The sequence below is a fragment of the Paenibacillus residui genome (genome assembly GCF_042677205.1).
Taxonomy (GTDB): Bacteria; Bacillota; Bacilli; order Paenibacillales; family NBRC-103111; genus Paenibacillus_L; species Paenibacillus_L residui.
The window spans coordinates 130,708-188,108 of record NZ_JBHTIU010000008.1; the positions used below are offsets into that span (position 1 = coordinate 130,708).

Annotated in this window: 55 protein-coding genes and 1 other annotated feature (1 of these 56 running past the window's edge); of the genes, 34 read left to right on the top strand and 21 right to left on the bottom strand. The window is 50.3% G+C overall.

What is annotated here, in order from left to right:
• Both ACFQ03_RS02605 and ACFQ03_RS02610 read left to right on the top strand, forming a co-directional pair.
• Positions 1-2,607, top strand: partial view of a GNAT family N-acetyltransferase gene (locus ACFQ03_RS02605; RefSeq protein WP_379285885.1) — the 3' portion only. It extends 513 nt beyond the left edge of the window; 2,607 of the gene's 3,120 nt are visible here — the last part of the coding sequence; its start codon lies beyond the left edge, outside the window; its stop codon occupies positions 2,605-2,607.
• Positions 2,608-2,629: 22 nt separating this feature from the next.
• On the top strand, positions 2,630-3,514 hold the full coding sequence (locus tag ACFQ03_RS02610) for an amidohydrolase family protein (RefSeq protein ID WP_379285887.1): 885 nt from the start codon (positions 2,630-2,632) through the stop codon (positions 3,512-3,514).
• 541 nt (positions 3,515-4,055) lie between these two features.
• On the opposite strand, the gene ACFQ03_RS02615 is transcribed toward ACFQ03_RS02610, so the two are convergent.
• Genes ACFQ03_RS02615 through larE form a run of 3 tightly spaced genes read right to left on the bottom strand, consistent with a single transcriptional unit; the run spans position 4,056 to position 6,940 of the window.
• A complete protein-coding gene (locus ACFQ03_RS02615) occupies positions 4,056-5,318 on the bottom strand; it encodes a LarC family nickel insertion protein (RefSeq protein WP_379285889.1) in 1,263 nt (420 codons plus the stop codon).
• 6 nt (positions 5,319-5,324) lie between these two features.
• A complete protein-coding gene (gene larB, locus ACFQ03_RS02620; protein WP_144932422.1) occupies positions 5,325-6,095 on the bottom strand; it encodes a nickel pincer cofactor biosynthesis protein LarB in 771 nt (256 codons plus the stop codon).
• Complete coding sequence (larE, locus tag ACFQ03_RS02625; protein ID WP_144932420.1) at positions 6,092-6,940, bottom strand: ATP-dependent sacrificial sulfur transferase LarE; 849 nt, start codon at positions 6,938-6,940, stop codon at positions 6,092-6,094. Before larE ends, larB begins: the two co-directional genes overlap by 4 nt.
• A 282-nt stretch (positions 6,941-7,222) precedes the next feature.
• Here larE and ssuE point away from each other — a divergent pair, with 282 nt between their 5' ends.
• From ssuE to ACFQ03_RS02640, 3 genes are all read left to right on the top strand, one after another.
• Positions 7,223-7,783, top strand: coding sequence for an NADPH-dependent FMN reductase (gene ssuE / locus ACFQ03_RS02630; protein WP_144932418.1), 561 nt, complete (start codon positions 7,223-7,225; stop codon positions 7,781-7,783).
• Between the two features lie 211 nt (positions 7,784-7,994).
• Entirely contained in the window at positions 7,995-8,873 is an 879-nt protein-coding gene (gene lipA, locus ACFQ03_RS02635; protein WP_144932416.1) for a lipoyl synthase, read from the top strand.
• Between the two features lie 431 nt (positions 8,874-9,304).
• The gene (locus tag ACFQ03_RS02640; protein WP_144932414.1) at positions 9,305-9,613 is read left to right on the top strand and encodes a YutD family protein; all 309 of its coding nucleotides are present in this window, start codon (positions 9,305-9,307) and stop codon (positions 9,611-9,613) included.
• 159 nt (positions 9,614-9,772) lie between these two features.
• Here the strand turns inward: ACFQ03_RS02640 and ACFQ03_RS02645 are convergent, their stop codons facing one another.
• Both ACFQ03_RS02645 and ylbJ read right to left on the bottom strand, forming a co-directional pair.
• Positions 9,773-10,585, bottom strand: a complete 813-nt coding sequence (locus tag ACFQ03_RS02645) for an NAD kinase (protein WP_144932412.1) — start codon at positions 10,583-10,585, stop codon at positions 9,773-9,775.
• 121 nt (positions 10,586-10,706) lie between these two features.
• Positions 10,707-11,933 carry a sporulation integral membrane protein YlbJ gene (gene ylbJ / locus ACFQ03_RS02650; RefSeq protein ID WP_379285894.1) on the bottom strand — a complete coding sequence of 409 codons (1,227 nt, stop codon included), beginning with the start codon at positions 11,931-11,933 and terminating at the stop codon, positions 10,707-10,709.
• A gap of 295 nt (positions 11,934-12,228) precedes the next feature.
• Here ylbJ and ACFQ03_RS02655 point away from each other — a divergent pair, with 295 nt between their 5' ends.
• Entirely contained in the window at positions 12,229-12,612 is a 384-nt protein-coding gene (locus tag ACFQ03_RS02655) for a globin domain-containing protein (RefSeq protein WP_379285896.1), read from the top strand.
• 205 nt (positions 12,613-12,817) lie between these two features.
• Here the strand turns inward: ACFQ03_RS02655 and ACFQ03_RS02660 are convergent, their stop codons facing one another.
• The 3 genes from ACFQ03_RS02660 to ACFQ03_RS02670 all read right to left on the bottom strand — a co-directional run bounded on the left by ACFQ03_RS02660 (position 12,818) and on the right by ACFQ03_RS02670 (position 14,453).
• A complete protein-coding gene (locus tag ACFQ03_RS02660) occupies positions 12,818-13,903 on the bottom strand; it encodes a GGDEF domain-containing protein (RefSeq protein ID WP_379285898.1) in 1,086 nt (361 codons plus the stop codon).
• A gap of 122 nt (positions 13,904-14,025) precedes the next feature.
• Positions 14,026-14,265 carry a hypothetical protein gene (locus ACFQ03_RS02665; protein WP_144932404.1) on the bottom strand — a complete coding sequence of 80 codons (240 nt, stop codon included), beginning with the start codon at positions 14,263-14,265 and terminating at the stop codon, positions 14,026-14,028.
• Positions 14,262-14,453: a YycC family protein gene (locus ACFQ03_RS02670; RefSeq protein WP_144932402.1), complete on the bottom strand. Its 192-nt coding sequence runs from the start codon at positions 14,451-14,453 to the stop codon at positions 14,262-14,264. Before ACFQ03_RS02670 ends, ACFQ03_RS02665 begins: the two co-directional genes overlap by 4 nt.
• Before the next feature lie 257 nt (positions 14,454-14,710).
• On the opposite strand from ACFQ03_RS02670, the gene ACFQ03_RS02675 reads away from it, so the two are divergent.
• On the top strand, positions 14,711-15,088 hold the full coding sequence (locus ACFQ03_RS02675) for an O-methyltransferase (RefSeq protein ID WP_144932541.1): 378 nt from the start codon (positions 14,711-14,713) through the stop codon (positions 15,086-15,088).
• Positions 15,089-15,154: 66 nt separating this feature from the next.
• On the opposite strand, the gene ACFQ03_RS02680 is transcribed toward ACFQ03_RS02675, so the two are convergent.
• Positions 15,155-15,382 carry an alpha/beta-type small acid-soluble spore protein gene (locus tag ACFQ03_RS02680; protein WP_144932400.1) on the bottom strand — a complete coding sequence of 76 codons (228 nt, stop codon included), beginning with the start codon at positions 15,380-15,382 and terminating at the stop codon, positions 15,155-15,157.
• 148 nt (positions 15,383-15,530) lie between these two features.
• A complete protein-coding gene (locus ACFQ03_RS02685) occupies positions 15,531-16,484 on the bottom strand; it encodes an aldose 1-epimerase (protein ID WP_379285901.1) in 954 nt (317 codons plus the stop codon).
• Positions 16,485-16,666: 182 nt separating this feature from the next.
• Positions 16,667-16,907 (top strand) — a binding site (T-box leader).
• A gap of 98 nt (positions 16,908-17,005) precedes the next feature.
• Here ACFQ03_RS02685 and trpS point away from each other — a divergent pair.
• On the top strand, positions 17,006-17,989 hold the full coding sequence (gene trpS / locus ACFQ03_RS02690) for a tryptophan--tRNA ligase (protein WP_379285903.1): 984 nt from the start codon (positions 17,006-17,008) through the stop codon (positions 17,987-17,989).
• A 15-nt stretch (positions 17,990-18,004) separates the two neighbouring features.
• On the opposite strand, the gene ACFQ03_RS02695 is transcribed toward trpS, so the two are convergent.
• Positions 18,005-18,190 (bottom strand): DUF5325 family protein, encoded by a 186-nt coding sequence (locus ACFQ03_RS02695; protein ID WP_144932395.1) that lies wholly within the window; start codon positions 18,188-18,190, stop codon positions 18,005-18,007.
• A 553-nt stretch (positions 18,191-18,743) separates the two neighbouring features.
• On the opposite strand from ACFQ03_RS02695, the gene ACFQ03_RS02700 reads away from it, so the two are divergent.
• The 5 genes from ACFQ03_RS02700 (at position 18,744) to ACFQ03_RS02720 (ending at position 23,966) form a co-directional block, all read left to right on the top strand.
• Positions 18,744-20,102 (top strand): ABC transporter substrate-binding protein, encoded by a 1,359-nt coding sequence (locus tag ACFQ03_RS02700; RefSeq protein ID WP_150960155.1) that lies wholly within the window; start codon positions 18,744-18,746, stop codon positions 20,100-20,102.
• 202 nt (positions 20,103-20,304) lie between these two features.
• Positions 20,305-21,222, top strand: coding sequence for a carbohydrate ABC transporter permease (locus ACFQ03_RS02705; RefSeq protein WP_150960154.1), 918 nt, complete (start codon positions 20,305-20,307; stop codon positions 21,220-21,222).
• Between the two features lie 11 nt (positions 21,223-21,233).
• Positions 21,234-22,130 carry a carbohydrate ABC transporter permease gene (locus tag ACFQ03_RS02710; protein ID WP_150960153.1) on the top strand — a complete coding sequence of 299 codons (897 nt, stop codon included), beginning with the start codon at positions 21,234-21,236 and terminating at the stop codon, positions 22,128-22,130.
• Positions 22,131-22,142: 12 nt separating this feature from the next.
• Positions 22,143-23,246, top strand: coding sequence for an ABC transporter ATP-binding protein (locus ACFQ03_RS02715; protein WP_150960152.1), 1,104 nt, complete (start codon positions 22,143-22,145; stop codon positions 23,244-23,246).
• Positions 23,247-23,279: 33 nt separating this feature from the next.
• Positions 23,280-23,966, top strand: a complete 687-nt coding sequence (locus ACFQ03_RS02720) for a DUF624 domain-containing protein (protein WP_150960151.1) — start codon at positions 23,280-23,282, stop codon at positions 23,964-23,966.
• Positions 23,967-24,099: 133 nt separating this feature from the next.
• On the opposite strand, the gene ACFQ03_RS02725 is transcribed toward ACFQ03_RS02720, so the two are convergent.
• Positions 24,100-25,083 carry a metal-dependent hydrolase gene (locus ACFQ03_RS02725; RefSeq protein ID WP_150960150.1) on the bottom strand — a complete coding sequence of 328 codons (984 nt, stop codon included), beginning with the start codon at positions 25,081-25,083 and terminating at the stop codon, positions 24,100-24,102.
• A 113-nt stretch (positions 25,084-25,196) separates the two neighbouring features.
• On the opposite strand from ACFQ03_RS02725, the gene ACFQ03_RS02730 reads away from it, so the two are divergent.
• The 3 genes from ACFQ03_RS02730 (at position 25,197) to ACFQ03_RS02740 (ending at position 29,575) form a co-directional block, all read left to right on the top strand.
• Positions 25,197-25,538, top strand: a complete 342-nt coding sequence (locus ACFQ03_RS02730) for a hypothetical protein (RefSeq protein ID WP_379285909.1) — start codon at positions 25,197-25,199, stop codon at positions 25,536-25,538.
• A gap of 114 nt (positions 25,539-25,652) precedes the next feature.
• Positions 25,653-27,473, top strand: coding sequence for an ABC transporter ATP-binding protein (locus ACFQ03_RS02735; RefSeq protein WP_150960149.1), 1,821 nt, complete (start codon positions 25,653-25,655; stop codon positions 27,471-27,473).
• Complete coding sequence (locus ACFQ03_RS02740) at positions 27,470-29,575, top strand: ABC transporter ATP-binding protein (RefSeq protein WP_379285912.1); 2,106 nt, start codon at positions 27,470-27,472, stop codon at positions 29,573-29,575. Before ACFQ03_RS02735 ends, ACFQ03_RS02740 begins: the two co-directional genes overlap by 4 nt.
• A 67-nt stretch (positions 29,576-29,642) precedes the next feature.
• On the opposite strand, the gene gerQ is transcribed toward ACFQ03_RS02740, so the two are convergent.
• Both gerQ and ACFQ03_RS02750 read right to left on the bottom strand, forming a co-directional pair.
• The gene (gene gerQ, locus ACFQ03_RS02745; RefSeq protein ID WP_225312744.1) at positions 29,643-30,110 is read right to left on the bottom strand and encodes a spore coat protein GerQ; all 468 of its coding nucleotides are present in this window, start codon (positions 30,108-30,110) and stop codon (positions 29,643-29,645) included.
• Positions 30,111-30,216: 106 nt separating this feature from the next.
• Positions 30,217-30,588: a cell wall hydrolase gene (locus ACFQ03_RS02750; protein ID WP_150960161.1), complete on the bottom strand. Its 372-nt coding sequence runs from the start codon at positions 30,586-30,588 to the stop codon at positions 30,217-30,219.
• 269 nt (positions 30,589-30,857) lie between these two features.
• Here ACFQ03_RS02750 and cyoE point away from each other — a divergent pair, with 269 nt between their 5' ends.
• The 3 genes from cyoE (at position 30,858) to ACFQ03_RS02765 (ending at position 33,411) form a co-directional block, all read left to right on the top strand.
• On the top strand, positions 30,858-31,790 hold the full coding sequence (gene cyoE, locus ACFQ03_RS02755; protein ID WP_150960147.1) for a heme o synthase: 933 nt from the start codon (positions 30,858-30,860) through the stop codon (positions 31,788-31,790).
• A 66-nt stretch (positions 31,791-31,856) separates the two neighbouring features.
• On the top strand, positions 31,857-32,471 hold the full coding sequence (locus ACFQ03_RS02760; protein WP_150960146.1) for an SCO family protein: 615 nt from the start codon (positions 31,857-31,859) through the stop codon (positions 32,469-32,471).
• A 16-nt stretch (positions 32,472-32,487) separates the two neighbouring features.
• Entirely contained in the window at positions 32,488-33,411 is a 924-nt protein-coding gene (locus tag ACFQ03_RS02765; protein ID WP_150960145.1) for an AEC family transporter, read from the top strand.
• On the opposite strand, the gene ACFQ03_RS02770 is transcribed toward ACFQ03_RS02765, so the two are convergent.
• A complete protein-coding gene (locus ACFQ03_RS02770; protein ID WP_150960144.1) occupies positions 33,401-33,760 on the bottom strand; it encodes a toprim domain-containing protein in 360 nt (119 codons plus the stop codon). The two genes, ACFQ03_RS02765 and ACFQ03_RS02770, sit on opposite strands and share 11 nt — an antisense overlap.
• 505 nt (positions 33,761-34,265) lie before the next feature.
• Between ACFQ03_RS02770 and ACFQ03_RS02775 the strand changes: the two genes are divergently transcribed.
• Together ACFQ03_RS02775 and ACFQ03_RS02780 are read left to right on the top strand one after the other, a co-directional pair.
• Positions 34,266-35,225 (top strand): Gfo/Idh/MocA family protein, encoded by a 960-nt coding sequence (locus tag ACFQ03_RS02775; protein WP_144932363.1) that lies wholly within the window; start codon positions 34,266-34,268, stop codon positions 35,223-35,225.
• A 12-nt stretch (positions 35,226-35,237) separates the two neighbouring features.
• Positions 35,238-35,960 (top strand): ThuA domain-containing protein, encoded by a 723-nt coding sequence (locus ACFQ03_RS02780; protein ID WP_144932361.1) that lies wholly within the window; start codon positions 35,238-35,240, stop codon positions 35,958-35,960.
• A 116-nt stretch (positions 35,961-36,076) separates the two neighbouring features.
• On the opposite strand, the gene ACFQ03_RS02785 is transcribed toward ACFQ03_RS02780, so the two are convergent.
• Positions 36,077-36,160 carry a sporulation protein YjcZ gene (locus ACFQ03_RS02785; RefSeq protein WP_225312747.1) on the bottom strand — a complete coding sequence of 28 codons (84 nt, stop codon included), beginning with the start codon at positions 36,158-36,160 and terminating at the stop codon, positions 36,077-36,079.
• Positions 36,161-36,391: 231 nt separating this feature from the next.
• Here ACFQ03_RS02785 and ACFQ03_RS02790 point away from each other — a divergent pair, with 231 nt between their 5' ends.
• Entirely contained in the window at positions 36,392-37,552 is a 1,161-nt protein-coding gene (locus ACFQ03_RS02790; protein ID WP_379285917.1) for a DUF6348 family protein, read from the top strand.
• Positions 37,553-37,811: 259 nt separating this feature from the next.
• Here ACFQ03_RS02790 and ACFQ03_RS02795 read toward each other — a convergent pair whose 3' ends face one another.
• The gene (locus ACFQ03_RS02795; RefSeq protein ID WP_144932357.1) at positions 37,812-38,951 is read right to left on the bottom strand and encodes an MFS transporter; all 1,140 of its coding nucleotides are present in this window, start codon (positions 38,949-38,951) and stop codon (positions 37,812-37,814) included.
• A 96-nt stretch (positions 38,952-39,047) separates the two neighbouring features.
• Between ACFQ03_RS02795 and ACFQ03_RS02800 the strand changes: the two genes are divergently transcribed.
• From ACFQ03_RS02800 to ACFQ03_RS02810, 3 genes are all read left to right on the top strand, one after another.
• Complete coding sequence (locus ACFQ03_RS02800) at positions 39,048-39,194, top strand: hypothetical protein (RefSeq protein WP_186328149.1); 147 nt, start codon at positions 39,048-39,050, stop codon at positions 39,192-39,194.
• A gap of 81 nt (positions 39,195-39,275) precedes the next feature.
• The gene (locus ACFQ03_RS02805; RefSeq protein WP_144932355.1) at positions 39,276-39,701 is read left to right on the top strand and encodes a hypothetical protein; all 426 of its coding nucleotides are present in this window, start codon (positions 39,276-39,278) and stop codon (positions 39,699-39,701) included.
• Between the two features lie 57 nt (positions 39,702-39,758).
• On the top strand, positions 39,759-40,904 hold the full coding sequence (locus ACFQ03_RS02810; protein ID WP_144932353.1) for a transglutaminase domain-containing protein: 1,146 nt from the start codon (positions 39,759-39,761) through the stop codon (positions 40,902-40,904).
• Between the two features lie 122 nt (positions 40,905-41,026).
• Here the strand turns inward: ACFQ03_RS02810 and ACFQ03_RS02815 are convergent, their stop codons facing one another.
• Together ACFQ03_RS02815 and ACFQ03_RS02820 are read right to left on the bottom strand one after the other, a co-directional pair.
• The gene (locus ACFQ03_RS02815) at positions 41,027-42,130 is read right to left on the bottom strand and encodes a phosphodiester glycosidase family protein (protein WP_379285920.1); all 1,104 of its coding nucleotides are present in this window, start codon (positions 42,128-42,130) and stop codon (positions 41,027-41,029) included.
• Positions 42,120-42,596, bottom strand: a complete 477-nt coding sequence (locus ACFQ03_RS02820; RefSeq protein WP_144932351.1) for a hypothetical protein — start codon at positions 42,594-42,596, stop codon at positions 42,120-42,122. The genes ACFQ03_RS02815 and ACFQ03_RS02820 overlap by 11 nt, the downstream gene beginning before the upstream one ends.
• Before the next feature lie 1,071 nt (positions 42,597-43,667).
• Here ACFQ03_RS02820 and ACFQ03_RS02825 point away from each other — a divergent pair.
• From ACFQ03_RS02825 to ACFQ03_RS02850, 6 genes are all read left to right on the top strand, one after another.
• Positions 43,668-45,692 (top strand): peptidoglycan D,D-transpeptidase FtsI family protein, encoded by a 2,025-nt coding sequence (locus ACFQ03_RS02825; RefSeq protein WP_144932348.1) that lies wholly within the window; start codon positions 43,668-43,670, stop codon positions 45,690-45,692.
• A gap of 280 nt (positions 45,693-45,972) precedes the next feature.
• Positions 45,973-46,107 carry a hypothetical protein gene (locus tag ACFQ03_RS02830; protein ID WP_260981931.1) on the top strand — a complete coding sequence of 45 codons (135 nt, stop codon included), beginning with the start codon at positions 45,973-45,975 and terminating at the stop codon, positions 46,105-46,107.
• 371 nt (positions 46,108-46,478) lie between these two features.
• A complete protein-coding gene (gene asnB, locus ACFQ03_RS02835; protein ID WP_144932346.1) occupies positions 46,479-48,359 on the top strand; it encodes an asparagine synthase (glutamine-hydrolyzing) in 1,881 nt (626 codons plus the stop codon).
• Between the two features lie 26 nt (positions 48,360-48,385).
• Positions 48,386-49,126 (top strand): HAD family hydrolase, encoded by a 741-nt coding sequence (locus tag ACFQ03_RS02840; protein ID WP_144932344.1) that lies wholly within the window; start codon positions 48,386-48,388, stop codon positions 49,124-49,126.
• 105 nt (positions 49,127-49,231) lie between these two features.
• Complete coding sequence (locus ACFQ03_RS02845; protein ID WP_379285924.1) at positions 49,232-49,714, top strand: DUF456 domain-containing protein; 483 nt, start codon at positions 49,232-49,234, stop codon at positions 49,712-49,714.
• A 25-nt stretch (positions 49,715-49,739) separates the two neighbouring features.
• Positions 49,740-51,356 (top strand): putative polysaccharide biosynthesis protein, encoded by a 1,617-nt coding sequence (locus ACFQ03_RS02850; protein WP_144932340.1) that lies wholly within the window; start codon positions 49,740-49,742, stop codon positions 51,354-51,356.
• On the opposite strand, the gene ACFQ03_RS02855 is transcribed toward ACFQ03_RS02850, so the two are convergent.
• Positions 51,346-52,770 (bottom strand): DUF2515 family protein, encoded by a 1,425-nt coding sequence (locus ACFQ03_RS02855; protein ID WP_379285927.1) that lies wholly within the window; start codon positions 52,768-52,770, stop codon positions 51,346-51,348. The genes ACFQ03_RS02850 and ACFQ03_RS02855 overlap by 11 nt on opposite strands.
• A gap of 898 nt (positions 52,771-53,668) precedes the next feature.
• Here ACFQ03_RS02855 and ACFQ03_RS02860 point away from each other — a divergent pair.
• The gene (locus ACFQ03_RS02860; protein ID WP_144932336.1) at positions 53,669-55,198 is read left to right on the top strand and encodes a copper amine oxidase N-terminal domain-containing protein; all 1,530 of its coding nucleotides are present in this window, start codon (positions 53,669-53,671) and stop codon (positions 55,196-55,198) included.
• A 384-nt stretch (positions 55,199-55,582) separates the two neighbouring features.
• Here ACFQ03_RS02860 and ACFQ03_RS02865 read toward each other — a convergent pair whose 3' ends face one another.
• The gene (locus ACFQ03_RS02865; protein ID WP_379285929.1) at positions 55,583-56,176 is read right to left on the bottom strand and encodes a TetR/AcrR family transcriptional regulator; all 594 of its coding nucleotides are present in this window, start codon (positions 56,174-56,176) and stop codon (positions 55,583-55,585) included.
• A gap of 89 nt (positions 56,177-56,265) precedes the next feature.
• On the opposite strand from ACFQ03_RS02865, the gene ACFQ03_RS02870 reads away from it, so the two are divergent.
• Together ACFQ03_RS02870 and ACFQ03_RS02875 are read left to right on the top strand one after the other, a co-directional pair.
• Positions 56,266-56,976, top strand: coding sequence for a GAP family protein (locus ACFQ03_RS02870; RefSeq protein WP_379285931.1), 711 nt, complete (start codon positions 56,266-56,268; stop codon positions 56,974-56,976).
• A 31-nt stretch (positions 56,977-57,007) separates the two neighbouring features.
• Positions 57,008-57,220, top strand: a complete 213-nt coding sequence (locus ACFQ03_RS02875) for a hypothetical protein (protein ID WP_379285933.1) — start codon at positions 57,008-57,010, stop codon at positions 57,218-57,220.
• The last annotated feature ends 181 nt before the right edge of the window (positions 57,221-57,401 follow it).

The following is a 57,401-nucleotide window of genomic DNA, read 5'->3' on the forward strand; positions in this document are numbered from 1 at the left end:
AAGAGGGACATCGCCATAGAGCCGGATGGGCGAAACGAGAACGGCTTCGATTTCTTTGAATATAAATGGGCGAAGGACGGGAAGTCCCTGCGTGTGGAATTTGAAAAAACCGGGCGCGGCATCCGTTTGATCGAAACGGACGATTATATTCTGTACGCCGAAGCGGACAGGCATAAGCTCGTTTTTGGGAAGAGCTATCCCATCCGTTATGTGATTCGCAATAAATCGGGGGCACCCCTCCATGTTCAAATTGAAGGGGAGAATAACAAAAATATTAGCTTCTCACTGTCCCGCAATCTGGTAGTTCAAGAGGAAGCCATCATCGAAGGTCAATTTGAAGTTGGGCCGGTAGAGGAGGACCAGAATGATTGGAAGACGCATCCTTGCGTCACCGCACGGTGCCGGATCAACGGACGCAGTGCTGAGCTTCGTGTCGGAATAGAGCCGCAATATCCGGCGAAGCTGATCTTCTCCGCCGTGAATCATGAAAGCCTGCTTCAAGGGATGGAGGAAGGCTTCATAACGATTGAGAATCAGGATACCCGGCCGCTAGTATTTGAGTTTCAGCTTCCAAGTAATGAATGTATCCGTTTTGAACCCGAACGGTTGTCTGTTTCCGTGCCTGGAGAAGAAATTAAAACCGTTGCCGTTTCATACAGGCTCCAGGATTTTGGATTGTTAAGCGAACGGGTTATGATCCATGCTTATTCGGAGAACAGCCGGGAAGAGCCGGTTGTCTTTACCAGAAAAATAGAACGGATTTTTAAGGGACAAACCGGAAGGTTCGGCGGTGAGACCCAAAAGCAGTGGTTCATTGTCAATGGTCCTTATACTTTATATTACAACAAAGAGGATAATGAAATGTGGGTTCACCGTTATGGTGAAGAGTCCAGGTGCCGATGGATGTCACCGAAGCTCGGGCGCCCCTATTCTCCCGAGTTTGTGAAAAAACAGGCTTCGCGTGTTTCCATAAGCCGGGAAGATCAAGCGATGGTGCTTACGGCGGAATGCGATTCCGAGGAATTCCCGTCCATCCGGTTGACGATAACCGCCAAACTATTTCCTAACGGGTTGGTCGAAAGGTTCCACGAGGTCCATAATCTTGGAACCCTGACTGCAGAGCAGCCTTTGCATATTGGAGAAGGATTTTATTTCTCGCTAAATCAAGGGATTATCCCTTATGAAGGCCAAGTGATTGATTTGCGGGATCCGGAGGTCGTTTCATACGATAGGCTGAACGATTGGGATATCCATCAGATTTCGGAAAACTGGCTGTTTAGCTACGGCTCCGGGGACCAAGTAACCTGGGGAATGACCTGGCATCCAGAGTTGGCTCTGACCAAGAGCGAATGGCATTTGCAATTGGAGCATCCGGCAGGCCGACCGGGACCGGGGGAGAAGGTGCGGACTGCTTCTACCTTCCTCGCATGCGGCAGCTTTACGAACTGGTCCGATTTCCGCTCCTATGCGCTTGGGCGCAGGGACCGGGTGAATCCCCATTTAATGTCTCCATTCGAAGTGAGCGTAAATAACGGGAATCCATTCGTTCAGGCGGGAATGGAATTCACAGTTCAAGCCAGAGAACGGAGAAACTCCCCGATAGAAGGTCGGGTGAGTGTTAGTTCCCGGAACGGAAGCTTTGCCGCCGTGGAACGGAAGATGGCGGAGGAAGAGCAGATGAGGCTGCTCGATTTTCGAGTGGAGCCCCTTAAGGAGGGCGGCATTTCGGATACGGTTCGACTGAACCTTCAATCCCGAATGGGAGAAAGAACCATCGAACGGGCTGTGTTTGCCTTTTCGGACGGAGTGCAGCCGATAGAAGAGATGAAGCTGACAGACGGAACCTTCCGTTTTTCCAATGGGGGAGTCACATTTCAAGCTTCTCCGGCTTTCGGGAATGCTTTGTATTCTCTTCAGTATAACGGGAGAGAGTGGCTGGAATCCTCCTATCCCGAGCCCGGGCCCAAATCGTGGTGGAACCCGTGGCTGGGAGGACTCGGGATCGAGCTTCAGGGAATTTCCCAGTTAAGCTTGCAGGAGGAGACGATTACCGCCGCCTTTGAGACACTAACGGATAATTACGGGAACTCATGGCGGGGAATATGCCTGCGGACACGGGTGGAGAAGCTGAAGGAGAAACGCGGGCTGGAGTTAGACCAGTATTATCTGATGCTTCCCGGAACCCCCGTTCTCTGTGTGGTGAACCGGATTCGGAATCGAACGGGGCGCATGTTCTATGATTACCGCTGTATGGTGGACTCCTTCATCGGAACAGATACTGAACCGGAAGTGCAGTGGTTCCGGGGGCAACCGGACCGCACCTACAAGCGAGGATCCAAGGCACCGGAAATCCAATCCCAAGGTCTGCTGGAGCTGGGCAGTGAGCGGCATGAAGACCGAATGCTCTACATCAGTGGGGAGAAGAATACGTATGCTTTTTCCAATAATCAAATCTTGAGGGTTTGTTCGGAAGAATGGGTTCGGCTCGCGGATGGAGAGACGGTATATACCATGCCTGTCTTCTGCTTGTTTACTGACAGAGATTGGACTTCCGAAGCGTTTACCGAGTTAAGAAGAATACGTTTCGGAGCGGAAGAGAATAAGTAGAGGAAGGAGAAGGAAGGCACCATTGAAAATTATCGACGCTCATATTCATTTATCGGATATTGACAGCTTTCGCAGGACGGCCCGGGAGCTGGCCTTCGTGGAATATTCGACAGCAGGGCTCAAGGAAGAATTTGACCAGGCCGGAGTAGTTATGGGAATCGGCATGGGGGTGGAGGAACAAGAGGCAGGGCGCTTTCCGGACAGGGGAGCGTCCAACCCGATGACTCTTGATTTGGAACCGGAGGTTCCTCCATTTCTGATGGAATGTGTAGGCATTAATCCTGTACGTCTGGCTTCGGACGGTGCGCAGGAGGAACTGGATCGGATCGAAGCCCGTCTCCGTCAAGAGTTCGTAGCGGGAATTAAGCTCTATGCCGGCTATTACCATTATTACGTTTATGATCCGATTTACGGTCCCGTATATGAACTGGCCAAACAATACGGGCTTCCGGTCGTCATACATTCCGGGGACACGTATTCAAGCGAGGGGCTGCTGAAATATTCCCATCCGTTGACAATCGATGAATTGGCGATACAGCATCGGGACATTAATTTCATCATCTGTCACCTCGGGGATCCCTGGGTAATGGATGCCGCGGAAGTGATCCATAAAAATGCTAACGTCTTCGCGGATTTATCCGGGCTTATCGTTGGAGATTCGAAAGAGTTCGACCGGTTTATGAAGGAGACGCTGTTCATGGATCATTTCCGCCGCGCGCTCATATACGCCGATCATTATGATAAAATGCTCTTCGGCACCGATTGGCCGCTTGCTCCGATCAAGGAATACATCCGCTTCGTGGAGCGTCTGATCCCGGAAGCGCATCAGGAGCAAGTATTCTACGATAATGCTTTGCGGGTATTTCCAAGGCTCGGGGAGCGGCTATCCGCTAACCCGGGTGAATAAAGCAACGCAACGCGCGCCGTTCATTGGCGCGCGTTGCGGCGTTATACGGCGGTAGTCCGCCGGATTGTGTAAAAGACAATCAAAACTGCAGGTCTTTTTGGGGAAAGCCGCGCGGTGGGTTATTCTAGAGCGAAACTGCAGGTCTTTTCCCTAAAAATCGGCGAAATGCTTAATTCTAGAGCAATAATGCAGGTCTTTGGAGCGATTTTTGCGAAATGGCCCCCATTTTGGCAAAAAGACCTGCACTTTTGAGCGTCTTTAGCCTTCTTTTTGGAAAAAGGCAGGATTCTAATGCATTTTTGCTCGTCTTTGGGACGATCGACCGGGATGCGACGTGCGGCTTTCCCTTGACCATCCTTTGACTGGGCAGCGATAAAAGAGTAGGGCGAATGTTAGTGGGAAATTGTACACTAGCCCTCGCTTTTTTTCGGAAGCTACCACGGTTTTGTCGGTTCAGGCCTTCTCACGCATAGTTCTTACTATGTTAATTATGGTGAAAAGCAAGAGGTTTCTCTTAAAGTGGAAAAGGGGCCGGGGCCCCTTAATTTTCGTTTTTTTCCGGCTGCTCATGCTCATGATGGTGGTGATGTCCGTGTTCATGCTCGTGATGCTCATGCTCATGATGGTGGTGATGCCCATGTTCATGCTCATGATGCTCGTGTCCATGATGGTGGTGATGCCCATGTTTATGCTCGTGATGCTTGTGTCCATGATGGTGGTGATGCCCATGCTCGTGCTCGTGATGCTCGTGTCCATGGTGATGGTGATGCCCATGTTCATGCTCATGATGCTCGTGTCCATGATGATGGTGATGCCCATGCTCGTGCTCGTGATGCTCATGCTCATGATGGTGTTGATGCCCGTGTTCATGCTCGTGATGCTCATGCTCATGATGGTGTTGATGCCCATGCTCGTGCTCGTGATGCTCGTGTCCATGATGGTGTTGATGCCCGTGTTCATGCTCGTGATGCCCGTGTCCATGATGATGGTGATGCCCGTGATCGTGCTCGTGATGCTCATGCCCATGGTGGTGCCCGGCAATATAAACGGCTGCGACCGAGGCGGACGGCTTCGGCTGTGCCTCTCCAATAACTGCCCTCAATACGTTGGGCTGATTGGGTAGATTGCGCGTTCCGGCCCCATAGCCGATTTCTTCAATTATCATCGGCGGCAGTGCAGGTGAGAACTGATCCACAATACCGGCGACAATTCCGGCACCGGTCGGTGTAGTCATCTCCATGGCGAAGGGACATTCTGCAATCGGCAGGCCTTTCATCATTTCCAGAGTCGCCGGGGCCGGAACCGGGTATAATCCGTGGTCGCAGCGAACCTTGCCATGGCCAAGCGGAACCGGAGACGATATGATTTGTTCCACTTGCAGAGAATCCAGGGCGAGGGCGACCCCGATGACATCGACGATGGAATCGATGGCTCCCACCTCGTGAAAATGGACTCGATCGAGGGGAAGATTATGGATCTTGCCTTCCGCAATGCCAATCTTTTCGAATATAGCGAGACTAAGTGTCCGGGCCCGGTCGCTGAAACCGGCTTGTTCAATCATCCGCACAATATCCGAGTAATGTCTGTGATGCTGCGGCAAGGACTCCGGATCAAGGATGACGTTCATCTTAAGTGCGGAAATTCCGCATTTGTCCACTCTTTTCCATTCTAATGTAAAGGGTTCGACATTGAGCTTAGTCAATTCTCTCTCAATATACCCGCGGTCCGCTCCCGCATCCACCAGCGCTGCAAGGGTCATGTCTCCGCTTATTCCGGAGAAGCAATCCAAATATGCGATTCTCACAGGGCATCACAACCTTTTTGCCATATTTTGATTTATCAATCCCGCATAATAGCCTGCCCCGAATCCGTTGTCAATATTGACGACACTGATCCCGGGGGCGCATGCATTGAGCATGGCGAGCAGGGCGGCCACTCCCTGGAAGCTGGCTCCGTAGCCGATGCTTGTAGGCACAGCGATGACCGGCTTGGACACCAGCCCGCCTACAACGCTGGCCAGCGCGCCTTCCATGCCGGCGGCTACGACCACCGCGTTCGCTCCGCGAATGAGCGGCAGCCTGCGGAACAGCCGATGGATGCCGGCCACGCCGACATCATACACCCGTTCCACATGGCTGCCCATGCATTCCGCGGTGAGCGCGGCCTCTTCGGCAACGGGCATGTCCGATGTGCCGGCGCACACGACGGCTATATAACCGTCGTGCACCTTCAGCATCGGATGGCGGAACCACGTGATCGCTCTAGCGGTCGGATGATAAGCGGCCCCGTCGATTTCCGCGAGGATGGCATCGGCCTTCGCCTGGTCCACCCGGGTGGCCAGTATACGGTCCGAGTGCTCCTTCATCCGCTTCATGATCGCGATCATCTGTTCCGCCGACTTGCCCTCGCCGAATATAACTTCCGGGAACCCGACTCTGCGTTCCCGGTCCGTATCAATCTGCGCGAAGCCGAGCTCGGCTACGGTTTGGCTTTGCCAATGCTCGGTCAGCTGATTCTTGGCAGCTTCAATATCCAATTCTCCCGATTGTACCTGTTTAAGAATATCTTCCAATGTACTCATACAGAAGCTTCTCTCACTTTTTGTTTGGTTGATTCGCTCAGGACTTCGTTCAGGCTGCCGGTGCGGTAGCCCTGAAGATCCAGAGTGACGAAGGTGAAGCCAATGGAGGTCAATTTCGCATATATTTCCTCCCGGTGCTCCAGCACCTTGGGCAGCTCCTCCGGCATGACCTCAATACGGGCAATTTTGTCATGGTGCCGGACCCGCACCTGATAGAAGCCGAGCTTATTCAGATAATATTCGGCTTCATCCAACTGGTCGATTTTATATTTCTCTATCCGGGTGCCATAAGGAATCCGCGAGGATAGGCAGGCGAATGCGGGCTTGTTCCAGGTAGGCAGGCCCAAATCTTTGGAAAGCAGCCGGATCTCGTTCTTGGTCAGTCCCGCTTCCTGCAGTGGGCTGCGCACTCCTTGTTCATTCTTGGCTTTAAGACCGGGGCGGTAATCGCCCAGATCGTCTACGTTGGAGCCATCGAGCAGATAGGGGTATCCCATCTCTTTGGCCAAATTTTGCAGATGAATATACAGACCTGTCTTGCAGTGATAGCAGCGGTCCGGATTATTCGCTACGAAAGAGGCGTTCTCCAGCTCTTTGACTTCCGTCTTGTACAGGGAGACGCCCATCTCTTCGGCGAGCTTCACGGCTGCATCGAATTCCCGGCTCGGGAAGGTTTCCGAGGCGGCCGTTACGGCGAGCACATGGTCCCCTAGCTCTTGCTGAGCCCGTTTGAGGACGAAGGTGCTGTCCACTCCCCCGGAGAAAGCGACCATTACTTTCCCCATCTCACGCAGAATTTCTCCGAACTTCAAATCTTTCTCATGTATTGTTAACGGTCTGTCCATAGTTCTCCTCCTCCGATATTCGCTATCCCTATCTTACCATAAATTTAGGTAAGCGTATCCGGCTTCCTTCAGAATTCGAGGCCGGTTATCCAACCGGAAAAAGCAGAGGAATATGTACTCCGGATAGCTTCAAATGATTGTTGATCTTCATTCCGAGTGGTACAATCGGAGAAGATACGAATGTCGTTCATTGAGGTTATCCGCTGCTTTAACGAGCAAACGGCCTCAATCCGGGGCAAACCCGTAATTCTTAACAAAATAAAACAGATAGGAGTAGTTGAGATGAGCAAAGCCGTGATTATTTTCGGAAGTCCGTCCAAAACGTCCAGACTGACCTCCGTTATTCAATATGCGCAAGAAGTATTGCAGGCCAGCGGAATGCAGACCGAATGGATTAATGTTGCGGATCTTCCCGCAGAAGATTTGATTCTGGCCCGGTTTGACAGCCCGTCCATTGTTCAGGCCAACGCCTTGGTCGAGCAGGCCGACGCCATCCTTATAGCCAGTCCCGTTTATAAAGCGTCTTATACCGGCGTTCTAAAAACATTCCTCGATTTAATACCGCAGAGAGGATTGGCCGATAAATTGATTCTGCCTATATTTATGGGCGGCACGATGGCTCATCTGTTATCGATCGATTACTCGTTAAAGCCGGTACTTTCTGCCCTAGCGGCCAGATATATGCTGGGCGGAGTGTATATTGTCGATTCCGAAGTGACTCGCAATGAACAAGGCTCAATCGAGCTGAGCGAAGCTATTAAAGGCCGTCTGGACGATTCCCTGCGGCAGTTTGTTGAAGAGACCGCCTGGTATTCGCAGAGAGGCAAGAGCCGCGGGCAATGATGCTTCCCGGCCTCTATGGCCTGTTTATAATCCGCCGGGACCGTCCCCTTTTCTCCCGTAATTGAATGGAACGGTCTTGATTCAATCTAGCCCCGTGCGCGGTTCTATAGGCTATTGTGGTTTGTCGGACAGCTTGTGTTATAATACGTTTAATTGTAAAAAATATTGCTGACATGCTTATTTGGATGCCGGAGAGAAAGCGAGGATAAAGATGTCTAACGAACGGCAAAGAAAGCCGGAATGGCTGAAGACGAAGCTGGAAACCAATGACAATTATAAAGAAATTAAGAGAATGATGCGCTCCAAAACTCTACATACCGTATGTGAAGAGGCGAAATGCCCCAACATTTACGAGTGCTGGGCTAACCGGACGGCGACGTTCATGATTTTGGGCGATACCTGTACGCGTGCCTGCCGCTTCTGTGCGGTGAATTCGGGAATGCCTACAGAGCTGGATATGCTGGAGCCGGGGCGGGTCGCGGATGCGGCCGAGCAGATGGGGCTGAGGCATTGTGTCATTACGTCTGTGGCGAGGGATGAACTGCTGGATGGCGGCGCCCAAATTTTCGCAGAGACCATTCGTGCCGTCCGAAAGCGTCTTCCGTTGTGCGGAGTCGAGGTTCTGATCCCGGATTTCATGGGTAATGACCTGGCGCTGCGTAAGGTGCTGGAAGCGAAGCCGGATATTCTTAACCATAACATAGAGACGGTCGAGAGGCTGTCGGACAAGGTTCGATCCAAGGCAAAGTACAGCCGGACTCTGGCCTTGCTTAAGCGTTCCAAACAAATTGCGCCCAGCATCCCTACAAAATCAAGTATCATGATCGGGGTAGGGGAGACGTGGGACGAAATATTGCAAACGATGGACGATTTGCGTCAAGTCGACGTTCAAATTTTGACCGTTGGGCAATATTTGCAGCCGACGAAGAAGCATCTTCCGGTCAAGCAATTCTATACTCCGGAGCAATTTGCGGAGCTGAAGAAGGAAGGCCTCGCCCGAGGCTTCAGCCACGTGGAATCCGGCCCTCTCGTCAGAAGCTCTTATCATGCACACGAGCAGGTTCAATCGGCGACGGCTTCTTCCCAATAAGCGGCGTCATAGCATCGATCGATGTTCAGGTCCGGAATACGGGGCTGACATGAAGTACCGCCTTCCCGAGACTGTTCCGGCTATACGATGATTGGAGCCAAGGATAAACGGCTATCGCCGTCCCTGGGACAGGCGCGTTTACCGATGAAATATAAAAAAAGCTCCTAACGGAGCCATCTCGAAGATGAATAACCCGGTATTAGAGGAAGCTTTTTATGCCAATTAGAAAGTTTGTTCCATTTTAATGCTTTAATGAACTTAAACTTTCTAATGTGGTAAAAATAGGTATAAGGTGAACTTATACTTTCTTATATTTTCAAAAAGCCTGCAGGTCTATTTTGTTCGGCCGACAGAGGTGGAAGCATACGACGGATGGGTCCTGGCAAGGCAGCACGAATGGAAGGAGACGGCTGGAAGAAGGAGGATACGTCATGATTCATGTTGGAGGGAATACTTACGAGCTAATCAGGGAGCACAAGAACGGGTGGAATTACGAGGCATTCAAAGACCGTTATAGTGAAGTGCTCGAAAGATACGACTACATTGTCGGAGACTGGGGTTATAATCAGCTCCGGTTAAGGGGCTTCTTCAAGGAAACGCACCCTAAAGCGAACAAGGACAGCTCCATAGTCGGATTGGAAGATTATTTGAATGAATATTGCAATTTTGGCTGCGCTTATTTTATTCTGGCCAAAGATAATTCCAAAGGGCCGCGCCCGGTCTCCAGTGCCGAAGCTTAAGCCCCGAGCCCAGAGAACGGTACATGCAGGGTAGCCCTCAGAATGATAAAAACTAAAGCCCGGCGGCTTACAGTCGGGCTTTTTCTCTTGCCAAAATAAAAAATAACCCGCTCCATATAGGAAATACGGGTTATTTTTCAAATCTTCGATAATAACGAATTAGTGAAACTCGGTTCCGATGAAGGCTTTCTGCACCCGGCTCCAGAACGGAAACGGTCGGAAACGGGCGAACTTGATCTTCTTGTCCGGAGAAACCTTGCAGCGGATCGACAAGACATCATTTCTTTGCGAATATAAGTGATCGATAGACAATTGCACATTCTTCTTGGTTCGGGGATAAATATCGCAATGATGATGCTTGGGTAAAATCATGGAAGAGCCCAGCGTCCGATACACCCGATTGTTAATCGAAGCGATCTCCGCAATTTGGATCGCCTCCAGCGAGGGGTGAATAAGTCCTCCGTTCACCGCTTTGTTGTAAGCGGTGCTTCCGGACGGAGTAGAAATACATATTCCGTCTCCTCTGAACATCTCGAACATGTCGTCATTGATATTAAGCTGGGCGACCATTGTTTCCTCGATTCCCCGTAAAGTAAACTCATTGAGCGCCAGATACGTCTCGATCCCGTCTGCGGTCGTAAACTGAATCTCGGCGAGAGGGTATTCGGCTATTCTTAGATTACTTTCCTCCAGAGGGGTATTCATCAGCTTGGCCAACTGGCCGATCTCGTCAGGGGTCCAGTCGGCATAAAATCCGAGCCGGCCCGTATGAATCCCCACGAACCAAAGCTCGTCCACAAGATGTTGGAAGCGGTGAAAAGCATGGAGCATCGTCCCGTCTCCACCGATGGACAGCACGATATCGGGCTTCTCCTCATTCTGTTCCATGCCGTAAGAATGGGCAAGCCGATGAAATTGCTCGGTTAATCTTAAAGAAAGCTCGTCACCGCGGTCCACAACAAAATATTTCAAGGGAGATCCTCCTAAAACGTTGTTCTCCCCCCATCATACCGAATCTGACCGGAGAACACAACAAGCCTTCTAAGAGCTCCCATTATGCGGACAGATGGCATAAGCGCCGCAGGGAACTCTGTTATCTGCCGGCCCGCCCGAGCTTCCCCCAGATAGAATGAAGCAGCGCTGCGAGGCCCATCACTCCGAGCAGGAGGACGAAACCGATGAGCGTCATCGGAATCGGCCAGGTCCAGTGGAACGCCGCGGGGGAGAAATCAGGGGCCGCAGCCGGTAAGAAGGCGGGGGCCGCAGCCGGCTGCAGCCCTTTCCACAAGACGACCGTCAGTACGGATGCAAGCAGGCCATGAAGCAATCTTGCCGTCAGGAAGGGTGTGTAGCGTATATTGGTCGTATGGAGCAGGCTGACGATTTGGCCATGGACGGACAAGCCTCCCCAGGCAAGGACGAAGGAAGCCAGAATGGTTTTGAACATTAATGGGATCTGCGTCCCGGCTTCCCCGGCCGCCTTGGCACCGAGAGTCACCTCGAAGAAGCCGTTGACCAGAGAATCGGATAATACAGGAGGAATAGTAAGCGATTGGAAGATGGACTGTACCGAGGCATAGAACAAATCCAAGGCGTGGCTGTGCCGCAGTACCTCCATGATAGCGGAGAAGAAAACGACCAGCCCCCCGATAACGAAGATCATCCGGAGGGAGGATTCCACCGCTTGACGCAGCATCGTACCGAAGGGACGCCCGTCCTTAAGTCTGGCGTTATGCATTTCCCGGAGAGCCCGGACGAAAATCGATCCGGAGCTTTTGTCCCCTGCGTGAGAATCGGGTTTATTCGGTCCGTGGAAACGCATAATCAGCCCGACAAGAATGGCGGATCCATAGTGTGCGGCTGCCAGAAGGACGGCAAGCTTCGCGTTGTGGAAAAAACCGACCGAGACCGCGCCAATAAGAAACACCGGGTCGGACGTCGTCGTGAACGCGACCAGCCTCTCCCCCTCCTCCCGGTTGACCAGCTTCTGCTCCCACAGCTGAGCGGTCAAACGGGCTCCTACCGGGTATCCCGAAGCGAAGCCCATCGCCATTACGAAGCCGCCAATTCCCGGAACACGGAATAATGGACGCATCATCGGGTCAAGCAGCGCTCCGAAAAAATGAACCAAGCCAAAGCCCAGCATCATCTCCGAAATGAGAAAGAACGGGAATAAGGCCGGAAACAGAATGTCCCACCAAATGGAAACCCCGCGGACGGCGGCTTCCAGGGTAGGGGCGGGATAGGCCAGCAGGAGGAACGCAATGGCCGCAGCAAGAACAGGAACGATGTAATACGGCTTCGAGCGTAAACCGGACAAGGGACGCCCTCCTTTGCTAAAAAAACTAATAATTCAATTAAAACAGACCGATATAAACGGTTAGAAAAGGTTGTCTCCTTAAACTATATGAAAAAAAAAATAGATCCATGCCTGATCCGTTACTGAACGAAGAAAGCGTTTGTGTTACAATAAAGCTACAAACAAATGTGGGGAGTGAACGGACATGACGAGTATAGTGACTGCTCTGATTGTATGTGCATTTGTTTTCGTAATTAAAGAAACATTGATTAATTCCACAGAAGATGATGTGGATTATTGATAAGGAGCTAGGAATATGGCAGCATCGTCACCCGGCACGATCTACGAAGCAATAGGTGGAGCGGAGGCCGTCCGCCGTCTGGTTGAAGCGTTCTATCCCAAGGTACAGGCCCATCCGCTTCTGTCCCCTATATTTCCGGAAGATATTACACCGGTTATGGAGAAGCAGTATATGTTCCTCTCTCAATTCTTCGGGGGGCCCCCACTGTATACGGAAGCCTACGGGCATCCGATGATGAGAGCCAGACACCTCCCTTTTCCGATCACACCGGAACGGGCCGAGGCGTGGCTTGCCTGCATGAGGCAGGCTCTGGAGGAAACCGTGGAGGATGAATCACTACGTATGCTGATGCTGGAGAGACTTAGCGGTCCGGCGTATCATTTTGTCAATCAGCCTTAAGCCTTATGAGCTTAAATCCCCAGCGGATTTTTGGCTTGTCCGGTTCATGTGCAGCAGAAAGAAGGGCCTCGATGCAGGCCCTTCTTTTGTCCAAATATAAGAAAGTATAAGTTTTCACCTTATACCTGTTCTTATATTTCATCGGTAAACGCGCCTGTCCTAAGGACGGCGATAGCCGTTTATCCTTGTTAATTAACCTTCTTATCTAATCAAGTGACCAGGATGATAATTTGCGGTGTAATGTAAACCGGTTTTTCCCGGAATGCTTGGATTCATACAAAGCTTCGTCCGCTTCGATGATCAACTGGGTCAAGCCTTCATTCTTATCCGTCGTTGTGGACAATCCGACGGAAATCGTAATTTCTTCAGCGGTGATCGGATAGTCCAAGGACAGGCGGGAGATTTCGTCGCATAATTTACGGGATAACCCCGATAAATAAGCAAGGTCGTTGGTGGGGGACAATATAATAAATTCTTCTCCCCCATAACGGGCGATATAATCTCGGTCACCAATCTGCTGCATGAGTCTTTGTCCTACCTCGCGAAGAAGTCGGTCCCCCTCCGGATGTCCCCATCGGTCGTTAAACTCCTTGAAGTTATCGATGTCAACCATCAGTATGGCAACAGGATGCTTCTGAATGGTTTTTTCGGCGATTTCCATGAAGCTTCGCAGATTAGGCAGGCCGGTAAGATTATCCTGGTTAGCCTTCAACTGAAGGGATCTTTGCATTAACCACGTCCTGTTCTCTTCATTACTCATCATGATAAGGACAGCCAGAAATAAACCGGAGATAGCCGCCACCGAGATAGCCGAATGGAGGGAAAGGGTCAGCGAATGACTGAAGTACCATCCGGTCATCCAATGGGCCGCAAATAGGATAGCGGACATTTGCCAGCTGCGGTGCAGGGAAATAATAGAATGCCCGCTTTGTTCTGAACTGTACATAAAGGAACTGACAACACACGGGATAATAATATCCCGCAGCGTGGCGATAGCCTCGTATGATCCCCCCACCATCAAGTAGGAGTAGGTTAGGGGGGGAATGGCGGACAACATCGAGATCGGATATCCGTAACGAAGACCCGTCAAGATGAGAGGCAGCGCCCGCAGATCAAAATCGATTTCCCCGAAGGGGAGCGGCTGGAGAATAAGAAGAATGGAAGCCGTTCCAGCCATCAGAGGAGCGGCAATTCGCTCAAATGCCCCAAGCTTGTTCTGCAATTTAATTGCAGCATAGCATAGGGTTAACAAAGTGCATGCATTGGTCAGTAGGAAGAGAAAGCCACTCAAGGAAACCACTCGTTTACTAAAATATTCATCCTATCGGATGGAAAAACAGAACCTAAGGAGTATATGTTCTACTCATAATGGAAAAATCCTGCCATTTCATAGTAAAAAGGTCCTATTTTTGATTAGTGGCGTTTGCGCAGCGGCCGGTCAGCCAGCAAATAGTCGGAATCTGCATCGATGAGGGTAATTTTGTTGTAGCAGCATGGAAACACCAGAAGCTTCTTGGCGCCGGAACGAATGGATTGAAAATCCTTGGCCGTCAACGGAATAAGTACATTCCGTGCATCGCAAAACGGGCATTCATTTACATAAGTGTCTTTATTAATAGTCTCATACGGCCAAGTATTCTCGAAGGGAATCATTCTTCCGACCCCTTCCCGGCTCCGTTGTCTGGATCGGGGCTAGTTTCAGACCGGGCTTCCTGGCGAGCTAATTCCGCGAGCTTCTGCATCAGAATGTGTTGAGGCATATGCATCAGATGCTCCAGGGGAACATTTAGCTTGGCAGCCAGCTTCTGGGCTGTTTCGGCCGATATTTGTAATGGTTTCATATTTTCGCCTGCCTCTGTCCTTTTTTCTGTATTGCTAATCATTATATGCCGTGCAGGCCGTTATAAGCAAACGGATTCACTTTGCACAACCTGCCGAAAGTCTACAAAAATTTGTATATAGTATACAATTTTTGTAATAAAATAGAAAGTTTTGTTGAATTAAGTAAAAAGTCGCAGTATAATGAGTCGTAAGACCCATTTATTAACCAGTTCACCCATAATTTGCGAAAGGAGGAGTTTCATTGAATTTTAACTACATGCCATTAAGCAAGCAGATAGAGCTTGTATTTCGGGAAATTCGGGAAGAAATTCTATCCTTGTCTTCAGGAATCGTCTTCGTCCAAATTAGAAATAACACGATTGGCAAGTTTGGAATCAAGCACTTTCCGATAGAGAGTAAATCCGGTATGCTCCAACCGGTAGGGAGAGGATTGTCCGAATCCCACTTGAAGATGTTTAAAGATATGGCAGTTGAATCTTTGCGTCATAAGAAGCATTGGACTCATGGAGAAATTTTATTTGAATTTGCACTTATAAAGGGAACTCTGCATGCCAGTGTACAGTTCGAATCCAATTATAATATGGCGAATTTGGTTATGAAAAGGGATTCAAGAAATATTAAAGAAATATATTAGAATTGGAAAAGGTGACTGTTTGCACAGTCACCTTTTTGTAATTTGCGAAATGATTCAATCTGATTCTTATCTGCTGAATTGTCCAGCCAGTTGCTGCTCAGCGATTTGAACCAGGCGGCGAGTAATATGACCCCCGATTGCACCTGTGTCACGAGTAGCCATATAACCCATGTAGCCGTCTTGAGGAATTTGGATACCCAGTTCTTGAGCCACTTCGTATTTAAGTTGGTCAAGAGCCGCGTTTGCTTGAGGTACAACTAGTTGGTTGCTGGAACGACTTTGTCCTTGTGCCATGTGTATCACCTCCAGTAATAGGTAGTATAAACGAAATATCAAATTCTACTCAGAACATAAACTGGGAATTTGCACCAGAAGATATGAAGCGGATATGTTCGAGAAACATGCAAAAACCGGCCCTTCGACAAGGCCGGTTATGCTGCAGCTATTGGCGATTAATTTCCAGCAGGACATTGAATGTGAAGCTATCTCCCGGTGCGATGGTACGGAATCCGGTCACCCCGGGGTCCATATCGAGGTTGGGAGCATTAGTCACCCAAGTATAAGGTTCTAGACAGATATAATTCCGGGCCGTTCCCATCGTATAGATTACCCATTGTTTGAACTCTTCGGAAGGGACATAGCGAATTTCATAGCCATCCCGGGAGAGAACGGCCAAGGGCTGGTGATGGCCGATCTGGAAAACATTATCGAGATCGACCCCTTCGAGAGTGATGCCGTCGGGCAGACCCTCCATTTCGTTCAAAGGAAGAATTCTTCCTGTTGGCATCGTATCCGGGCCAAGCTCCCAGGCTCCGGTTACCGGCAGACGAAGCTTCCATTTCTGGGGTTCGTTATCAAGCATGAACCAGGTATGCAGTCCGTAACCGAATGGTGCCGGCTTGCGGCTGCCGTTATGGACCTTGACTTTCTGCAGCAGGGAGGAGCCTTTCAGCTCATATGTCATTTCAATAGTGAGCTCGTGCGGATATTGCTTCATCAATTCTGGGAAGTCGGACGTCGAGAAGACCGATGTAATCGAGATCGTATCTCCGTTTTCCTCATAACCGGTTACTTGCCAAGGCCGTCCGACCGCAAAGCCGTGAATGTGATTTCCGGTATTGTTCTTCTCATTTTTATCTAGTTGATATTCTTGATCGCCTACCTTGAAATAACCTCCGCGAATCCGGTTGGGAGGAATAAGCACCGGTGTTCCGTAATGAACCGGTCTTCCCAGAAGGGTATCCAGGCTGTCCGGTGCCCGCAGCACTCCGCGGGAGGCTGCTTTATCATATATCCGGATCACATTGTTGCCGACGGAGGGACAGAGGGAAAGAGACAGCTCCTCATTCTCAAGAATATACAGATCGGTTCCATGCCATTGTTCCTGCTTGATCATTTAGTCATCGGGCTCCTTTGTTATTAAAATCGCTGTCATACGGCTTGTAGTAAGTAATTAATTCCATTGTAGCAGAGGATATAGGGACTGCCAATCTGGGAAAATGGACGGGCCGTTTGACAAAACCCGATCTCCATGTATAATAAATAACCATAAATTCTAATTTGCTGTGAAAGTTTCATAACGATGCTATGACAGGAAAGAGTAGACGGACAGGTCTCTCAAGAGAGCCGGTGGAGGGTGCGAACCGGCGGGGCTTGCCGATTGAATGGGTCCTTGAGCATGAAGCCGAACCGGATGGCCAACGTCGGGCTGACCATCTGCAGTAGGCGGAACGTAAGCTCCACGTTACAGGAGTCCAAGGCTTAGCCGGCAGCAGCCGCTGAGCGAATTAGGGTGGTACCACGGTCTTTCGTCCCTTGCGGGCGAAAGGCTTTTTTATTTTCCGGGGCTATACGTATCGGAGATCATACGTCACCGTTTGATAACACGATTCACAGAATGCAAGGGAGGAAATGATAATGAAGAAAGTACTATCGGGTATTCAGCCGAGCGGACAGCTCACTCTCGGAAATTATATCGGGGCGATGAAAAATTTTGTCGAGCTTCAACACAGCCATCAATGCTATTTCATGGTGGTTGATTTACACGCCATTACGGTGCCGCAAGCACCGGAAGCTTTAAAGGAACAGACGGAATCGGTAGCAGCCTTGTTCATAGCGGCGGGGATTGATCCGGATAAGGCGAGCGTATTCCTTCAATCCCATGTTTCGGCCCATGCCGAGCTGGGCTGGATGATGACGACCCTGTCGTACATGGGGGAATTGGAGCGAATGACCCAGTTTAAAGACAAGTCCGAAGGCAAGGAATCAGTCGGTGCCGGACTGTTTGTATATCCCGCATTGATGGCCGCGGATATTTTGCTGTACAATGCCGATTTGGTTCCGGTCGGAGACGATCAGAAGCAGCATCTGGAGCTGACCCGCGATCTGGCCCAGCGGTTCAACCAGCGGTATGGGGAAACTTTCCTTATTCCTGAGCCGTATATGCCTAAGGTGGGAGCCAGAATTATGTCACTGGACGATGCTTCCAAGAAAATGAGCAAGAGCAATCCTAACCCGGGAAGCTATATTGCTCTGCTGGATCCTCCGGATGTCATTCGCAAAAAGATAAGCCGGGCGGTCACGGATTCCGGGAGGGAAGTGAAATTTGATCCGGTGAACAAGCCGGAGGTCAGCAATCTTATGACGATTTATTCCCATTGCTCCGACATGACGCTTGAGCAAATTGAGGAGAAATACGAAGGTCAGGGCTATGGCAGCTTCAAGAAAGATTTGGCCGAGCAGGTTGTAGCCACCCTGGAGCCGCTTCAGCACAAATATCAAGAAATCCGCAGCTCCGGAGCCATTCATGACATCTTGCGGAAGGGTGCCCGGGAAGCGGTGGAAGTGGCCAATTCCACAGTGCAGGAAGCTAAACGGAAGATGGGCTTCTTGTTACCCTAGAAAACTTTTATAAAATTATCTGTTCCCTTGCCCGCGTTTGCGGGCTTTTGCTTTGAGAACGAAGCCGAGTCCGATGAACGAAATGGATGCGATGGACAGCAGCAGGACAAGCCATGGCCGGTGCAGGCTGATGGAGATGCTGATGCCGACCAGCAGCATAACGCTGATTAATGCGAAAATAAAGGCGGGCAGCCGTTGCATTGCGAACATTCCTCCTCATGAAAATCCCTTCTACATCATAATACAAGTTCGTTTTTTTCAAAAGACCCTTGTTGATGCTTCCGCAAAACCTGCCCGTAGGATATTTTCCAAAAATAATAAAGCTTAATATAAAAATATAGTAATAAAGTTTCAAGATTAAGAAAAATCGTTTGTAATTTTGTTTTGTTTATGTATAATATATCCATGGATAATTTTTGAAACCGCTTTAGTTTTACTCCACCCCAGATTTAGCACATAATCTCTTCGCTATACTCCTTAAAGTTTTACCAACACTTCAAACGTTCTCGGCATAAAAACAAACCAGCATAATTTCAAGATTAAGCAATCGAAGGAGGGACCGCAACCGGATACAACCTGTATATGGTTATTTTTAACCTCTTGAATCAACGGGGAGTTTTTGGTCTCATATACTTCCTTATATTTGCTGTTCTTACAATTAAATTAAAATTTAAGAACGAAATATATCCAGGAAATCAAGCGTAATGGACAAGCTGCGGAAGGAATCAAATTAATCTGGAGAGGGGTAATAAAGATGAGAAAATGGATTCTGTTAGCGATCATCTTCTGTTTGGCAGCCACGGCTGCGGGATGCAGCGGCAAAGGAGCCGGAGGCTCCGAATCCGGCAAGGATGTAATTACCGTATGGACTTTCCCTCACTATCGGGAAAATGCGGAGACCGGGCAAAAAAGCTACGAGCAGCATCTGCAGGAATTGATCGCGGAGGTCGAAGCCGAGAATCCGGATATTAAGGTGAAGTATGAAATCCTTTCGTGGGAGGAGGGGGACAAGAAATTCGATATTGCCCTGAACTCCGGAAATCCTCCCGACATCTTCTTCTCGGTTATGCAGCCTAAATTTATCAAGACGGGATTGGCCGTTCCGCTGGATGATTACTTGGACGATGCCGATTTTGCCGATCTGGAGCAGTTCGCGATTGACAACTTCAGCATCGACGGCAAGCTGTGGGCCATCTCGCAATGGATTTCGATCCATACTTGGGGCGGCAACCGGAAAATGATGGAGGAAGCAGGCGCGGATATCGCCAAAATTCAAAAGGAGGGGTGGACCTGGCAAGAATTTTACGATATTGCCAAGAAGATCTCCAAAGAGGAGAACGGCAAAAAAATATACGGATTTGCCACCCAGGGCAAAAATGAAGAAACGCTCACCCATTTAATGCGGAATAACGGGGTCATCAAATCGGTCACAGAGGACGGAAAGTTTATGTGGAACGGCGATAAGGCGGTTGAGACTCTGAATTTCCTGAAGAAAATGATGGACGAAGGCGTCATGCCCAAGGAAACGGCCGGAATCGATGCTCAGAAGGTAGGCGATATGTTCAATGCCGGGGAAGTCGGAATTTATGGCAGAACGGGTCCCTATCAAGTCCGCTTCAACGACAACCGGAATAAAGAGATCGAGGCCGGAAAGATCGAGGGGGAGAAAATCGACTTTGTCCTGCTGCCCTTCCCTCACAATGAAGGTGAGAAGGAGGTCGCCACCGGGGGCGGGGGCGGAATGTGGCTGTTCAAGCAAAAAAATTATAAAGGGGACAAGCATACGGAGAACGCTGCCAAGGTGTTGAAGCATATTACAGGAACGAAATCGAGCGTTACGGCCGCCACCCTGTTCATCCCGCCGGCCCGCAAATCCGGACAGGAGATGTTTGCGGATTTGCTGCAGCTAAATACAGACAACGGCAAATTTATTCAGCGCACCCTCGGGTATGTCGTGCCCGGGGCCAAGCTGGAGCCTGATCTGGCGCAGAAACAATCGCAAATTCTGAACGACGGCATTCGTCCGAAGTTCCAGGGCTTCCTGGCCGGAGAATTGACGGCGGAAGAGACCGTTCAGCAGTGGACCAAGGTTGCGGAAGGCATATTGAAGTAATTTCGAATGAAGTTCTTCCCGCCCTGCGACGGGAAGGCTTCCCTTTTTAACCCCATGAAAAGCTAAATGATAAGAAAGGACCCGATGACATCTCCGAAAGCGTTTCAATGGCAGCTTTTCTTACCAAATTAGAAGCTTTTCGCATCACCCGATTGGGCGGGAGAAGAATGGGCAGACGGATCAGACCAAAGGAGTTGAACCTATGACCGTTGCAGCGCAAACGACGAATGACAGATGGGATAACATTAAACAATTTATTAAAGATTACGGTTGGTGCTATATTTTCATAGCCCTTCCGTTCCTGTTGTTCCTGGTGTTTACGGTTTATCCTCTGATTACGGCTTTTGTCATGAGCTTTCAGGAATATGGAGTCATGCAATCGACCTTCATAGGTCTGGATAATTATAAATATTTGCTGAATAACGATATCTTCTGGAAGGCGATGGGCAACACAACGATCTATACGCTGGGCACGGTGCCCGTCAATATATTGATTTCCTTTTTCCTTTCCTTGATGATCTTTCCGCTTAACAAACGCTCACAGACTTTTTTCAAGGCATCGTTTTATTTACCGGCAGTTACCTCGGGGATCACGATGTCGTTAATTTGGCTGTGGATGTTCGATCCCACCCGGTCTGGACTTATGAACATCATATTGAGCTGGTTCGGAATCGGACAGCAAATGTGGCTGGCCAGCTCCGATTCGGCCTTGTTTTCCCTCATGCTGATGACTTATATAGGCGGTCATGGGGGCGGAGTCATTCTCTATCTGGCGGCAATGGGGGGAATCCCGAGATCGCTGTACGAAGCGGCGGAGATTGACGCGGCCGGCTGGTGGTCCAAAATGAAAAACATTACCTGGCCGCTGCTGAAGCCGACTACTCTCTATATGCTGATTACCGGCGTGATCGGTTCCTTCCAGGTGTTCGAAGCAACCTACGTGATGACACAGGGGGGGCCTAACTTCGCCACAACGACGATCGCTTATTTAATCTATCAGCATGCTTTCGAGTATTATCAGTTCGGCTTGGCGGCGGCGGAAGCTTTCATCCTGGGCATAGTGATCATAGTGATCTCGGTTCTGCAATTTAAATATATGTCCAGTGACGTTGAGTATTAGGAGGGGCGGATATGGAGATCAAACCGGCGACACATTCGCCAAACCAACTGCTGCTTGATGAGAGGAAAGATCAGAGAAGAAAGCTTGTCCGGCTGGCCGTTCTGTCCGTCATCTACGTGCTGCTGGCTTTGTGGGCGGTATTTACTTTCGTTCCTTTGCTGTGGATGCTGAGCTCCTCCTTCAAGGACACCACGGCCATAACGGCTGTCCCGCCCCAGCTTATTCCGAAGAAACCGACCTTGGACGCATACAAACGAATTATTGAAGTCGGCGGATTAGGACGTTGGTTTGTCAACAGCATTATCGTGGCGGGCTTGAGCACAATTATTAACGTATTCTTCGCTTCTCTGGCCGGCTATGCATTCGCCAAGCTGCGCTTTCCGGGCAGAAACGGGGCTTTCTGGATCCTCTTGTCCACCATGATGATTCCCGGTCAAGTAACGCTAATTCCTTTATATATTCTTGTTGTCAACACGTTCGAGCTGGCCAACACCTACGTCGGGCTGATTGTGCCGGGGATGGTCAGCGTCGGCAGCATCTTTCTGATGAAACAGTTCATGAGCTCTCTTCCGGGCTCGCTGATCGATGCGGGGCGAATCGATGCCTGCAGCGAATTCGGCATCTTCTGGAAGATCATTCTGCCGATTTCCAAGCCCGGCTTGGCGGTGCTCGGGATCTTCACCTTCGTTGGCCATTGGAACAACTTCTTCTGGCCCTTTCTCATTACCAACACGAACAGCATGCGGACTCTGCAGGTCGGCCTGACCAGCTTCAGATTCGAGCATCTGCAGGATTATGGAGCCATGATGGCCGGGGCGGTGTTCAGCGCTCTGCCCATGATCATCGTGTTCCTTGCGCTGCAGAAATATTTCTTGCGCGGAATTACTATCGGAGCGATCAAAGGATAGGGGGAGAGACAGATGGCGGAAGTCAAATTTGTAAACGTAGTCAAGGAATTTGAAGATGAGAAGAAGGGGAAGGTTGTAGCCGTCAACAACGCCAATTTCACCATTCGTGATCGGGAATTTCTCGTATTTGTCGGCCCCTCCGGATGCGGGAAGACGACTTCCTTGCGGATGGTTGCCGGATTGGAGAGACAAACGTCCGGGGATATCTATATCGGCAATCGGCTGGTGAACAAGGTCCATCCGAAAGACCGGGACATCGCCATGGTGTTCCAGGACTACGCATTGTATCCGCATATGACCATTCGGGAAAATCTGGGCTTCGGGCTGAGAAATTTAAAGACGCCCAAGAAGGTCATTGAGGAAAAAATTAAGGAAGCGGCCGCCATATTGAGCATCGAAAACTTGCTGGACCGCAAGCCGCGCGAGCTGAGCGGAGGGCAGAAGCAGAGAATAGCCGTAGGACGGGCGATCGTTCGCAATCCGAGCGTGTTTCTGTTCGACGAGCCGCTCAGCAATCTGGATGCCAAATTGAGAGTCCAGATGCGCGTGGAGCTGTCCGAGCTGCACAAAAGGCTGGGCGCCACGGTCATCTACGTCACGCATGATCAGGTGGAGGCCATGACGCTGGGCGAACGGATTGTAGTGATGAATGAAGGGGAGATTCAGCAGATCGCCGTTCCCGAGGAATTGTACGAGCAGCCCAATAACATGTTCGTGGCGGGATTCATCGGGTCTCCTCCGATGAACTTCGTGAAAGCCCGCCTGGATGGAAATCAGTTGTATACAGCCGGTTATACCTTCACCGTACCCGGACATTTGCTGCCCAAATATTCCAGATATGATGGCAAGGAAGTTGTCTTTGGAATCCGGCCCGAAGATATTGTTACGGTCCACTTGTTGAATTCCGAGCCGGAGAGGAATGTCATCAGCCCGACCTTGAAGGTTGTGGAGCATCTTGGCGCGGAGCTGCTGCTCTATTTTAATATCGGCGACGAGCAGGTGACCAGCCGGGTCAGCGCGGATGCCAAGGTGAAAGGACTTACTCCGGTCAAGCTGTACTTTAATCTGGACAAAATGCAGCTATTCGATCCGGAAACCCAGGAGCGAATTAATTAGCATTATTTCAAACGACGAGAGGTGGAGTGCATCATGCTGTCGATCAGCAAACTGATTATTAAGACCGGGCACCAAATCTTCCAGAACATCTTTACCGTTCTTGGTGTCAGCATCGGCTGGTCTTTGTTCGTCTTTCCGGCGGTATTTCTCCTTCCGCTTCCGTGGGCCGTTGCGTTCCTGGCTCTGACTCTGGTACCCGCCACTGCGGCAGTCTATGCGGTCATGAATCAAGTAATTAACGGGGGCAAAGGAGGAATAGCCGATTTCTTCCGCTTCTTTATTAAATATTTCCGCAGAGCTTTCCTGATCGGGATCATTCTCGTTCTGGCCGTTCTTATCCCTGTCTCGGAATGGTGGTACTATTTAAATGTAAACAACAGTTACGGCATTTTTCTGTTCAGTGTTTTTCAGACTTATTTATGCGCCACTTTCCTGGCTTCGCAGGTTTATACCATCCCGCTGCTTGTGATGGAGGACTTGAAATGTTTTCAGGCGATGAACCGGTCCATCAAGCATTTCCTGGCACATCCCTGGTATACGATCGGCTTGTTTGTCCAAATGGTTTCGGTGACCGTTCTGTTGAGTCTTTCCATTGTCGGCTTCTTCCTGCTTCATATCGGAATGCTGTCGATATTTATTCTGAATGCGACGCAAAATCTGATGCTCGAACCCCGGAAAAGCACTATTGGTTATCTGAAGGAAAATCCGGCAGGCAGATAAGGGGATGGTTCCCCTCTCACCGCAGGCTCGCTCATGCCGGTTTAATAGATCGAGTGAAGAATTGGAGAACTTCGCTTCATTATGTCCATAAAAACAGCCCGCAAACCAATTAGGCTTGCGGGCTGTTTTTATATCAAGACGGGTCCATCCGCAGCTTTTTCTCCAAGCGGGATTCGCTGACCCAGCCGACGTAAGAATCAATCGGCTCATATTTGAGATTCATGCGCAGTACGGCGACGAAAGGATACTGCTTGCGATGGCGGTACCTTACATCCGCCCAGCGGACCTCGTATCCCCATTCGTACGGCCTGACCTCGGCAATGGCGAAGGAGGAGAAGTACAGGAAAGCTGCAATGCTTGGATGGGATTTGGAGGCTTCCACAGCAGGATGGTCATCCGGGGCGACCTGGTCCAGCCAGCGGAATTCATCGTTTCTTAATTCACCCAAGAGATACGAGCCGTCGCTTTTCCTCTTGACAACGTTCCAAATCGATAGATTTACCGTCGGGATAAGATAGTATTGATCTCTCTCTTCACTATCGGGGTCGCGGCGTGGTAGGCTTTTTTCCAAGCGATAATGGGTGACGGTTCTCCAAATATAATATCCCGCCATGATGGTATACAGCACCGGAAAGATCCATTGGGGCTCCGCCGCCCGGATGACCCACAGGAAAATAGCGATCAAATGGGAAATAAAAATAAACGGGTCGAAGATATGGATAATGTTCCATGAAATCCATTTTTCCGTAAAGGGCCGAAAGGCTTGGGTTCCATACGTATTGAACAGATCGGTGAAGACATGGAAACAAACCGCTCCCAGCACCCATAGGCCTACATGAAGTAGAGGCAAACCTTTAAACGCGAGAGCCAGGCCGCCCGTAATTAAAATCGTCCATAGGATCAGCGCAGGCAGGGAATGGGACAGTCCGCGATGGTTTTTAATATACACAGCATTGCCTTTCATTCGCAGCAGGCCGTCAAAATCAGGGGCCTGAGAACCTAAGACCGTACCGATCAAAACTGCCGTAGCGACGGTCGAGTCCGAAGCCACAACGGGATCCAAATGAGCCAAACCAGCCAATCCTAAGCCGATGACAAGATGCGTGCCAGTATCCAAAAAGGAATCCCTCCTGAATCTAAGGTTAAATTTGCATTTCCTGATATACTTAAGTCAGTTTATTCTTATTGTATCACTTTCGGAAGAAAAATAAATCGAAGGACTGAGGACAAATGGGTATAATTTTTGTCGAATATCGCATTGATGAACAGAAAAGAGAGGACTTCCTTCCTTTCATTCATAGCTTGGCGGAAGGAGCGCCGATGGAGTTATACGAAGGGTCCGACCAGCCGGGTTTGTTTGTGGAAATCTGGAGGGGGCTGAGCGAGGAAGATTACCTCTGCATGAAGGAAGCGAGAACCGGCGAAGCGGCTGATGAGGCTTCGGATTCCCAAGAAGATGAGGTCGACCGGGAAGGGGCCAACGGGCCGTTCTTCCGCCGGTGGTATCCTGTCGCGAATTATGTTCAGGGCGGTGCCGGACGAATCCATATTTGGCGGTTCGTGAAAGTGTGACCGCTCTTTAGGATGATTAAATAATCCATATTTTCGAGCATATAAATCCATGGTTTCTTCCTCTGTTAAGGTGTAATCTTACTAGACAGTAGAGAATCAGAGCGGGGGGAATCCATGGAGAGAAAATCAATATTCCGGGCTTATATTGTTGAAAACCGATGGTATTATGTTCTAGGTTTTATACTTGTTGCCGCATCCAGCTTTATCCAATTGTTTATTCCCAGATTGCTGGGGCAGTTTACGGACCGTTTGGAACAAAACCTGCTCCTGCGTGATGACATTATTTATTTTGCCGTTGGTTTGACCTTGACGGGGCTCGGGGTCGCTTTTTTTCGCTCTGTAGGCCGGATATATTTATTCCGCATGGGCCGGACGCTGGAGATGAAGGTGCGCAACGATTTGTTTTCCCACTGGGGAAAGCTCTCCGCACAATACTTCAATAATCAGAGGGTCGGCGACCTGATGTCTCATGCGATCAATGATGTGAATGTCATCCGCGAAGTCACGATGATGGGCGTCTTTAATACAATGGAAGCGCTCGTTCTGATAACGATTACGACGATAGCGATGATGTCGACGGTTAACGTGTGGTTAACCCTGTTGACCATGCTGCCCTTGCCTCTGTTAAGCTTTCTTGCGTATCGCTTCAACAAAAGAATTCAGAAGCAATCCGCCGATGTTCAGCAGGCGGTAGGGTCGCTGACAAGCCGTGTCCAGGAATTCACGTCCGGCATTCGCATTGTGAAAGCGTTCGTACAGGAGAAAGCGGAGCAGGAGCTGTTCACCAAGGATAACGAGCATGCGGTCAAGATGAACCGCAGGTTCGTCCGTTCGAATTCCTTGTTCAACTCGCTGAGCGCAGCCATCGTCGGAGTGAGCTTCCTGATTTCCGTCGTATTCGGGGGAATGCTTGTGATGAGAGGGGCTATATCGCTGGGTGAATTCGTAGCCTTCAACAGCTACTTGTCCCTGCTGATGGGACCGATCGAAAACCTGGGCCGGGTGTTCAATCAGCTGCAGAGAGGAAGAGCATCGGAAGAACGGCTTTTGGCGATCTTAAATACGAAGCCGGATGTAGCGGACGATGCGATGGCGAAGGAAGAGATTAAACATCTGAACGGCGATATTGAAATCCGCAATCTGAGCTTCCGTTATCCGGGCTCCAAAGAGCCGTCCCTGCGCAACATCAGCCTGAAGGTTCCCCGGGGCAGCAGTCTGGCTATTGTAGGGCGGGTCGGCAGCGGGAAGAGCACATTGGTTCATCTGCTTGTCCGGCTGTTTAATCCGCCCAAGGGAACCATTTTTATAGATGGGCATGAAATTCACGAAATTCCGCTCCAAACGTTAAGGGGACAGATCGGAATCGTGCCGCAGGATCAGTTTCTGTTCTCCTCCACGATCCGTGACAACATCAGCTTCGACCCCCATCCGTATTCCGATGATGAAGTGGAGGAAGCGGCCAAGATTGCCCAGGTCTATGATAATATTAACGAATTTCCCAACCGGTTCGACACTTCGCTCGGGGAGCGGGGCATTTCGTTGTCCGGCGGACAAAGGCAGCGCGTCAGCATTGCGCGGGCGATTATCAAGAAGCCTTCCATCCTCATCTTCGACGACAGCTTGTCTGCGGTAGATACGATAACGGAGGACCTCATCCTCGAGGGGCTGAATTCGGTCATGAACAACCGGACTACGATCATTATCGGGCATCGGATTTCCTCTGTGCAGGCCGCAGATCAGATCATCGTATTGGATCAGGGGAGGATCGCAGAGCAGGGGACTCACGATCAATTAGTCCGTCTCAACGGTATTTATGCGGATATGTACCATAAACAATTGCTCGACGAAGAAGCGGAAGCGGCCCAGGATTTCTTCCCCGTTCGCCAGCCGGTACTGCGTCCAAGCGGCAAGAGGGGAGGGACCGCCCAGTTATGAACATTCATCAAGAGAAGGAAATTGTCAGGGTCAAGGATTCCCAGATGCTTCGCCGCCTGTTGTCATACGCTTGGCCCTATTGGAAAATGATTTTGCTCGGCATTGTACTGGCCTTTCTGATCGTTGTCGCCGATTTGGCCCGGCCGTATTTATTAAAAATAACGATTGACGATCACATCAACGGCATTAATCAGCCGATGCTGAGCGTATCCTCCGAGCGTTCCGGCGATTTGCAGGGCTACGGGAAGCCGATCGAGCGGGACGGCCGTGTCTATGTCCGACTGTCCCCGGAGCAGGTAACGGAAGAGATTCCCGATGGGGCTGTCAAGAAGCAGATCATGACGGTCCGCGGACAGGACGTGCTGGTGGACGGCTGGTTGGGGGATCAAGGCAGCAAAGCGGAATGGCTCGAGCAGGACGGGGCTTTCTATGTAGTCACTTCGGAGGGCACTTATTCCGCCGAGCGTCTGGACAAGGAAGAACTGAAGGCGTTCCGGCAGAATGATTATCAGGGCTTTCTAATGATAGGGCTTCTGTTTCTGGGAACGGTGGCTCTGGGATCCATATTGACGTATATTCAAGGAAATTTGCTGCAATATACGGGGCAGTCGATTATTTTTAATATCCGGCAGCAGCTGTTCAAGCACTTGAGCCGCATGTCGATGTCTTTCTTCGACCGCAACCCGTCCGGGAGGATTGTCGTCCGAGTCACGCAGGATACGGAGGCGTTGAACCAGCTATATTCCCAGGTGGTCGTCAATCTGGTCAAGGACGTTATCGTCGTTCTCGGAATTATCGTTATCATGCTGCAAATGAGCGTCAAGCTTTCTTTGCTGGCTTTCGCCGTGCTGCCGGTTCTGGCCGTCCTGACATTCTGGTACCGGTCGGTTATCCGCAAAGGGCAGCGCAAGGCGAGGTTGATTCTATCCCGGCTGAATTCCTTCCTTGCCGAAAATTTGTCGGGAATGCGGATCACTCAATTGTTTATTCGCGAGAAACGGCAGTGGGAACAATTTGACCGGCACAACCGGGACTACTACCGGGCAGGAATGTTCAACTCGACGGTCAATTCGATCTTCCAGCCGGCGATCGGCTTCCTCGGAAATTTCGCAATCGCGCTTCTGGTTTGGTATGGGGGAATTCATGTCATTGACGGCAGCATAACGTTTGGGGTCGTGTATGCCTTTACGCACTACATCCGTCAATTTTTCCAGCCGCTGATGAGCCTGGCGGAGAAATACAACCAGATACAGACAGCAATGGTCGGGGCCGAGCGGATCTTCGAAATGCTGGACGAAAAGCCCGGCATCGTCGATTCTCCTCAGGCGAAGCCGCTGCCTAGGCAGATCAGGGGTGAAATCGAGTTTGATCATGTTTGGTTTGCTTATAATGAAGGCGAGTGGGTGCTCAAGGATGTCAGCTTCAAGATCGAAGCCGGGCAGAGCGTTGCGTTCGTCGGGGCGACAGGGGCTGGCAAGAGCTCCATCATCCAGTTGATCAATCGGTTCTATGATATACAGAAAGGGTCCATCAAGCTGGACGGAGTGGACATCCGGGAGATTCCGCTGGACGATCTGCGCCGCAGAATCAGCGTGGTTCAGCAGGACGTCTTCCTGTTTACGGGAGACATAGCCTCCAATATCCGCCTGAATAACACTCAATTGACGGATGAACAGGTACGCGAGGCTGCGCGCATGGTCCATCTCGACTCCTTCATCTCGGGCTTGCCCGAAGGATATTCCACTCTGCTCGGGGAGAGAGGGATTACCCTGTCGCTCGGACAGAGGCAATTGTTATCCTTCGCCAGAGCCATAGCCTTCCGGCCCCAGATTCTTATATTGGACGAAGCCACTTCCAATATCGATACGGAGACGGAGCTGGTGGTACAGAATGCGCTGCATACCATTTCGAAAGGCAGGACAACGGTCATTGTAGCCCACCGTTTGTCCACCATTCAGCATGCCGATCAGATTATCGTCATGCATAAGGGCAAAGTAAGGGAAATCGGCAATCATTATCAGCTCCTGGCGCAGAAAGGCTACTACTACCGCCTGTTTGAGCTGCAGTACAAGGAGCAGCATAAGGTCCGGCCCGCCAGGTGAGGCAGCCGGACCTAAAATTCAGGCTCCATTAGGAACGTTCTGCCGACAGGGACATCCGGATTTCGCTCTAACGGGATACGGGAAACTGGGTATAGGGGTAGGCATAGTTCAGCGGCTCGTCGAACGTTATATAATTCAAGAAAATCATCAGCAGAATATAACGCCGTCCCGTCTGCGGATCACTGATAATAATATGATCCCGTCCGGCGGCTTCCAGCCTGCCGCGGAATACTTTAGAGTTCCATTCATTGCTTCCTTCGAAGGTCATGTATACGGTCGCTATCTTGCCCAGATTCAATCTCAATATGTTCTCGATGTAAGATTGCTCCTGAAGCGACGGAGCCGGACCCCCGGTCGGTGTGATGGCCATCCCGGACGGCATGGACGGCGGAATGCCTTGCGAAGCCGCAGCGGATCCCGGCGGATAGCTCGGGGAAGTTACGGCTCCCGCCGGATAGCCGGGGGCCGCAGTCGTTTTGGGACCTGCGGTCGGATATGCGTAGGGCTGCATGTTGCGGAATGAATTACAGGTCATTCGGATTCTCTCCTCCTTAATATCGCTTTGATCTTGGCTTGCCAATCCGTTATACGGGAAGCCCGCCTAAAGCGTGAATGAACTGGATAACGTCCGCAGGGCTTTCCTAATACACTTGCGGACAATCCTGTGCGCTCGGGATAAAGAAACAGTGGCTTTTAAAGCGCCCCGAGTTGACTTGATTGTACCAGCTCCCTGGACAATCGCCCGTCGGACGGAAGAACCATAAAGCATTGGATGCGGGATGGAACCGCTCACCTTTGATCACTCTCTCTGCAAGCCGGACATCTTGTGAGCGGGCCGCCTGATAAAAATATCCTTTGAGCGTCGCCTCGAAGCCTCCGGGTCTTTGGAAGACCATTTCTTCGAGGTTGCGGATATTTCTGAAGTCCAGGCAGTTGGCCAATACCCGGTTAACGCCGACATTTCCTACCATGAGCATGCCGAGCTCTCCCTCGCCTTCCGCTTCGGCTCTCATCAGCCGGGCCAACAGCCTGGTATGCTGGATAGTAGATTGCACGACGGGCACAACGATTCACTTCCTTCCATTCGGGATGTCAAATGGCCGCCTGTTGGGCAGGAGCCTTTTCAATTACAGTCTATAGAGGAATGGGCGAATTGGTGAGTCGTCCGATAAAAATCAGTTTACGACAATATTTTGAAATGTGAGTTTCATTCGTTGTAATTAGAACGTTACATTGCTATTATTAGAAATGATGCTGAAAAGTAGGAGGGGTAGACGCTGCTGTGGATAATCCGGTAAGTTATACGAATACGGTAGAATCGACGGAAGATACCAATAAACCAGTAGTCCGGTCCGCAACGTGGAAGGACTTCTTAGATATTACGAAACCCGGAATATTGTTTTCCAATACGATCACGACCTTCGGAGGGTTCTGGGTAGCTTCCCATGGCAATGTCCAATGGGCTTTGATGATTTTCGTAATCCTGGGAACTATTCTGACGATGGCATCGGGATGCGTGCTGAACAACTATTTGGACCGTGACCTGGATATCAAGATGGCCCGGACCAAGAAGAGAGCGCTGCCTTCGGGGGTACTGAAACCATCGACTGTTTTGGTTTACGGGATTATTCTAGGCATTGCCGGACTATGTGTGCTGGGGCTCCTCGTTAATCCGTTAGCCGCACTGCTGGGATTGTTCGGATTGTTCGGCTATGTGTGGGTCTATACCGCCTGGCTGAAACGGACATCCGTATGGAATACAACGGTCGGGGCGTTATTCGGAGCCGTACCGCCGGTTATCGGTTATGTAGCCGTTGCCCAAACGCTGGATATGACCGCGCTTATTCTGTTCGGGATCCTGTTCTTCTGGCAGCCGCCTCACTTCTGGGCGCTGGGAATCCGCCGGGTGGAGGACTACCGTGAAGCCGGATACCAGATGCTGCCCGCGGTGAAAGGGACTTACCAGACGAAGCTTAGCATAATGAGATATGTGGTTCCGCTCGTTCCGACATCGATGCTGCTTTATTTCACGAACAGTGTCGGAGTCATTTATTTCATTGCCTCGGCGGTGCTTGGCTTGATATGGGTATTTATGTGCATGCAAGGTTTTAAAGCCAAGGACGAAACGTTATGGGCCAAGAAAGTTTTCGTCTTCTCGATCAATTATCTAACCTTGCTCTTTATCATTATGGTTATCGATACAGTTACATTGTAAGGTCAGATCCCATGATTAACATGGGATTCCTTTTTTATGGCCCGACAAATATAGGGGGAGAGAAACTTGGGCGCATTCTTGTCGAAGCATTGGTTTAAGCTCGTAACAGTAGTGCTGCTGGCCGTAATTGTAGGCGCAATTATTAGCCAATTGAACAAACCGGAAATTACCAAATTTACATTAAATGAGAAGGCTCCGGACTTTACTCTTGAAAATATAGACGGCCGGCAGGTCTCCTTGAACGAAACGGACGGCAAGGTTCGTATTGTCTATTTCTTCTTCTCTTTCTGTCCGGACGTATGTCTTCCGACGACGTTCAAGCTGTCGCAGGTACAGGAAATTCTGCAGAAGAAGAAGGCATTCGGAACGAAAACGGCGTTCTATTCGATCTCTTTCGACCCCGAAAGGGATACAAGGGAGAGGCTGCAGGAATATTCCAGCTATTATGAACCGGATCCGGAAGCCTGGTTCTTCCTGCGCGGGGATAGCGAGGAGGCTATGAAAGATTTGGCCTATCAATATAAAGTCGGGGTGCAGAAGGATAAAAACGGCAATTTCATGCATTCAAACGTCTTTGCTCTCATTGATAAACAAGGCAATCTTCGTCACTTCTATTTGGTGGATGATGATCTGAAGCCGGAGCGAATCGCCAATGACATGATCGCTCTAAGCAACGAATAGCTGAACGGAGAGATTCATGGAGTATTTTATCTATATTCTTCTTAATAACATAATTCCGCTTTCCATACTGATAGGGATCGGCGCTCTTTTGCAAATCATTTTTAAACTGGATATCAAGACGCTGTCCAAGCTGAATTTTTACCTGTTTTCTCCGGCGGTTATTTTTAAAATGCTGTATGAATCCGAGATTTCGCTGACCATCCTGCTTCAGGTGCTGCTCTTTTTCTTTATTTTTATTGTTTTGTTATTTTTGCTGGTGGAGCTGGTCATGCGAATTCGCCGGTACAAGAACGAAATGAGAAGCGCCATGAGGAACAGCGTCATTTTCTACAACAGCGCGAACTATGCCATTCCCCTGAACCAGCTTGTTTTTATCGGGGATGCTTTCACGCTGTCCATCCAGATCATTATCATGATGATGCAGAGTCTGCTGCCCAATACTTATGGGATATATAGTGTAAATGTGCACAAAAGTGATTTGAGGGACACGCTTCGCAAAATTTTGTCCCTTCCGGTCATCTATGTCATTCCCCTCGGGTTTCTGATGAGAGGGCTGGAGATCCCGATTCCGGATTCGCTGTATCAGCCGCTGAATTATGTCGCCAACGCCTTTATCGCCACTGCGCTGCTGACTTTAGGTGTTCAATTGGGCAGCATGAAGTGGAAGCTGAAGATCTCCGATGTGGTATTGTCCAATACGCTGCGTCTGCTCGTCGCTCCGGCTCTCGGCTTCGCGGTAGTTTGGATGCTGGGGATTAAGGGAATGATGGCGCAGGCCCTCGTGCTCTCCTGTGCCGTCCCGACGTCGCTCAGCAGTGTGCTGCTTGCGGTGGAATTCGATAACGAGCCGGAGTTTGCTTCCCAGGCTGTTTTCTCGTCGACCGTATTCAGTATATTTACCGTTACGCTTGTGATCTATCTGCTGCAATTTATTCCGTAATCGAAGGCAGTGCCGAAGAAGGGTAGATGATATACTCTTCCAGGCCTGCCTTTTCCAATTGCTGGATCAAATATTCCTCAGGGGTGCCTTCTACCCCGGCATAGCCTCTTCTTGTATAGATTTGTTCCGCTTCGGGGAAAGCATCGCACAGCAGAGCCCGAATTTTCTTGCCGGAAGCGTCATTGTCCGTAAAGATGTAGACGGGGACTGCCCCGATTTTCTTCTTCAGCCGGGCCAGCGACTCGGTTCCCGGGGTTCCGTAGGAACAGAAAATCCCGACTTGTTCATCGAGCAATCTCCTTAAACGGCTGCGGTCGTTTTTGCCTTCTACAATAATCGCTATGTGCATTTGGACCTCCTGGACTTCATGCCATTGAGAATAATTGCGCGTAAGAATCTTGTAGTCCCTTACAGCGTTAAGACGGTGTATCGAAAAATTCTTGTCGGCAAGAAGAAGCTGTTTCTAAAAAAAGGTTTTTGCCTTCGAGACGGCTTTAAATCAATTTTACCACAATAAGTTTGGGCGAATGCCGACAGCACTGTGGAATGAATATTTCGTCGGAATCGTTTGAATTTATGACTGTCCGGTATTAGAAAGTTAATATTTGTAAACGGGAAGGGCAATCTCTGTTATACTATTTGTAACTATCAACCTTCGCCCTTGAAGCTTCCTGCCGTTGTTCGTTTTGCCAAAATGAAATTATAGTCAGCCGGCAATTACTCGACCGGTGGGAATAGAGGTTAAGGCCAGGAGCATCCGAAACGCGACGGGGAATTTAAGCGGTTACATACATAGAATGAAAGAAACCGGATGGCCCATAACGCCATTCGACATGGTGAGGAGGAGTACAAGATTGAAAGCGATTTTGGTTGGACTGGGAAGTGCCGGATACGGGTGGTACAAGCGGATCCGCCAGGCAGGACTGGAGCTGGCGGTTGTGGAGACCGACCCGAATAACCGGAGCAAGGCCGATGATGGTGTGCCGTTGTACGTCGACCTGGAGGAAGCGATCGGGAAAGAACAACCCGACTTTGTCGTTAACGTCACCCCGCCGCAGGTTCATACGCGAATCAACACGATAGCTTTCGACCATAAGCTTCCGGTGTTATGCGAGAAGCCGATCGCGTTCGATTATGCGGAATCGGTGGACATTGTGGGCAGGTCGGAGAGAGAGCGAATTCCGTTCATGATTGCTGAAAATTACCGAAGGTTTGCCTATATGCGCAAATTAAAGCAAGTGCTGGAATCGGGTGTGATCGGCGCCGTTTCCACCATGGACGTCAGCTTTTACAGATATCACAATGTTCAGCGGAATTATTCCGTCAGTCTGCTGGATGATATTGCCGTTCATCATTTCGATCTTATGCGCTATCTGAGCGGCCGCGAGGGCAGGAAAATTTATGCCCGCCTGTTTAATCCGATCGGACATTGGGGAACGGACAGCGAGTGTCTGGCCATGAACGCCCAGCTTGAATTGGACGGCGGGATCATGGCAGCCTTCACCGGGTCTATTTCCGCAAGGGGGCCGGAGACGGAGTGGGGCGGTCATTGGCGAATAGAAGGAAGCGAGGGCGCCGTGCTTGTGGCCAATCAGGAGATCCGGGTAGTGCGGGACGGCGAAGTAACGGTTATCAACGATTACCGCGATGTGGATTCCCCCGGTGCGCTGGCCGATTTTCTGCGCGGGCTAAGGGACGGAACGGAATTTGAAACGAGCGGTAGAGATTATTTGAAGACGCAGGCCATTGTTCATTACGCGAACGAGTCGCATCGGGAGAACCGGCCGGTGAACATCGTACTTGGAAGGGAATAGGAGGCGGCCGACATGACCATTCGGGTGACGATATGGAATGAGTTTGTACATGAGAGGAAGCATGCCAATGTCGCGGAAATCTATCCGCAGGGAATTCATGCGGCGATCACCGAAGGCATCGGGCGGATAGAGCCGGACTTCTCCATACGTACGGCAACATTGGAGGAGCCGGAGCACGGGCTGACGGAAGAGGTGCTGCAGGAGACGGACGTGCTGCTCTGGTGGTCGCATGCCCGTAATCATCTGGTGCAGGACGAAGTAGTGGAGCGGGTTTGTTCCCGGATTTATGACGGGATGGGGTTTATCGCGCTGCATTCCGCCCTCAACTCCAAGCCGTTTCGCAAGCTTATGGGAACGACCTGCCAGATCAAATGGCGGGAAGCGGATGACAAGGAACGGATTTGGGTCATTGACCCTTCCCATCCGATTGCCGAAGGCATCGGTTCTTACATAGATATCGGTTATGAGGAGATGTACGGGGAACACTTCGACATTCCGATACCCGACGAGCTTATTTTCGTCAGCTGGTTTACCGGCGGGGAAGTATTTCGGAGCGGAGTGACCTATCGGCGAGGCAGAGGCAAAATATTTTATTTCCGTCCCGGACACCAGGAGGTTCCCACATACCATCATCCGGACGTACTAAAAGTTCTGGCTAACGCCGTCCGCTGGGCCGCTCCACGCCATGGCGCGATGCCCCGGTACGGAAATTCCGCTCCGATCGACTTCGTTTGAACCGATCCGCTACCCCTTGTTAGGGGGCCGGAAAACGAAAAAAGGCCTGAAAGCATAGAGCCTTCAAGCCGGTTAAAGAGATTTGGGAGGAGTATGCGATTAAGGAATCATAATCATCATATAAAAGCGCAGGATACAATCACTAACAAGATGAACAGGACGAGAATTGTGCCTGTTGAAGTCCAGAAGCCGGCACTCATGCTATGCACCCCTTTCAGGACCGGTAGGTCATCGACAATACAGTGTATGTAGGAAAAGCGCCCTTGGCTGTGCAAATACCCAGAAGGCGGGAAAATAGGTAAATATCCCGCCCTAAATCAGCAGACGACAATGGTTTGGAAAAAACGAGCTCCGCTCATGGTGATTACCGGAGAATAGTTGTGGTATTCTTGGATAGAAACCGGCACGGACCAAGGAGGAAACGGCAAAAGATGAGCAAGGGTAGAGAAGATTGGTTGGATAGGGAAGACGAGAAAATTGAGGACCCCTTGCACTTCCTTCTGCACCGCGGAATGAGAGGGATTTATGAAGCGGAGGAGGTGCTAGAGGGGGATCATATCTATATTCCGGAATGGAAGCTTACGATCCGTCCTCATGTAGCCCAATGGTCGGAGCAGTCCGTTATGCTCCAGTTTCATTTAAGCTCGCCGAAATGGGATCGCGATATCTATGAAACCTCCGCTGGCATCGGCAGCGGGGCCCATAATGCTCTCGGCATGGCCATCGGCGGCTTTGCCTTTACGTTAATGCAGGGGATCGCATCCATGGAGAAAGACAGGAACCCCGACGAGCTCCATACGACTTACGGGGACACGGCCCATCGTTGGAAGGTATATAAGAGCGATATCATCGGTGTGGGCGAATCATCCGCTGAAATGCGCAATACTCCTTATTGGGAAGCGCTCAAGGACGGGATTGCGAAACGCGTTGGCAACCAGAAGCTCTGTTATATTAAAATTTATGGCGTGAAAAATGGCGATACCATTACCGGCGAATGCCGCATTAATAATATTCCAAGCCCCGAATTGGGGCAAATCGTGGCAGAAATGGCCGGCAAGTGGCAGGTAGAAGGCTTTGCTTCGCAAAAGCAGTTTATTTTCCTGCTGCAGTCCGAGGAGACATACTCACCGTATCCCTACCAGGCCGATCAAATTGCCGCCGCCACTAGGACAGCGGTTAATATGTTCATGGAGTGCGATACGCAGGAGAAGTATGACGAATATCCGGACCGGCTGGTTGAGCGCTTGCAGGATGCCAGCTTGGCGCAGGAGCTGTATTCCTTCCTGCCGGAAATTTGTGCGGAGCATGCCTTCGATACGCTCACCTATAAAGAGGAACTATTGTTGTTCAGGGGTGAAGAGGCCTTCAGCGTTTATCGGACCCAGCTTGCCAGCTATTATATGATTTATGATGCATTGTTCGAGGACTTCAGTACGGGTCAATTTGATGATGAGGTGTATAAGCGATACATCGGTGTCAGTTCTATCTACAATGTGATTTGCAGTGCTAAAGAGGAGGGGGCGGATTTGGTGGAAAATGGCGGTGAGCTCACGCTTTCCTTCGGAATGTCAGACCGTTATCAGTTTAGATAAAGCCGGAGATCCGTGTATCCGTCAATGAAAAAAGCTTCTGCCTCAAGTGTCGGCAGAAGTTTTTCTTGTGTGGAGCGGAAGCTAAAATTATGGAGGGTTCATTCCGATAAAACATAGCCTTACTCTTGAATAGAATGTCGTGACAGTGGGGCGGACGTACCACAGCTGCCGGCCCTGCCCGATGAATTACGAATTTCCCCGAAGAGATATGAAGCTTTATTCCGGCCACCGCATGATCGCTTGTTCGCCAAGGGGCCTGTCAGGTGCTGATGGCCGGCCGGATGCGGCCTAGAGGCAATAGGGTAATGCCTATCATTAAGGACAGGAAGGCGATAAAATAGGGAGACACCTCCAGCCGGAGCTGCCCGGCAAGTATCGGACCCAGGAAGGCGCCGATCGAGAACGCGATGGATAACAGGGAGAAGGCGCGACCATATCGGTTTCTGCTCGTAATATTGGCTAGGAGGGTGGAGATCGACGGGAGGATGATCCCTTTAGCCATTCCAATTAGAAACAAGGAAACATAAAGGGGAATAGACCAGTTGACCGACATGCCGAAGAAAATCATGGCCAGCCCGAGACAACCCAACAAAGTTCGGATGTAGGCGGAATACCGGTTCAGAAACAGCAGACTCAGGGTGAGCAGAGCTCCCAGGCTGACGAGTGAAAACAGGATGCCCGAGGTCAGGATGGAAGCCTGGACAGACTGCATAAGCGGCAATTCAAAAAATAAAATTCCTTGTGCGCAGGACATGCCTAACGGGATGAGGAAGAATAACCAGGGAATGGATTCGGCTTCCGGCTGCGCCCGGACGTTGGCTACGGCGGCAACCGCTTCTTTCTCGTGGATCACCCCCGGCTCCTTGAGGCCGAAAATAGCCAATATGCCGGTGGCAACCAACCCCCAGCCCAGTATGGAGAAAGAGGCGGTGAACCCGAACTTGGCCACAAGCACGGCCCCTGCCGCAGGAGAAACTACGGAAGCCAACGTATGAACCAGCCCGTTGCCCGACATTAATTTGCCCTGATGAATTTGATCCCGGGCAATTTTGGCCAGCATGGCCAAGCATGCGGGAGACAGGAATGCGAGAACGAAGCCGCTGATGGAGCGGATGACCAACAGCTCCCATGGGGCGGTTACACGCGCCTGGAAGATCAGCAGGAAGCCTGCCGCAATTAGGCTGACAACGAGGAATTTTTTGCTGCCGTACCGGTCGACCCCATACCCGGCCAGCAGGTTCCCGGGAAGATGGGTAATAGAGTAGACTCCCAGAATCAGGCCGATGAACGATGGCGTCGCGCCCAACGATAGGGCGAACGGGGATAAAATCGGATACTGTGCGTGCAAATCGAAAAAGGCGACGAAAATAAATAAATACAGCCATATGGCCGTTTTCATGTTAAAGCCACCCCCTGAATCATTGTGTAATGGCAGGTCTCCCTTTACTTGTACGCTGCTTGGTACAAACATATGCCCAAATAGGAGGGGAGTTCTATGAACAGATGGATGATCATCCTGCTTTTGGCAGCCGTTCTTATTGCTCTATGGAGATTGCGGCGGACTTATTCCGGAATCAAACCCGATAGGGAACAGGAAATTCGCGAGAAGCTGGAGGAGCTGAGGAAGAAAAGAGATGAATAACCGCATCCGAATATTGTAAGATAGGAATAATCAGAGGGATGGAAGATTTGTAATAATCTATAGAACGAAAGGGGAGCCGAGATGGAGCAGTGGATGTTATTTCTGCAGGAACGCTGGTTTATTATCCTGATTGCTATTGTCGTGTTATTTTTAGTGATTAAATTGGTAAAAACAGTGATTAAATGGATTGTTGTGCTATTGATTATTGCAGCGATATTGTATTACGGAATGAATTACAAGGATCAGATTGGAGAATTCGCGGGGACCATCGGCAGCACGATTACGGAAAGCGTGAAGGAGCAAGCGATGAAGGCTATGGCCTCCGAAGCGAAAGAGGCGAAGTATAAGCTCAATGAAGATGGCTCGTATACGGTAACGACCAAAAATATTCAGGTGGATGTCAAGCCGAATTCCAAGGAAGCGAAGATTACCTTCCTCGGCCAAAGCTTCAGCCTCCCGATGAACGACCTCATCGAAGGTTTCATCGAGCAGGCTAAATCACAGTAGCATGATCTCCGAACATTCGCCTGCCACTAGAGATAAAGGTATGGACGGGGGACCGAGATGACCTCTTTTTTCGAAACCATTTCCACATACAATCTTATATCCGTCCTCATTGGAGCCGTCATAGCGCTGTCTGTTCTTCAAGGAGCCAGGAGGGGAGCGGCAGGCTCGGCCCGGCAGTTGACTTTCTTTCTGTTGGAGGGGTTAATGACTCTGGCCAGCGTCGTGGCCGCCTGGAAGCTGATGAACTGGCTGTCGCCGGTTGTGAGGGATTGGCTGATCGCCAGACAAATCGTTATTCCGAATGAGAAGCTTGGTTACTTTCATCAGCTCTATTATACGGCGGTGACCGGGATCCGGGATTTTTCGTTAATGCGGTCGGGGCTTATTTTCCTGCTGGTCTATTTGATTTGCAAGCAATTGTTGACATGGGCGCTGTACCAGCTTTATGGGGGCAGTCCGTCGGCAGCATCCCGCAGGAAGGGGGGCTTCTTTGCCTGGTTAAGCAGTCTGGCAGGGGGAGCGATCGGTTTGTTGACTGGGGCGGGAAGGGCGGTTCTGCTTATTGCCGTCTTGTTTGTCGTGACGGTGCTGTTCCCTCGCTCGTCTTTCACTGAATATATTCAAGGGTCGGGAATCTATCAGAAAGGCGCGAAGGAAGTCATCCAACCGGTGGCAGGAGGGTTTCTGGAGGAGCAGCTGCCGGTGTTCACGAGAGCGGTGGAAGCGGAGTTAAACGGCATTCTGCAGCGGAAATATGAGGTGCTGGACGCCAATGTTCCCGACGATGTGCTGGCGGCTGCGAAAGAAGTGACGGCCGGCGCCGATACGGATGAGGAAAAAGCCCGGGCCTTATACGAGTGGGTAGGCACTCGCGTAAGCTATGATCATGAGAAAGTCAGACTTTACGAAGAAGAGCGGATATGGAAGGAGCAGACACCGGAGGATACGTTCGCCAGCAGACAGGGAGTCTGTATCGATTACTCCAGATTGTATGCGGTTATGGGCCGTTCTGTCGGATTGGAGGTCAAGGTGGTCACCGGTCTCGGCTACGACGGCCGGGGCAGCTATGGGCCGCATGCCTGGAACGAAGTGTTTCTGTCCGAGAAGGGGGAATGGGTGCCGTTGGACGCAACCTGGGTATCGAGCGGCGGCAATTGGTTCAATCCGCCGAATTTCTACGAAACCCACGTGAAGGATGCTTAAGCATCCTGTTTGGAGAAGATGCTTGCGAAGAAGAAAAGGTGGAGCCGGAAGCATAATGTTCCGGTCATCCACCTTTACATGAAGAATCGGGAGCTTGGGGATAGCGCAACACGGCATACCCGTTAAGGCAGCACGACGAAATTGGTAGGAAGCCGTCTTTCCCGTCCGTCGGAAGGGCTGTTGAGCAGCTTGCCGTTGTAGTAAAACGCGCTGGAGCCGCCTCCATCCAGCGTATAGGCATCGCGGACCTTGAACTCAAGCAGCTTGTCCTGTGCTTCTTCCAACGTTACCCCTTCGCTGTAGCCCTTTTGCCTTCCGTCAATTACGATGAAAAGCAGGTCGCCGTTAGAAAAATGTCCGATCAGGGTGCGCGGCTCTTTTTTGTTCCTCCAGGCGCTGGGTATCGTCAGCTTCTCCCCGTCCTTCAACAGGGAAGGAACGAATGTTGCTCCCTGCATCACGTTCAATTTCTTAATCTGTTCTTCGGTCGTAATTTCACCGCCTACGAGCTTTCCGTTATTATCAAACCCGATAAAGCTCAGGTCGGTGCGGTAAAATGTTTTGATCTCACCGTCTACCACCGTAATGCCAATCGGATAGAGCAGCCCGTTCTCTCTGGCGAAGCCGCCGCCGTTAATGGCCAATACGGCACCTGTTCGACGACCGGCCTGACTGGTAGTCTCGCCTTTGTCCCCGACCTTGTTATTGGACAGCACCAGCTTGACCGCGCTCGGATCATGCAGCTTGACCTTGGCCATATACCCTCTATATCCGGCTTCCTTCAACGAGAAAACTTTGACCGTCGATCTTTCGCCGAAGGATTGTCCGATCGGTTCGCCAAGCATATTGGTCAGGATCTGATCCAAGGTATCTTCCGTTTCCTTCGCGTGCTGCTGGCTGGTGGCCACCAATTGGTCTACAGCCTGCCTCTGTGCTTCATCGATTGCGGTTTGGGTTGATACGGATTCAATCAGCTCGGCAAGCGCTTGGCGGCTCTCGCTTAAGTGACCCGCCGCTTGTGAAGCTGTTGCCCCCATAGCCTCGTAACTCTGCTCAATGGCCGTCATATCATGCAGCATACTCCCCAGTGTCTGCTTGGTAGGTTCCAGCGCTTGGGCTGCGTGCATAGTTTGATCATGCAGCGGATTAGAGAACAAAAAAGCGAAAAAGAAGGCCGCCAGCATAGACACAAACAACCCCAGCGCCACATGAATTCTAGTACGCACGGGCAGCTTCCTCCAGCTTAGTAATGGAGCTTCGCAGATTTTCCAGCTCCTTGCTTAAGTCGCTGATCCGTTCATTGAGAGCTTGTCTCGTCTGATCGGAGGAAGTTAACGTGCTGCCGGCGAGCGAAAGCTCTTCCTTCACCGCCTCCAGATCGCTCTGCACATGATCAAACTGGCTCTGGAGCTGGGCCAGGCTTTCCTTATGTTCACCTAACTGGGTATGTAGCTCCGTAACTGTACGGTTCAAGTCTTCGGCACTGGTCTGAATCTGAATCATTTGCTGCTGCAGCCCGTTTATGTAATGCTTGGCCAAGAAAAAACTGCCCACTAACAGCAGCGCCCACACAAGTATGGGAGCGGACCAAACCAGCCATTTGCGCAGCGGTTTTCTGGCTTCCTTGTTAGCCGGGACAGAGGTGCTCGTTGCGACAGAGGAATCGGCAGGAACATACGATAAATCTTTCATGATGTAATAGAAATCCTTTCTGTGTAAATATTATTGCTTCCTCGCTACTCTGGGTGGGGTAAATAGACAGCGATTTTATATGGAGAGGCGGGCATGATAAGCTGGTTAGCAACGCGAATTCCTTACCCTTCGCGGCTTTCGCGAGTACTCATGCCCGCAGAGGCTCCATGTCAAATCGCTCTATTATGCCTCTCAAACGTAGTTTTTCCCATGTAGTATAGCGAAGAGCCATATTATTCTTGGTGAAGAAAAACTAGCAACCTATTAATACTTACGTCGAATAATAGCAAATGTTGCTGTAAAAAACAAAAAAACTGCGAGCTTTTCGTCGCGGATTAACCTGATCTTCCGACCGGTATCGTTAATCCTTCGGGCCATATGCACAACTAATTTGTACGAAATTTCATACAGAGCAAACGGAATGGCGCGTCTAACTGGAAAAACTCCACCTAGTTTGCTCCTCTGGAGCGAAAGTTGGTAACTACCTTGAAAATCCGTCTATTTTCATTTTCTGCTGGTGCCGAGCAAACGGAATGGCACGTCTAACTGGAAAAACTCCATCTAGTTTGCCCCTCTGGAGCGAAAGTCGGTAACTAAGTGGAAAAACTGCAGCTAGTTTGTGCAAAAAAGGCGATTTCAGCAAAAAACCTCCATTCTAACTGTAGTTTTTCCATCTAGTTTAGTCACTCTGCGCCATTTGCATCAATTTACCTGCATGAAATACAGTTAGACGCCCATGCAGGCCGCTTGGCCGCACCATCTGATGGTGAAAACAAGCCGGCGGATCCAGGAGAAGATTATAGCTTGGGGGATGGGGGGAAGGGTTATTGGCTGAACACGGGTCAAGGCTTCTTTTTGTGCCGTCAAATATGTTAAACTGGTAGGAAAAGCATAACTGGTGAGGATCGGTTTAGGAAGTCTGGTGAGACAGAGGAGCATGCGGAAAGTTTGGAACGGAAATGGCGGGAAGACTGTTCAAGCGGCGGACCGGGACGTTAACCGTATGGGAAATCCAAACTGGGCGCAAAATGTTCATTCAATCACCACACTTTTTAGGAAGGATGGGCAAGTATGGATATTACTCCGGAAGTGGAAGAGACACAAAAAAGGGAGATTAAGAAGCGAATAGGGTTTTCGATCCGTATTAATGTGTTCTTTTTCTGTATTTTTCTGTTGTTCTCTATCCTTATTGTTCGGCTGGCCATTCTTCAGTTTGTTCAAGGGGAAGAGCTGACAGCATGGGAAAAGAGAAATTTGAGCCGTAATATTTCGATTTCACCGATTCGTGGAAATATATATGATCGGGAGGAATCGCCGATCGCTTCGACAACGTCGACACAATCGGTATCTTACCGGATTGAGCCCGGTCAGACCAAAGAGGAAAAAATTGAGCTGGCCAAAAAGCTGGAGGAAATTTTCGTCCGCTTCGGCGATCCGTCCGTCGAACCGATGACCGCGGAGGAAATCATCGAGAGGATGGATGTCGGCTTCGACATCAACGGCGAGAAGTCAAAGGACCCCGCCTATACCTACTGGCCGAGGCGGATTAAATCCGGACTGACCCGGGATGAGATTGCTTATATTTCGGAACATCGCGACGAATTGAAGGGGCTTGAGGTCGAGGAGGAAAGCACCCGTGTATACGACCCGAGGCAAATTGCCGTGCAGTTGGTCGGATACTTGCGGCCTTATTCTACGGCGATAAATCAGAAGTCGAAATCGTTGGACCGGTACAAAGAGGAGAACAGCGACTATTTGAAGGATGAATATGTCGGTTTCGACGGGTTGGAATTGATGTATCAGGACGTGCTGCGGGGCCAGAACGGGGTGCGCACCTATCCTGTGAACAGCCGGGAGCAAATTGTCGGACATGTGGAAATTACACCTCCGGTCAAGGGAAACAACCTGTTCCTGACGATTCATAATGAGGTGCAGCTGGCAACCCAGCAGGCGATCACGGACCATTTGGAGCTTCTACAGAAGCATCCCCCGAATGCAACTTATGCCAAGGGCCGCAATGCGAAGGCCGGATATGCCGTTGCCATAGAGGTTGACTCGGGCAAGGTAGTGGCCATGGCGAGTATGCCTGATTATGATCCGAATGTATGGACCGGGGGGATTTCAACGGAGGCCTGGAACGCTATCCAGAACCGGTATACAAACGGGACGATACGAGAACGGTACGCGGATGTTCCGGACGATCAGGTAGGAAAATTTGCGTCATCGCTAGTTCCTCCAGGATCGGTGCTTAAACCGCTAACCGTGCTGGTCGGCCTGAACGAGAAATTGATTACACCCAACGAAAGGTATAATGACCGGGGAATCTTCACTTACGGTAAAAATAACAACGCCAAAGTCCGAAATTCGGATTACCGGGCCTACGGTCCGATTTCTCCCGCACGGGCTCTGCAAGTCTCCTCCAATACATTCGTGGCCGAAAGAGTAGGGAACCAGTTATATACCAAAGTTAAAGATCCTCTGGACGTCTGGCACTCCTATATGACGCAATTCGGGCTCGGGGTATCTACCGGAAGCGGCCTGCCCGGTGAAATCGAGGGAGATTACTATTATTACGAAACCGCCAAGAAACTGCAGGCGCAATTTCCGCTAATCAATGCCTCTTTCGGACAGGAAGCCCGCTATACGACGCTTCAGCTTGCGCAGTATACGATGATGCTGGCCAACAAAGGAAAGCGGTACAAGCCTCTCTTCGTGGACCGGATTACGACCTATGACTTCGAACTCGTGGAGAAGGTGGAGCCCGAGCTGCTTAACGAAGTAAGCTTCCCCGATGAATACTGGAAGGTGATCAAGGAAGGGATGACCAGTAAGGTGGACGGGTTCGACGGAGTTCCTTACACCTACGTCCGCAAAACCGGTACGTCGGAGTGGGAAATTGCCCGAAAGCATGTGGATAATGCGGTATTTATCGGCTATGCTCCCGCCGACAAACCGAAGCTGGCCGTTGCGGTGGTCGTTCCCGAGGGAGGATTCGGGGCTTACGGGGCAGCGCCGATCGCCAGAAAAATTTTCGATGCATACGATCAATACATCGGCCTGGACGGTATTCCGAAGGGACCGGCCGTTATAGAGTAGAATCCTTTAGAGGCGGGCTTTCTGCCCTGTGCCCTCACCTTGCACCTTTTGCAGGCGGGACGCATAGGGTAAAGAAAGGCCGCTGCTTTTTTATATTAAATGTTGCCCTAGGTAAAATGTTTTGTGAATCGCCTAAATAGTGGCTGTGAGAGATGCCGGATCAGAATCGGATCGTTCAAGGCATTCATGCGGCCTGCAATATGCCGGAAGGCCCCGCATTTCAAGCTCCGCAGCTTGCAATATGTTTTTATGACTAATGGAAGACAGGAGGAGAGGATCAATGAGCGGAAGAAGACTTAATTCTTCCTTGCAGCGCTTGATCATAAGCATGGTTTATTTGGTCCTGACCGCAGCGGGTGCTATGTGGTTAGGAGGGGCGGGAGCAGCGGTTGCAGCCTTAACCCTGTATAAATAAGCTGACCGGAAGCAGATTTACGCGCCGCGTAAAGGCAGGTTCCGTAATTGTCGGCGTCCTCTAGGGGAGAACCATACCGTATTACTTAAGCATCGCAGACCGCGACGCATGTGGTCGGCTGCCGACATGCAGCGCCATGCAGCGCCATGCAGCACCATGCAGCACCATGCAGCACCGGGAGCCGCGTTTAGATGCAGGAGGTGTCTGAACTTTTTGGCCGTTCGTTTCCGCAAGGCGTTAAGGTATGGTATACTAAGTCATCGGTATCTGATCTTCAATTGCCTTAAGATGCGGGCGCATCTTGGGGCATTGATGCTGAAATGGAGCTATTAATTACTTAAACAGCCATATAAGTTTGGAGAGTGTACCACATGTGCGGAATAGCAGGAGCGATGTATTTTACAGAAGAAGTACCGTCAGAACAATTGCTGCGCAGAATGACCGATGTAATCGTTCACCGGGGACCGGACGACTCGGGATTCTGGACGGATCCGGGAATAGGGTTAGGCTTTCGCAGACTGTCGATTATTGATTTGCAGGAAGGCCATCAGCCTCTGACTAACGAGGACGAATCGGTCTGGATCGTCTTTAACGGAGAGATATATAACTATAAAGCGCTTCGTCAGCAGCTTCAGAGCAAGGGACACCAGTTCCGGACACAGAGTGACACCGAGGTCATCGTTCATCTGTATGAGGAGTATGGCCCGGAATGCGTCAAGATGCTGCGCGGGATGTTCGGTTTTGTCATCTGGGACCGCAAGAAGAGACAGCTGTTCGGGGCGCGCGATCATTTCGGCATCAAGCCTTTCTATTATTCCTGCGGGCCGAATCAATTTCTGTTCGCCTCGGAAATCAAAAGCATTCTCGCGGCCGACGGAACGCGCCGTTCCGTGGAGACCGAGGCTTTCCTGAATTACTTGACGTTCCAATATGTCCCCGAGCCGATGACGATGTTCCAGGGCATCCGCAAGCTGCCCCCGGGTCATACGATTACGGTGCGGCCGGACGGAACCATTAAGCTGAGCCGTTACTGGGATCCGATGTTCGAGCCGGTGTCAAGGCCGTTCGATGATTACGTCGAGGAGATCCGCGAACGATTGAAGGATTCGGTCGTTCATCATATGCAGAGCGATGTGGAGAGAGGCTGTTTCCTGTCCAGCGGGATTGATTCCACAGCCATTGCCGCTCACATGCGGAGCATCGAGCCGATAAGGACCTTCTCGGTCGGTTTCGAAGGGGCCAACAATGAGACGACCATTGCCCGGGAGACAGCGGAAGCGCTGGGGACCGAGCATTATTCCAAGTTGATATCGGAGAAGGATTTCTTCGAATCGGTTCCGAAAGCGATTTGGCATCAGGATGAACCGGTAGCCGACCCATCCGCGATCGCCCTCTATCATGTGGCGCAGCTCGCAAGGGAACATGTAACGGTCGTATTGTCCGGCGAAGGAGCGGACGAGCTGTTCGGAGGCTACCGCATTTACCGGGAGCCGTTGTCTTTGCGTCCGATCTCCTGGCTGCCCTTGCCCCTTAAGAGGCTGCTTCATCAGCTTGTAGACAAGCTGCCTGCGGGGATGCCCGGAAGGAACTACTTGCTGAGGGGAACGACTCCTCTCGAAGAACGCTTCCTGGGAAATGCGAAAATATTCACCGAGGACATGAAGGCGGAAATTGTCCGCGCCAGCGGCTCCCTGCTGGATAACTACAAGAAGCCCGTGCAAATAGCGGCTGAGTTCTACAGCAAGACCCGTCACCTGGACCCGGTAACCCGGATGCAGTATATCGATATGAACCTGTGGCTGCCGGGCGATATTCTTATGAAGGCGGATAAGATGACCATGGCCCATTCCCTGGAGCTGCGCGTTCCGTTCCTGGACAAGGAGCTGTTCGAGCTGACGCGCAAAATTCCGGTCGATTATCGTCTGGGGCAGGGAACCACGAAATATATTTTCCGCAAAGCGATGGAAGGAATTATCCCGGACTTCATCCTCAACCGGCCGAAGCTGGGCTTTCCGGTGCCGATGAGGGAGTGGCTCAAGGGCAGTCGGGGTGAAATGGTGCTGGAGCAAGTGAAGGCCAGCGGAATAGGGGATTTGGTCAATCTGACGACTGTAGAGCAAATGGCGCTGAAGCACCGCAAAGGAGAAGGGGACTATGCCCGGAGACTTTGGGTGATCTATGTATTTGCATTGTGGCATGCTTCCTATATGCTGGAGAAGCCGGGCACTTCCTATGCTGCGGCTAATTCATAAAATATTAAACGTGTCGGAGGAGAGAGATGGCTGCGTACAAACTGATTGCGTTGGATATGGATGGTACATTCCTGACAGAGGAGAAGACGATTTCCGAGGAAAACCGCAAATGGGTTAACCAAGCGATCGAAGCCGGGGTTACGGTGATGTTTTCTACAGGGAGAGGGGTTCAGAATATTTCCCCTTATGTTGAGGATTTAGGATTGACTTCCCCGATGGTTGCCGTCAACGGCGGAGAAGTCTGGAAGTCTCCGCAGGAGCTTCTGAGCAGGACTCCGCTCCAAACTAGCTGGGTTCAACAGCTTCACCAAATGGCCTTGGAATATGATGTATGGTATTGGGGTTATACAGTGGGGGGCTTATATAATAAAGATAAATGGACTTCGGATTTGGAGTCGGAGCAGTGGCTCAAGTTCGGATTGTTTACCGAGGATCATGTTAAGCTGGCCGAGATTCGCAGCAAATTAGAGGAATGGGGCAATTTGGAAATAACCAACTCTCATGTTTCGAATCTGGAGCTGAATCCCCGCGGCATCAGCAAAGCAAGTGGAATCAGAGAGGTATGCGGCCTGCTGGGAGTGAAGATGGAGGAAGTGATTGCGATGGGGGACAGTCTTAACGATCTGGAGATGATCCGTCAGGTCGGTCTCGGAATCGCGATGGAGAACGCCCAGGAGGAACTGAAAAGAGAGGCGGATGCGGTTACCGCTTCGAACGAAGAGGATGGGGTCGCCAAGGCGATTCAGAAGTACATATTCGGGCTTTAAGAAATTCGGCGACTTTAAGGAACGAAGCGGAAGCCCGGATCCGGAGAAAAGTTGAAGTTCAAGGATTAAGCCTCAAAATCCTAAGTAAAGGTAAGGGGAATAGCCATGGCTATAGTGGGCTGGATACTGATAATCGCATTGTTTGTAGTCGGCATGCTCGGTACGGTAATTCCCGTGCTTCCTGGCGTGCTGGCGGTATATGCTGCGTTCTTTGTCTATGGCTGGTTTTTCAGCTTCGAGCCTTTCGGCTTCTGGTTCTGGGCTATACAGACCGCGATTGTGGTGGCCATTCTGGTGGCTGATTATATGATCAGTGCCCTCGGGGTCAAAAAATTCGGGGGGACAAAGGCTTCGGTCATTGGCAGCACTATCGGGATTATGATCGGTCCGTTTGTCATCCCGTTCGCCGGGCTGATTCTCGGTCCGTTCGTGGGAGCCTTCATCGGGGAATTGATTGCCGGGGCGGACTGGAAGCAGGCGGGGAAAGCCGGAATCGGCTCTGTCGTCGGATTTTTCTCAAGCGTGGTCGCTAAAGTTCTGCTTCAGCTGCTGATGATCTTCCTCTTCATCATCTGGCTAATCGTCTAAACCTTAATTGGGGGAAGGGTTGCAAGTGTCCAAGGATTCATTAGTTAAAGGAACCCTCATCCTTGCTGTCGCCGCTCTGGTTGCGCGTGTGCTCGGCGTGGTCCAAAGGGTTCCTCTCGTTTACTTGATAGGCGACCAAGGGATGGCTACGTTCTCGATCGCGTTCAATATTTATACTCCGCTTCTAACGATAGCTACGGCAGGCATTCCTAGCGCCCTAAGCAAAATGGTATCAGAGCGGACGGAGCTTGGGCGGCATGCCGAAGCCGACCGGATTTTTCGCGCCTCGGTACAGTTTGCCGTAGTGGCCGGTCTGATCATGACCGTTCTGCTGATTCTGATCGCCCCTTCCTATGCCCAAATGTCAGGGGACCCGTCCGCCGCGCTGGCTATAAGGGCGCTGGCTCCCGCTTTGCTGCTCTTCCCGCTTATCGCAATGATGCGCGGTTATTTCCAGGGAAGGCAGAGGATGATGCCGAACGGACTGTCCCAGGTCATAGAGCAGATTCTGAGGCTGATTACGGCGGTCGGACTTGCCTATTTGCTTCTGGCTATCGGCTGGGGGCATGATTGGGCGGTAGCCGGGGCTTCCTTCGGAGGAGTGATGGGCAGTGTCGGGGCATTCCTCGTCCTGCTTCTGTTCTATAAACTGCTCAGGGAGAAGGATGCGTCTCAAGGAATAAGGAGGAATGCTTCCTTCCGGCAAAAGCCGCTTCCTTATCGCACGATTTACGGGCAGATTTTTCGGCTGTCGGTGCCTATTGTGCTGTTTTCGATGGCGGTACCCTTGGTGTATTTTATCGATACCTCGACGGTCATTCCGCTGCTGCAGAATTTGATCGGCGCCGAGCAGGCCAAGATTGAGCTCGGTGTCTTGACGGGGAGGGCGCAGTCTCTGGCCGGGATTCCGATCATTCTGGCAGTCGCGCTCAGCCAGTCGATCGTCCCTATCGTATCGGCAGCCTATGCCCGCAATGATTTACCTCAGGTCCGGCAGCAAGCCGCCAAAGCGATGCAAATTTCGGTGCTGACCGGTCTGCCGGTCGTGCTCGCTATTGCTGTCGCTGCGAGGCCGATTAACGGCACGCTGTTTCCGGATGAGAACGGAACGCTGATCATTGCGCTGCTGACGGCTACCGCATTGTTCCAAATTATGATGCAGACATCGGGAGCCATTCTGATGGGCATCGGCGCCATGCGGCCGCTGATTCTCCATGTCCTCATCGGCCTGGCCGTCAAGCTGGGGGGCAGCTTCGTATTTGCCCCATGGCTGGGCATCAACGGAGTCGTGCTGTCAACAGCGCTTTGCTTCATCGTGATGATGCTGCTGAATTTCCGGACGCTGAAGGGCAAGGTTCCGTTCGTAATCCTGGGGCTTCCGCGCTGGATTCGGCTGATTGCCGCATCCGCCATCATCATCGCCGCGGGCGCCGGGGTCGAGCGGTTAATGTACCGTTACGTCACCTGGTTCCCGGCCAAGCTCGACTACTTCCTGAATGCGGCCGTCACGTGCCTGGTGGTCATCGCGCTCTATCCGCTGCTGCTGTTCACCTTCCGCATCGTGACGAAGAACGACCTGGCCAACCTGCCGGGGCCAGTGCAGAAGCTGGTCCGCAAGTTCTCTGCGGCCATCAATCGATGAGCTCGCGCGCGAGGATCGCGAGCTCCAGCTTGCGCAGCCCCGCGCAGTGCAGGCGCGTCAGCTCGGCCGGGGCCCCGGCTCTGGCGGCCGACAGGTGAGCGACCGGCGACAGGTCGCGGAACCAGTCGTACCGCTCCGGGGCCGCCAGCGGCCGATCCGGCCACGCCGCAGGCAGCCGGGGGCTGCACAGCCGGCTTGCGCCTTCGCGCAGCGCGCAGCCGTTCAGCCTTTCCGTATATGATGATGGAAAGGCTGTTTGCGTGGCCGCATCCTGGAACAGATGCGGCCAATAATCGGCCCGGGAGCCGCTGTGCGGCACTTCCCGGGCGAAGCGGTGGAAGCCGTCGCGGGCAGACGGCAGGCCGAACAGCAGCGCGTACAGCTGCTTGCCGATTTCGATCCGTTCGTCCAGATCGGGGAAGTTCTCCAGAACGCGGCCGTACAGCGGCCAAGGCTTCCCCGGATTCCCCGCACGGATCGGCATGCCCATCGCATCGGCAGCTTGCGATGGGGAGGGAGCGGCTTCGGCGCCCGGATAAGCGGCTGCCGGCCGCCCCGCGGACGCGGTAGCCTTGCTTCCCGCTGCCCGGCCAACTGCCGAAGACTCCGCCGGAGCGGATTTGCAAGGGAAGATGATCTGGTTGGTCTGCGTGGCGGCCTGGGTCAGGCGCATGAGCGAATGCAGCGCATGGTCTTGAAAGCGGGGATGCTCGGCAACCCTGGCTTGAATATAGTTCTGCTCATTGATGATTAGAGCAATCGTGATCAGAGCCGAGCTGCCTTCATCCCAGAACAGCTCCCACATCGGCTGCATGAAGCGGGAAACGTGGAGCCAGGGCAGCAGATGAAAGAGGGGGCGGTTCCATGTGCGGCTGCGTTCGTAAAGAAGCAATTGAGGAAAGGCATCCTGAAAAATGAGGGCGTTAGCCGTTTCGAGCATGTCGAAGACGGATTCAATTTCCCCCTCATCCAGCAGACGGGGAAGCAGTTCCCCGCGTAAATCGGTCATGTTCCACCCGCCATTGCGGGAAACCATATGAGCTAGCAGCGCCCAATGAATATCCGGGTGCTTGCCGTAAAACTCAAGATAAGCGGCAGTGCGCGTGAGGTTATTCCGGTTAAGGAGGGCGGTATGCTCTTGTAACTCGCGAACCAGCTCCTTTTCCCGGCTGCTTAATGCCTTATTTGAATGATGGGCAGGGGGCTTCCTCAGCTGTTCCTCCAGGCGGGAGACTAGCTGCCGTTTCCTCTCCGGAGAGAGGTTCAGGGGGATTTCCGCTTCACCGGACCGGACGGAAGCATGCCACAGCCGGTTGACCGAATCCGCGATCAAGCGAGCTATTCCTTTACCGAGCAGAAGTCCTTTAGCCCACATGCTGTCTCCCTTATTCGCCCCTTTCGATTCCGCCGCCATTTCATTGCCCCTTAATGAGAATGATAGTTTTTTACCACATTAGAAAGTTTAAGTTCATTAAAGCGTTAAAATGGAATAACTTTCCAACTGGCATAAAAAGCTACCTTTAAAACCGGGTTATTCGTCTTCGAAGAGGCTCCGTTAGGTGCTTTTTTTATAGTATGTTCCATTTATTTGAAATTATTGTGAACAGAAATCCTCTAAATTTAGTACCTCTCCACTCTACCGGCGAACACAAACCGGCCACAAAGTGAACACAAATGCGGGTACAAATTCCTGCGAAAATGCAGCAATTTTGATCGATTCAACTCAATCATGGAGAAAAGCCTGCGAAAATGCAGTAATTTTTGTATCAAATCCCCCGAGCTCCCGTCGAACGAGAAAAAAGATGTATTTGTTCAGGCTTTGCCGCGGATACGGAGCACCCCGGCCAAAATGATGCAGAATTGCAGGCTTTTTAAATTCCGCGGGGGGTTCCGCAAAGTACGAACGGGAAATTGTTTCCGCATTGCGCGCGACTCCCAGCGTGCGGTAATTGGCGTCGCATGACGCTGGTCAACCACACGCCTCTTCAAAGGCTGTATGGCCATGTCAATTTATGGGGATATTTATTTTCCCCAATCTGAATCTTAATTATTCTTTAAACGTAGTAATTAGCATGATATGATTATTATGTAAGGTGGAAATCCATGGAGACTCCGGTTTGGGATGGCAATAGGTCCTTTATTCTAGGCAGAGCTGCTGTCGTTGACTGAATCCGGTTCTGCGCCAAGGAGCGGCCTGTTTGATAGAATCGCTGCTGGATTAGCAGAGTGTTCTATTATCCAGTCCACCGGGAGGGGGATTTTCACCGAGCTAATAGTCTTCATTTATATCGACTAAGAGGGAGAGGATAGGTTTGAAGAAGAGGTACATAACATGGATGAGTGCTTTCGTCGGCCTGATGATGCTGGTGCTGACAGGCTGTCAATCCATTGGCGGCGTAGATTTGAATAAAGCGCTGCAGAACAACCTGGAGGTTGCCTCCTACGAAGGAACTTCCAATTTCTCGATAGAATTGATCGGAGGATCCGATTTTGACTGGGCGGCTGACGGAGAAGATCTGTCCTTCCTGAACAATCTTCAGCTGGAAATGAACAATATTAAAATGCAGGACCGGAACACCCTGTCTATGGACGCGGCATTAGTGACCGGTAAAGGAAAATTTCCTTTCTCCGTATCCATGACGAAAGAAGAGATAGCCGTTCAATTTGAAGGAGCCGCCAAGCCGGTTTATCTTAAGCTGGATGACTATACTTCGATAGACCCGATGATGATGACCATCAACTGGGCGGGGCTGTCCGAAACGCTGGAGAATAATCAAGAGCAGCTATTGAAGGCAGTAGGTCCTTTCATTATCAATAATTTGCCGAATCCGGACAATATTAAAGTTTCCAACACCAGCGAGCAGATTGACGGCATCTTTACGAATCTGACCAAGGTTCAGGTGGAAATCAAGGGAAGCGAAGTTCTGGATCTGCTTAAAGCTTTCATTGATAACATCAACGCTAACGATCAGGCCTTGAAGGAAGTCATCCAACAAATCTTTACTCTCGTAATCGATCCGGTTCAGAAAGAATTGCAAGGGGAGATTGAGGGTCTGGACAATGGTGTCGATGTTAGTCCCGCTACCGTGGATGAAATCTACAATGCGGCAAAAGAAGGATTGACGGAGCTGTCTCTAGAAATTGAGGCGATGAAAAATTCCGGAGAGGCTGACGAGTTCTTAAACGAGAACAACTACATGAAAGTAGATATGTATGTGGACAGCTCTTCTCAAATTCGCAAAATGGATATGGAGCTTGTCCTGAACAATCCGGAGCCGTCGAATGACGATTTGAATACGATCAAAATCAAATCGACGTCCGAGATGTGGAATATTAACCATGCGGTAAAAGCGGATATTATTAACACTCAGGATGGTTTGAATGTCGAGAGCGTGACTATGGGTAAGTTCCTGAAGAACCTCGACGCCAATTCTGCGCTTTACAAGCTTATGGTGGATGATTTGGGGCTGAAAAGCAAATATATTTACTTGCCGATCTGGGAAGAAGTAGACGGCGAATTGTATGAGCTTCCGTATATCGATCCCGTGACGGAGAAAGCTATGGCTCCGGTACGTTTTGTAACCGAAGAGCTTGATGCCGATGTAACGTGGGATAACGAGAAGCGGCAGGTGACCGTTGTCGACATCTGGACCGGCAAAACGATTGTGATGACCATTGAAAGCAGCACCGCTACCGTAGACGGCGTTCCCGTGGAGATGGAAGGGGTAGCCACGCTGCAAGGAGACACGACTTACGTCCCTCTTCGCTTTATCGCTGAAACCTTCGGTGCCGAAGTCAATTGGGATACGGAAGATTGGGCGGTTATTATTACTAGAGACTAAGCAGGGTAAATAAAGGGCGCGGCCATCAAGGGTCGCGCTTTTTTTATGTTGGGGGGGTATTTACAGGGCACCGTTAAGAGTCTTTTTTGGCTCCTCGGATTTTATGCCGGGATTCTACTTCTTTTCATTGTCGACACATTCCACAGAGTTTATTTAGAAAACGAGTGCTTAACTCAATATATTAGCTTCCTCGCTACTCTGGGTGGGGTAAATAGACAGCGATTTTATATGGAGAGGCGGGCATGATAAGCTGGTTAGCAACGCGAATTCCTTACCCTTCGCGGCTTTCGCGAGTACTCATGCCCGCAGAGGCTCCATGTCAAATCGCTCTATTATGCCTCTCAAACGTAGTTTTTCCCATGTAGTATAGCGAAGAGCCATATATTATTGATTGCAAAGTTCATTTAAGTGGTGAGCAATAATTTGTTCCGTTTTTTCAATTGTGAATATGTCCGGTCTTAATAGAGCATGTATGGATAAACCTTCAATGACTACCGATAGCCTTAATTTTTCTATTTCAATATTTATGTCTTTATTTACATAGCCTGCTTTTATCAATATTTTAAGCAGTGCTTCCATTAAAATATATTCACCTTCAGTTAGTTCATTTTTTTTCGTGTTCAAAGCTGCACTTGTAAGTGAGCGAATGGCGAAAACGAGCCAAACGCCAGTTTCAGTTTGTTTATCCCGATCCACAGGAACTAATTCTAACAATGTTTCCTGTACCGCAATAAGAGGGTTTTTTGACCATGATTTATTCTCCGACCGTTCTTTCCCGCGAGCAAGAAAATATTCCATGATAAACAATAGTAATTCATCTTGGTTTGAGAAATAATGTCTTAGTGCTCCGGTAGACATTCCAGCCTCAGATGCAATTCTTCGGATAGATGCTTTTTCAATGCCTTCACCTTCAATAATTTTCCAAGCTGTTTCAGCGATAATTTTCCTTTTGTGATCATGATCAACAATTTTCGGCACTCAAATCACCTCTTGCTTTTATTTAGTACACCGTGTTATTATCATTTTATCACAGTGTGTGAAATAAATAAATAAGGGGGGATGTTTAGATGCTGGAAATCATTGAATCATTGATTCCTGCCAACATAGATTTCACAACAGCACTCCTCATTATTGTGCTCTGTGCTTTCATTGATATCTTAAGCCCCGGGGTATTGGCGATTACAGCCTATATCCTTCTAATACAAAAAGAAAAATTGGCATCGCGTTTGATCGTTTTTCTATTATCGACACAATTTTGCTATTTTATGATGGGTATCTTGGTTTACCTGGGAGTTGGGCAGATACATGGTTTTATAGAAAGCATGTCTAACAATCAAATTTCAAGTTGGTTTTATACGATACTTGGAGTCGGCTTTGTACTAATTAGTTTTTATAAGCCTAAGAAAGGAATGGAATCCCGATTTTTGGAATGGTTGCCTAAGCAAGTATCAATAGGTGGGATGATTATACTCGGTATTATTGTATTTGCGATCGAGTTTACCACAGCTTTACCGTATTTTTACTCGATATTATTAATGGATCGTTTAGCGTTTAATACGGGTTTGTCCATAAGTATTTTACTTGGCTATAACGTGCTTATGGTACTACCTTCAATCTTATTATTGTTCATTTATATTCTATTTGGAGGCTGGACACAGAATAAGCTTGAAAAGCTAAGAACACAATTAGTAAAAGCTCCATTGTCTTCTGTATTAGTAGGAGTGGCAGTTATTGGAGCGGTGTTATTCAATATTGGCATTAGGGGAATTCTATCGTGATATTAGTTATTTGGAAAGGGGATGTAGTGTCATGAAAGAGATTACAAGCGCTGTAAGTCTACTTCTATTAATTCAAGGAGTTGGAGGTTTGATAAACCGATTAACAGGCGGGGGACCCAGTTGGTTTCTCGTAAATTACATCGAGGCTTTGCAAGGGTATGAAATTATAGCCAGTATAGTTTTAGTTATACTGGGAGCAATTATTGGTTTAGGCTCTCTCAAAATAAAAGGCAAAGATGACTAACCTATTATTTCTTCAAGAACGGCTTACAATTGAACCGTAGACGTTATAAGTGTTGTGAATGTGATTCTGCCTTCCGGGAACGCCTTATATCCATTGACGAAAAGCGTAGTTATCAAGCCTTAGACGGTGTTACTAATTAAGAAAATTGGAAAAGGGCGGCTTATAAGCCCTTTTCCACCAT

Bases quoted from the DNA above. Each gene is read 5' to 3' on its own strand.
- ACFQ03_RS02715 (WP_150960152.1), top strand. From the start codon at position 22,143: ATGGCGGAAGTCAAATTTGTAAACGTAGTCAAGGAATTTGAAGATGAG.
- ACFQ03_RS02790 (WP_379285917.1), top strand. From the start codon at position 36,392: ATGAGCAAGGGTAGAGAAGATTGGTTGGATAGGGAAGACGAGAAAATT.
- ACFQ03_RS02780 (WP_144932361.1), top strand. From the start codon at position 35,238: ATGACCATTCGGGTGACGATATGGAATGAGTTTGTACATGAGAGGAAG.
- ACFQ03_RS02765 (WP_150960145.1), top strand. From the start codon at position 32,488: ATGGAGTATTTTATCTATATTCTTCTTAATAACATAATTCCGCTTTCC.
- ACFQ03_RS02840 (WP_144932344.1), top strand. From the start codon at position 48,386: ATGGCTGCGTACAAACTGATTGCGTTGGATATGGATGGTACATTCCTG.
- ACFQ03_RS02870 (WP_379285931.1), top strand. From the start codon at position 56,266: ATGCTGGAAATCATTGAATCATTGATTCCTGCCAACATAGATTTCACA.
- ACFQ03_RS02750 (WP_150960161.1), bottom strand. From the start codon at position 30,588: ATGAGAGCCGAAGCGGAAGGCGAGGGAGAGCTCGGCATGCTCATGGTA.
- ACFQ03_RS02700 (WP_150960155.1), top strand. From the start codon at position 18,744: ATGAGAAAATGGATTCTGTTAGCGATCATCTTCTGTTTGGCAGCCACG.
- ACFQ03_RS02825 (WP_144932348.1), top strand. From the start codon at position 43,668: ATGGATATTACTCCGGAAGTGGAAGAGACACAAAAAAGGGAGATTAAG.
- ACFQ03_RS02810 (WP_144932353.1), top strand. From the start codon at position 39,759: ATGACCTCTTTTTTCGAAACCATTTCCACATACAATCTTATATCCGTC.
- ACFQ03_RS02730 (WP_379285909.1), top strand. From the start codon at position 25,197: ATGGGTATAATTTTTGTCGAATATCGCATTGATGAACAGAAAAGAGAG.
- lipA (WP_144932416.1), top strand. From the start codon at position 7,995: ATGTCTAACGAACGGCAAAGAAAGCCGGAATGGCTGAAGACGAAGCTG.
- ACFQ03_RS02705 (WP_150960154.1), top strand. From the start codon at position 20,305: ATGACCGTTGCAGCGCAAACGACGAATGACAGATGGGATAACATTAAA.
- ACFQ03_RS02710 (WP_150960153.1), top strand. From the start codon at position 21,234: ATGGAGATCAAACCGGCGACACATTCGCCAAACCAACTGCTGCTTGAT.
- ACFQ03_RS02830 (WP_260981931.1), top strand. From the start codon at position 45,973: ATGAGCGGAAGAAGACTTAATTCTTCCTTGCAGCGCTTGATCATAAGC.
- ACFQ03_RS02665 (WP_144932404.1), bottom strand. From the start codon at position 14,265: ATGATTCCCTTCGAGAATACTTGGCCGTATGAGACTATTAATAAAGAC.
- ACFQ03_RS02855 (WP_379285927.1), bottom strand. From the start codon at position 52,770: ATGGCGGCGGAATCGAAAGGGGCGAATAAGGGAGACAGCATGTGGGCT.
- ACFQ03_RS02695 (WP_144932395.1), bottom strand. From the start codon at position 18,190: ATGCAACGGCTGCCCGCCTTTATTTTCGCATTAATCAGCGTTATGCTG.
- ACFQ03_RS02845 (WP_379285924.1), top strand. From the start codon at position 49,232: ATGGCTATAGTGGGCTGGATACTGATAATCGCATTGTTTGTAGTCGGC.
- larE (WP_144932420.1), bottom strand. From the start codon at position 6,940: ATGGACAGACCGTTAACAATACATGAGAAAGATTTGAAGTTCGGAGAA.
- ACFQ03_RS02875 (WP_379285933.1), top strand. From the start codon at position 57,008: ATGAAAGAGATTACAAGCGCTGTAAGTCTACTTCTATTAATTCAAGGA.
- ACFQ03_RS02720 (WP_150960151.1), top strand. From the start codon at position 23,280: ATGCTGTCGATCAGCAAACTGATTATTAAGACCGGGCACCAAATCTTC.
- ACFQ03_RS02805 (WP_144932355.1), top strand. From the start codon at position 39,276: ATGGAGCAGTGGATGTTATTTCTGCAGGAACGCTGGTTTATTATCCTG.
- ACFQ03_RS02770 (WP_150960144.1), bottom strand. From the start codon at position 33,760: ATGCACATAGCGATTATTGTAGAAGGCAAAAACGACCGCAGCCGTTTA.
- ACFQ03_RS02740 (WP_379285912.1), top strand. From the start codon at position 27,470: ATGAACATTCATCAAGAGAAGGAAATTGTCAGGGTCAAGGATTCCCAG.
- ACFQ03_RS02655 (WP_379285896.1), top strand. From the start codon at position 12,229: ATGGCAGCATCGTCACCCGGCACGATCTACGAAGCAATAGGTGGAGCG.
- asnB (WP_144932346.1), top strand. From the start codon at position 46,479: ATGTGCGGAATAGCAGGAGCGATGTATTTTACAGAAGAAGTACCGTCA.
- ACFQ03_RS02675 (WP_144932541.1), top strand. From the start codon at position 14,711: ATGCCATTAAGCAAGCAGATAGAGCTTGTATTTCGGGAAATTCGGGAA.
- trpS (WP_379285903.1), top strand. From the start codon at position 17,006: ATGAAGAAAGTACTATCGGGTATTCAGCCGAGCGGACAGCTCACTCTC.
- ACFQ03_RS02670 (WP_144932402.1), bottom strand. From the start codon at position 14,453: ATGAAACCATTACAAATATCGGCCGAAACAGCCCAGAAGCTGGCTGCC.
- ACFQ03_RS02680 (WP_144932400.1), bottom strand. From the start codon at position 15,382: ATGGCACAAGGACAAAGTCGTTCCAGCAACCAACTAGTTGTACCTCAA.
- ACFQ03_RS02820 (WP_144932351.1), bottom strand. From the start codon at position 42,596: ATGAAAGATTTATCGTATGTTCCTGCCGATTCCTCTGTCGCAACGAGC.
- ACFQ03_RS02735 (WP_150960149.1), top strand. From the start codon at position 25,653: ATGGAGAGAAAATCAATATTCCGGGCTTATATTGTTGAAAACCGATGG.
- ACFQ03_RS02785 (WP_225312747.1), bottom strand. From the start codon at position 36,160: ATGAGTGCCGGCTTCTGGACTTCAACAGGCACAATTCTCGTCCTGTTC.
- ssuE (WP_144932418.1), top strand. From the start codon at position 7,223: ATGAGCAAAGCCGTGATTATTTTCGGAAGTCCGTCCAAAACGTCCAGA.
- ACFQ03_RS02685 (WP_379285901.1), bottom strand. From the start codon at position 16,484: ATGATCAAGCAGGAACAATGGCATGGAACCGATCTGTATATTCTTGAG.
- ACFQ03_RS02640 (WP_144932414.1), top strand. From the start codon at position 9,305: ATGATTCATGTTGGAGGGAATACTTACGAGCTAATCAGGGAGCACAAG.
- gerQ (WP_225312744.1), bottom strand. From the start codon at position 30,110: ATGACCTGTAATTCATTCCGCAACATGCAGCCCTACGCATATCCGACC.
- ACFQ03_RS02800 (WP_186328149.1), top strand. From the start codon at position 39,048: ATGAACAGATGGATGATCATCCTGCTTTTGGCAGCCGTTCTTATTGCT.
- ACFQ03_RS02795 (WP_144932357.1), bottom strand. From the start codon at position 38,951: ATGAAAACGGCCATATGGCTGTATTTATTTATTTTCGTCGCCTTTTTC.
- larB (WP_144932422.1), bottom strand. From the start codon at position 6,095: ATGAGTACATTGGAAGATATTCTTAAACAGGTACAATCGGGAGAATTG.